The organism is Paenibacillus tyrphae (assembly GCF_024158745.1).
Classification (GTDB): Bacteria; Bacillota; Bacilli; order Paenibacillales; family NBRC-103111; genus Paenibacillus_G; species Paenibacillus_G tyrfis_A.
On sequence record NZ_JAMZAW010000034.1, the window covers coordinates 1 to 56,344 of the forward strand.

Annotated in this window: 60 protein-coding genes (1 of these 60 cut by a window edge); 16 read left to right on the top strand and 44 right to left on the bottom strand. The window is 54.9% G+C overall.

Annotated elements, in window-relative coordinates:
* Positions 1–85: 85 nt before the first annotated feature.
* The 3 genes from NI000_RS32800 to NI000_RS32810 form a co-directional block, all read right to left on the bottom strand.
* A complete protein-coding gene (locus NI000_RS32800; RefSeq protein WP_253415531.1) occupies positions 86–976 on the bottom strand; it encodes a hypothetical protein in 891 nt (296 codons plus the stop codon).
* Positions 977–1,410: 434 nt separating this feature from the next.
* On the bottom strand, positions 1,411–2,370 hold the full coding sequence (locus tag NI000_RS32805) for a carbon-nitrogen hydrolase family protein (RefSeq protein WP_253415532.1): 960 nt from the start codon (positions 2,368–2,370) through the stop codon (positions 1,411–1,413).
* A 162-nt stretch (positions 2,371–2,532) separates the two neighbouring features.
* Positions 2,533–4,047: an aminotransferase class I/II-fold pyridoxal phosphate-dependent enzyme gene (locus NI000_RS32810; RefSeq protein WP_253415533.1), complete on the bottom strand. Its 1,515-nt coding sequence runs from the start codon at positions 4,045–4,047 to the stop codon at positions 2,533–2,535.
* A 223-nt stretch (positions 4,048–4,270) separates the two neighbouring features.
* On the opposite strand from NI000_RS32810, the gene NI000_RS32815 reads away from it, so the two are divergent.
* Both NI000_RS32815 and NI000_RS32820 read left to right on the top strand, forming a co-directional pair.
* Positions 4,271–5,161 (top strand): dihydrodipicolinate synthase family protein, encoded by an 891-nt coding sequence (locus tag NI000_RS32815; protein WP_253415534.1) that lies wholly within the window; start codon positions 4,271–4,273, stop codon positions 5,159–5,161.
* Between the two features lie 51 nt (positions 5,162–5,212).
* Positions 5,213–5,830, top strand: coding sequence for a histidine phosphatase family protein (locus NI000_RS32820; protein ID WP_253415535.1), 618 nt, complete (start codon positions 5,213–5,215; stop codon positions 5,828–5,830).
* Positions 5,831–6,267: 437 nt separating this feature from the next.
* On the opposite strand, the gene NI000_RS32830 is transcribed toward NI000_RS32820, so the two are convergent.
* Positions 6,268–6,552, bottom strand: coding sequence for an HAD domain-containing protein (locus NI000_RS32830; protein ID WP_253415536.1), 285 nt, complete (start codon positions 6,550–6,552; stop codon positions 6,268–6,270).
* A gap of 173 nt (positions 6,553–6,725) precedes the next feature.
* Here NI000_RS32830 and NI000_RS32835 point away from each other — a divergent pair, with 173 nt between their 5' ends.
* Positions 6,726–7,211, top strand: a complete 486-nt coding sequence (locus tag NI000_RS32835; protein WP_253415537.1) for an SMI1/KNR4 family protein — start codon at positions 6,726–6,728, stop codon at positions 7,209–7,211.
* A 62-nt stretch (positions 7,212–7,273) separates the two neighbouring features.
* Here the strand turns inward: NI000_RS32835 and NI000_RS32840 are convergent, their stop codons facing one another.
* From NI000_RS32840 to NI000_RS32855, 4 genes are all read right to left on the bottom strand, one after another.
* Positions 7,274–7,834 carry a hypothetical protein gene (locus NI000_RS32840; RefSeq protein WP_253415538.1) on the bottom strand — a complete coding sequence of 187 codons (561 nt, stop codon included), beginning with the start codon at positions 7,832–7,834 and terminating at the stop codon, positions 7,274–7,276.
* Positions 7,835–7,881: 47 nt separating this feature from the next.
* The gene (locus NI000_RS32845) at positions 7,882–8,433 is read right to left on the bottom strand and encodes a hypothetical protein (protein ID WP_253415539.1); all 552 of its coding nucleotides are present in this window, start codon (positions 8,431–8,433) and stop codon (positions 7,882–7,884) included.
* 5 nt (positions 8,434–8,438) lie between these two features.
* Positions 8,439–8,969: a YfiT family bacillithiol transferase gene (locus NI000_RS32850; protein ID WP_253415540.1), complete on the bottom strand. Its 531-nt coding sequence runs from the start codon at positions 8,967–8,969 to the stop codon at positions 8,439–8,441.
* 79 nt (positions 8,970–9,048) lie between these two features.
* Complete coding sequence (locus NI000_RS32855) at positions 9,049–9,261, bottom strand: helix-turn-helix domain-containing protein (protein ID WP_253415541.1); 213 nt, start codon at positions 9,259–9,261, stop codon at positions 9,049–9,051.
* A gap of 96 nt (positions 9,262–9,357) precedes the next feature.
* On the opposite strand from NI000_RS32855, the gene NI000_RS32860 reads away from it, so the two are divergent.
* Positions 9,358–9,636, top strand: coding sequence for a hypothetical protein (locus tag NI000_RS32860; RefSeq protein WP_253415542.1), 279 nt, complete (start codon positions 9,358–9,360; stop codon positions 9,634–9,636).
* Between the two features lie 113 nt (positions 9,637–9,749).
* On the opposite strand, the gene NI000_RS32865 is transcribed toward NI000_RS32860, so the two are convergent.
* From NI000_RS32865 to NI000_RS32890, 6 genes are all read right to left on the bottom strand, one after another.
* Positions 9,750–10,226, bottom strand: a complete 477-nt coding sequence (locus tag NI000_RS32865) for a hypothetical protein (RefSeq protein WP_253415543.1) — start codon at positions 10,224–10,226, stop codon at positions 9,750–9,752.
* Between the two features lie 39 nt (positions 10,227–10,265).
* Entirely contained in the window at positions 10,266–10,622 is a 357-nt protein-coding gene (locus tag NI000_RS32870) for a hypothetical protein (RefSeq protein ID WP_253415544.1), read from the bottom strand.
* Between the two features lie 124 nt (positions 10,623–10,746).
* Entirely contained in the window at positions 10,747–11,304 is a 558-nt protein-coding gene (gene efp, locus NI000_RS32875) for an elongation factor P (protein ID WP_010497515.1), read from the bottom strand.
* A gap of 125 nt (positions 11,305–11,429) precedes the next feature.
* Positions 11,430–12,503, bottom strand: coding sequence for a M24 family metallopeptidase (locus NI000_RS32880; protein WP_253415545.1), 1,074 nt, complete (start codon positions 12,501–12,503; stop codon positions 11,430–11,432).
* A 3-nt stretch (positions 12,504–12,506) separates the two neighbouring features.
* Positions 12,507–12,953, bottom strand: coding sequence for a type II 3-dehydroquinate dehydratase (gene aroQ, locus NI000_RS32885; protein ID WP_253415546.1), 447 nt, complete (start codon positions 12,951–12,953; stop codon positions 12,507–12,509).
* 206 nt (positions 12,954–13,159) lie between these two features.
* Positions 13,160–13,669, bottom strand: a complete 510-nt coding sequence (locus NI000_RS32890; RefSeq protein WP_253415547.1) for a YqhR family membrane protein — start codon at positions 13,667–13,669, stop codon at positions 13,160–13,162.
* Positions 13,670–13,817: 148 nt separating this feature from the next.
* On the opposite strand from NI000_RS32890, the gene NI000_RS32895 reads away from it, so the two are divergent.
* On the top strand, positions 13,818–14,744 hold the full coding sequence (locus NI000_RS32895; RefSeq protein WP_253415548.1) for a DUF1385 domain-containing protein: 927 nt from the start codon (positions 13,818–13,820) through the stop codon (positions 14,742–14,744).
* Between the two features lie 23 nt (positions 14,745–14,767).
* The gene (locus NI000_RS32900; protein ID WP_216793796.1) at positions 14,768–15,040 is read left to right on the top strand and encodes a hypothetical protein; all 273 of its coding nucleotides are present in this window, start codon (positions 14,768–14,770) and stop codon (positions 15,038–15,040) included.
* Positions 15,041–15,100: 60 nt separating this feature from the next.
* Here the strand turns inward: NI000_RS32900 and NI000_RS32905 are convergent, their stop codons facing one another.
* On the bottom strand, positions 15,101–16,090 hold the full coding sequence (locus NI000_RS32905) for a patatin-like phospholipase family protein (protein ID WP_253415549.1): 990 nt from the start codon (positions 16,088–16,090) through the stop codon (positions 15,101–15,103).
* A 101-nt stretch (positions 16,091–16,191) separates the two neighbouring features.
* The gene (gene mntR, locus NI000_RS32910) at positions 16,192–16,614 is read right to left on the bottom strand and encodes a transcriptional regulator MntR (protein WP_253415550.1); all 423 of its coding nucleotides are present in this window, start codon (positions 16,612–16,614) and stop codon (positions 16,192–16,194) included.
* Positions 16,615–16,856: 242 nt separating this feature from the next.
* Here mntR and splB point away from each other — a divergent pair, with 242 nt between their 5' ends.
* Complete coding sequence (gene splB / locus NI000_RS32915) at positions 16,857–17,918, top strand: spore photoproduct lyase (protein WP_253415551.1); 1,062 nt, start codon at positions 16,857–16,859, stop codon at positions 17,916–17,918.
* Between the two features lie 3 nt (positions 17,919–17,921).
* On the opposite strand, the gene NI000_RS32920 is transcribed toward splB, so the two are convergent.
* The 12 genes from NI000_RS32920 to NI000_RS32975 all read right to left on the bottom strand — a co-directional run bounded on the left by NI000_RS32920 (position 17,922) and on the right by NI000_RS32975 (position 29,934).
* The gene (locus NI000_RS32920; RefSeq protein ID WP_216793792.1) at positions 17,922–18,629 is read right to left on the bottom strand and encodes a cytochrome c biogenesis CcdA family protein; all 708 of its coding nucleotides are present in this window, start codon (positions 18,627–18,629) and stop codon (positions 17,922–17,924) included.
* Positions 18,630–18,664: 35 nt separating this feature from the next.
* Complete coding sequence (locus NI000_RS32925; RefSeq protein WP_253415552.1) at positions 18,665–19,468, bottom strand: metal ABC transporter permease; 804 nt, start codon at positions 19,466–19,468, stop codon at positions 18,665–18,667.
* A gap of 54 nt (positions 19,469–19,522) precedes the next feature.
* Positions 19,523–20,299 carry a metal ABC transporter ATP-binding protein gene (locus tag NI000_RS32930; protein WP_253415553.1) on the bottom strand — a complete coding sequence of 259 codons (777 nt, stop codon included), beginning with the start codon at positions 20,297–20,299 and terminating at the stop codon, positions 19,523–19,525.
* A 31-nt stretch (positions 20,300–20,330) separates the two neighbouring features.
* Positions 20,331–21,326: a metal ABC transporter substrate-binding protein gene (locus tag NI000_RS32935; RefSeq protein WP_253415554.1), complete on the bottom strand. Its 996-nt coding sequence runs from the start codon at positions 21,324–21,326 to the stop codon at positions 20,331–20,333.
* 169 nt (positions 21,327–21,495) lie between these two features.
* Positions 21,496–22,569 (bottom strand): Gfo/Idh/MocA family protein, encoded by a 1,074-nt coding sequence (locus NI000_RS32940; protein WP_253415555.1) that lies wholly within the window; start codon positions 22,567–22,569, stop codon positions 21,496–21,498.
* A gap of 50 nt (positions 22,570–22,619) precedes the next feature.
* The gene (gene metG / locus NI000_RS32945) at positions 22,620–24,620 is read right to left on the bottom strand and encodes a methionine--tRNA ligase (RefSeq protein WP_253415556.1); all 2,001 of its coding nucleotides are present in this window, start codon (positions 24,618–24,620) and stop codon (positions 22,620–22,622) included.
* Between the two features lie 361 nt (positions 24,621–24,981).
* Positions 24,982–25,191: a membrane protein insertion efficiency factor YidD gene (yidD, locus tag NI000_RS32950; protein ID WP_025847146.1), complete on the bottom strand. Its 210-nt coding sequence runs from the start codon at positions 25,189–25,191 to the stop codon at positions 24,982–24,984.
* A gap of 176 nt (positions 25,192–25,367) precedes the next feature.
* A complete protein-coding gene (locus NI000_RS32955; protein ID WP_253415557.1) occupies positions 25,368–25,829 on the bottom strand; it encodes a hypothetical protein in 462 nt (153 codons plus the stop codon).
* Between the two features lie 93 nt (positions 25,830–25,922).
* Complete coding sequence (locus NI000_RS32960; protein WP_253415558.1) at positions 25,923–26,600, bottom strand: hypothetical protein; 678 nt, start codon at positions 26,598–26,600, stop codon at positions 25,923–25,925.
* A gap of 112 nt (positions 26,601–26,712) precedes the next feature.
* On the bottom strand, positions 26,713–27,783 hold the full coding sequence (gene mreB, locus NI000_RS32965; RefSeq protein ID WP_253415559.1) for a rod shape-determining protein: 1,071 nt from the start codon (positions 27,781–27,783) through the stop codon (positions 26,713–26,715).
* Entirely contained in the window at positions 27,767–29,236 is a 1,470-nt protein-coding gene (locus NI000_RS32970) for a sensor histidine kinase (protein WP_253415560.1), read from the bottom strand. Before NI000_RS32970 ends, mreB begins: the two co-directional genes overlap by 17 nt.
* Positions 29,236–29,934 (bottom strand): response regulator transcription factor, encoded by a 699-nt coding sequence (locus NI000_RS32975; RefSeq protein WP_253415561.1) that lies wholly within the window; start codon positions 29,932–29,934, stop codon positions 29,236–29,238. Before NI000_RS32975 ends, NI000_RS32970 begins: the two co-directional genes overlap by 1 nt.
* A 308-nt stretch (positions 29,935–30,242) precedes the next feature.
* Here NI000_RS32975 and NI000_RS32980 point away from each other — a divergent pair, with 308 nt between their 5' ends.
* Complete coding sequence (locus NI000_RS32980; RefSeq protein WP_253415562.1) at positions 30,243–30,563, top strand: hypothetical protein; 321 nt, start codon at positions 30,243–30,245, stop codon at positions 30,561–30,563.
* Complete coding sequence (locus NI000_RS32985) at positions 30,550–31,017, top strand: type II toxin-antitoxin system VapC family toxin (RefSeq protein ID WP_253415563.1); 468 nt, start codon at positions 30,550–30,552, stop codon at positions 31,015–31,017. The genes NI000_RS32980 and NI000_RS32985 overlap by 14 nt, the downstream gene beginning before the upstream one ends.
* A gap of 71 nt (positions 31,018–31,088) precedes the next feature.
* Here NI000_RS32985 and NI000_RS32990 read toward each other — a convergent pair whose 3' ends face one another.
* Genes NI000_RS32990 through NI000_RS33005 form a run of 4 tightly spaced genes read right to left on the bottom strand, consistent with a single transcriptional unit; the run spans position 31,089 to position 35,037 of the window.
* Entirely contained in the window at positions 31,089–31,577 is a 489-nt protein-coding gene (locus NI000_RS32990; protein ID WP_253415564.1) for an NUDIX domain-containing protein, read from the bottom strand.
* Between the two features lie 25 nt (positions 31,578–31,602).
* The gene (locus NI000_RS32995) at positions 31,603–32,406 is read right to left on the bottom strand and encodes an inositol monophosphatase family protein (protein ID WP_253415565.1); all 804 of its coding nucleotides are present in this window, start codon (positions 32,404–32,406) and stop codon (positions 31,603–31,605) included.
* 59 nt (positions 32,407–32,465) lie between these two features.
* On the bottom strand, positions 32,466–34,328 hold the full coding sequence (locus tag NI000_RS33000; protein WP_253415566.1) for a sensor histidine kinase: 1,863 nt from the start codon (positions 34,326–34,328) through the stop codon (positions 32,466–32,468).
* Positions 34,318–35,037 (bottom strand): response regulator transcription factor, encoded by a 720-nt coding sequence (locus tag NI000_RS33005; protein ID WP_253415567.1) that lies wholly within the window; start codon positions 35,035–35,037, stop codon positions 34,318–34,320. The genes NI000_RS33000 and NI000_RS33005 overlap by 11 nt, the downstream gene beginning before the upstream one ends.
* 173 nt (positions 35,038–35,210) lie before the next feature.
* Between NI000_RS33005 and NI000_RS33010 the strand changes: the two genes are divergently transcribed.
* Complete coding sequence (locus tag NI000_RS33010; RefSeq protein WP_253415568.1) at positions 35,211–36,116, top strand: M23 family metallopeptidase; 906 nt, start codon at positions 35,211–35,213, stop codon at positions 36,114–36,116.
* Positions 36,117–36,233: 117 nt separating this feature from the next.
* Positions 36,234–36,968, top strand: coding sequence for a WecB/TagA/CpsF family glycosyltransferase (locus NI000_RS33015; protein ID WP_253415569.1), 735 nt, complete (start codon positions 36,234–36,236; stop codon positions 36,966–36,968).
* 122 nt (positions 36,969–37,090) lie between these two features.
* Here NI000_RS33015 and NI000_RS33020 read toward each other — a convergent pair whose 3' ends face one another.
* The 3 genes from NI000_RS33020 to NI000_RS33030 all read right to left on the bottom strand — a co-directional run bounded on the left by NI000_RS33020 (position 37,091) and on the right by NI000_RS33030 (position 39,930).
* Positions 37,091–37,885: an ABC transporter ATP-binding protein gene (locus NI000_RS33020; RefSeq protein WP_216793771.1), complete on the bottom strand. Its 795-nt coding sequence runs from the start codon at positions 37,883–37,885 to the stop codon at positions 37,091–37,093.
* Positions 37,885–38,799 carry an ABC transporter permease gene (locus NI000_RS33025; RefSeq protein WP_253415570.1) on the bottom strand — a complete coding sequence of 305 codons (915 nt, stop codon included), beginning with the start codon at positions 38,797–38,799 and terminating at the stop codon, positions 37,885–37,887. Before NI000_RS33025 ends, NI000_RS33020 begins: the two co-directional genes overlap by 1 nt.
* 78 nt (positions 38,800–38,877) lie before the next feature.
* A complete protein-coding gene (locus NI000_RS33030; protein ID WP_375541028.1) occupies positions 38,878–39,930 on the bottom strand; it encodes an ABC transporter substrate-binding protein in 1,053 nt (350 codons plus the stop codon).
* Between the two features lie 250 nt (positions 39,931–40,180).
* Here NI000_RS33030 and NI000_RS33035 point away from each other — a divergent pair, with 250 nt between their 5' ends.
* A complete protein-coding gene (locus NI000_RS33035; RefSeq protein ID WP_193394547.1) occupies positions 40,181–40,369 on the top strand; it encodes a hypothetical protein in 189 nt (62 codons plus the stop codon).
* A 46-nt stretch (positions 40,370–40,415) separates the two neighbouring features.
* Here NI000_RS33035 and chrA read toward each other — a convergent pair whose 3' ends face one another.
* The 6 genes from chrA to pckA all read right to left on the bottom strand — a co-directional run bounded on the left by chrA (position 40,416) and on the right by pckA (position 49,734).
* Positions 40,416–41,624, bottom strand: a complete 1,209-nt coding sequence (gene chrA, locus NI000_RS33040) for a chromate efflux transporter (protein ID WP_253415593.1) — start codon at positions 41,622–41,624, stop codon at positions 40,416–40,418.
* Between the two features lie 274 nt (positions 41,625–41,898).
* Complete coding sequence (locus tag NI000_RS33045; protein WP_253415572.1) at positions 41,899–44,241, bottom strand: hypothetical protein; 2,343 nt, start codon at positions 44,239–44,241, stop codon at positions 41,899–41,901.
* 53 nt (positions 44,242–44,294) lie between these two features.
* The gene (locus NI000_RS33050) at positions 44,295–45,473 is read right to left on the bottom strand and encodes an ABC transporter permease (RefSeq protein ID WP_253415573.1); all 1,179 of its coding nucleotides are present in this window, start codon (positions 45,471–45,473) and stop codon (positions 44,295–44,297) included.
* Positions 45,470–46,189, bottom strand: coding sequence for an ABC transporter ATP-binding protein (locus NI000_RS33055; RefSeq protein WP_301292797.1), 720 nt, complete (start codon positions 46,187–46,189; stop codon positions 45,470–45,472). Before NI000_RS33055 ends, NI000_RS33050 begins: the two co-directional genes overlap by 4 nt.
* A 22-nt stretch (positions 46,190–46,211) precedes the next feature.
* Positions 46,212–47,945 (bottom strand): efflux RND transporter periplasmic adaptor subunit, encoded by a 1,734-nt coding sequence (locus NI000_RS33060; RefSeq protein ID WP_253415574.1) that lies wholly within the window; start codon positions 47,943–47,945, stop codon positions 46,212–46,214.
* A gap of 205 nt (positions 47,946–48,150) precedes the next feature.
* Positions 48,151–49,734 (bottom strand): phosphoenolpyruvate carboxykinase (ATP), encoded by a 1,584-nt coding sequence (gene pckA / locus NI000_RS33065; RefSeq protein ID WP_253415575.1) that lies wholly within the window; start codon positions 49,732–49,734, stop codon positions 48,151–48,153.
* A gap of 327 nt (positions 49,735–50,061) precedes the next feature.
* Between pckA and NI000_RS33070 the strand changes: the two genes are divergently transcribed.
* The gene (locus NI000_RS33070) at positions 50,062–50,535 is read left to right on the top strand and encodes an RNA polymerase sigma factor (RefSeq protein ID WP_253415576.1); all 474 of its coding nucleotides are present in this window, start codon (positions 50,062–50,064) and stop codon (positions 50,533–50,535) included.
* A gap of 627 nt (positions 50,536–51,162) precedes the next feature.
* Positions 51,163–51,951 carry a class I SAM-dependent methyltransferase gene (locus NI000_RS33075; protein WP_253415577.1) on the top strand — a complete coding sequence of 263 codons (789 nt, stop codon included), beginning with the start codon at positions 51,163–51,165 and terminating at the stop codon, positions 51,949–51,951.
* A gap of 91 nt (positions 51,952–52,042) precedes the next feature.
* On the opposite strand, the gene NI000_RS33080 is transcribed toward NI000_RS33075, so the two are convergent.
* Positions 52,043–53,659 carry a glycosyl hydrolase family 18 protein gene (locus tag NI000_RS33080; protein WP_253415578.1) on the bottom strand — a complete coding sequence of 539 codons (1,617 nt, stop codon included), beginning with the start codon at positions 53,657–53,659 and terminating at the stop codon, positions 52,043–52,045.
* 169 nt (positions 53,660–53,828) lie between these two features.
* Entirely contained in the window at positions 53,829–53,975 is a 147-nt protein-coding gene (locus NI000_RS33085; protein ID WP_253415579.1) for a DUF4023 domain-containing protein, read from the bottom strand.
* Positions 53,976–54,375: 400 nt separating this feature from the next.
* On the opposite strand from NI000_RS33085, the gene NI000_RS33090 reads away from it, so the two are divergent.
* Together NI000_RS33090 and NI000_RS33095 are read left to right on the top strand one after the other, a co-directional pair.
* Positions 54,376–54,759 (top strand): hypothetical protein, encoded by a 384-nt coding sequence (locus tag NI000_RS33090; RefSeq protein ID WP_253415580.1) that lies wholly within the window; start codon positions 54,376–54,378, stop codon positions 54,757–54,759.
* A 15-nt stretch (positions 54,760–54,774) separates the two neighbouring features.
* A complete protein-coding gene (locus NI000_RS33095) occupies positions 54,775–56,076 on the top strand; it encodes an MFS transporter (RefSeq protein ID WP_253415581.1) in 1,302 nt (433 codons plus the stop codon).
* Positions 56,077–56,226: 150 nt separating this feature from the next.
* On the opposite strand, the gene NI000_RS33100 is transcribed toward NI000_RS33095, so the two are convergent.
* Positions 56,227–56,344: the 3' portion of a hypothetical protein gene (locus NI000_RS33100; RefSeq protein ID WP_253415582.1), read on the bottom strand. It continues 479 nt past the right edge of the window; only the last 118 of its 597 coding nucleotides appear in the window; its start codon lies off the right edge, out of view; it ends in the stop codon at positions 56,227–56,229.

The window sequence follows — 56,344 nt, forward strand, 5'->3', positions numbered from 1 at the left end:
TTGCAACATGCGGGATTCACCTCCTTTGGTGATTTTATGATAATTATAGTACATATGTTCGTATACATACACAAGAGATGCTGATTCATCTCCCCCTTATCGAAGAGGGAGTCTTCTCAGCCTTAGCGATAAACAAACAGGTGAGCAACGAGACTAACGGCAGCTTCGTGACCATATCTTCAGGGAAAATAAACGGAAGAAGCGGAAAGGCATAGATCGCCGGGAGCCGGATGCCAACAGTCATCGATAGCGCAAGCATCAACAGCATATCGAGCACCGTTATCAAAATTAACGAATGCAAGGTAAGATACAGCAGCGTTCCGACCGCCGGAGATAGGGTCAGCCCTTGCTTCAAAGCCATTTTTCCGCTGTACATCGGCTTCTGAAGCGACTCGTACGCGACAACAAGAACAGGCGGGATAACGGCGAGTTGTTGGTATCCGGCACTCCAGCATAAACCAATCCAGACGAAAGCCAGCGCTAATATTACGAGCATGTATTTGTACTGTATTTTCACTTTCTTTTCAAGGCCTTTATTCAGTCCAAATGCGAGAACCCCAAGCATCAACAGGAAGGTGAGCATAAAAACGATGATCACAAAGGACCATTCGTTTGTATTTATGATCAACGGCAGCAGCCCTGTCGCAAGCGACGGCGCGAGGCTCGATTGTATCACCCGTAAAAAAAGCATCATCAGCACTAAGGCGAGCATGACTTTTCCAAGATAAGCAATAGGCATCTGATTGATCATCAAGCCGATCACAGCCGTTACCGTAGGCGCGATAACGATTTTCGATGGCTGCCTGATCCATCCTGGCTCCCGATACACCCACATGGCAATCGCCATTGCCGCAATTTCCGGCAAAATCATTTCGTTATCTTGCAACAGCACCGCAGCCGCAATCATGGCGACAATAAATGAAATGGCAATCACGTATGCAATTATCGTTGTTTTCTTTGAAACGGCAAAATCCATGTTTCTAAGCTCCTTGTTCGTTATACCTCCGTGAATACCCGGTCGCGCCGAATATGTTTATTTACATTAACAGATTAGGCCAAAATGTAACCCTCCAATTTTAAACTTTTTTTGCAATCCAAAAACGATCAAACAAAAAAGCACGACCCCAAGGTCGTGCTGGAGCTTGTTGAGAAAGTGGGCAATGAGGTAATCGAGGTGTACGAGGGGGCGGGGTATCCACTTCCGACCGCTCTTGTCATCGGGAAATTTGATTGGAAGCCGCTTAGTAGCGGACATTTCCCGATAACAAAGGCGGCCGCTATCGCTTCTCCAGTGGATACCCCACCTCCGTATGCATCTCTATCTTCGTAAAAGCCCACTTTCTCAACACTCTGACGACCCAAGGTCGTGCAGAACGGCAGCTTGCGGTCACCACCGAATCCTGCATTCGGTCAGTTATGCATGCTAACGGTTCGTACCACTTCCTGCTTTTTATCGTTAACGATCAGTTGAAAAACATCCGGGCGGCTGTAATGGCCTGTAACATCGAAATCAAAGCGGCTCTGTACGACCTGGGAAAGATCCAGTGTTGCCATGAGGATGCCTTCCTGGTTGTAGAGCGGCTCAACGACATATTCGCCTAGCGGTCCGACAATCGCGCTTCCCCCTCTGCTCAACATGTCGGCGTCGTCCTTGATATCTTCGCAGCAAGCCAAATCCGCAGGATAAGATGCTTTGGTCGCAAACTGATTGCACGAAATGACAAAACAGCGGCCTTCGCAGGCAATATGCCTGATCGTCGCTTGCCACGTATCGCGGGCGTCTGCCGTGGGAGCCAGATAAATATCGATGCCTTGCGCGTACATGGCCATGCGGGCAAGCGGCATATAATTTTCCCAACAGATCAAGCCGCCGATTCGTCCAAAAGGAGTATCGATGACGGTAAGCGTACTGCCGTCCCCTTGTCCCCATAAAAGACGCTCGGAGCCCGTCGGAACAAGCTTGCGGTGTTTCCCCAGAAGAGTACCGTCCGGCCCAATGTACACCATGGAATTGTACAACGTTCCGGTGCTAAATTCCCGGTCGCGCTCGACTACGCCGATGACCAGGTAAACCCCCAGCTCCTTCGCCAACTCGCCAAAAATTCCGGTTTCGGCCCCCGGGATGTCGATGGCGCTTGCCCAATAACGTTCCCAGTCCTTTCTCCCGTCGGCGCTACGGCTTCCCACCCGCGTACCGAAGCTTAAGCCTCGCGGATATCCCGGCAAGAAGACTTCGGGAAAAACAATCAAATTCGCCCCTTGCCCGGCCGCCTCTCTCGTCATATTTTCGATCTTGTCCATGGCCGATTGCTTATCGAACAAGATGGGCGCCGCCTGAATGACGGCTACTTTCACGTGATGATTGTTCATTCCATCCTCCCCCTCAAAGTTATTTATTCGTTTCCGGCACCAATCCCCGTCTCGCTCCTCGCCAAATTCCGACTTGATTACTATGATAAAAGAAAGGAGATGAAAATAAACCATCCAATCACGGATAAATTACACCCGCCACATGAATGGCCGAAAGTCGTCTCAATCCGGAATAATGTACCCGGAACGCCTGCCTGGCGCCTTGTCTAGTTGCCGGGGAGCAGCGACAACCTTGACCTTTTGGATGTCCGGATCTTCCGGTCCCTTTACCGGCAGACCGGCTTCCACATGCCGCTTGATATAATCTACGATTTCCCGGGTGATGACCTGTCCGGGCATCAAGATCGGAATACCCGGGGGATACACGTATACGAATTCAGAGATAATACGCCCGCAGGCTTGTTCCAGCGCCGCCTCTTCCGTAGGAGCATAAAAAGCTTCTCTGGGCGTTAACCAAAAACGTGAAGCAGCAGGAATGACGGCGGCAGGAACACGCTTGTTGCATTTTCCTTCACCATGGAATGCATCTGACAAATGCCGCAAAGCCTGAACCAGCCGGTGGACTTCCTGCTCCGTATCGCCCAGTGTGATCAGACACAAAATATTCGTTAGATCGCTCAGTTCAACTTCAAGCTTGCACGTTTCCCTTAACCACTGCTCCGCTTCATACCCGGTCAGGTTCAGCCGTTCCAGATGAATGCACAGTTTCGTCGGGTCGTAACGGAATACGCCGCTCTTTTCGCATATTTCCTCCCCATAGCAGTACAGTCCGGGAATCTCATTGATTCGACGCCGGGCCTCCTGAGCCAGTCGGATGGTTTGCCCCGTTAAGGCTTGTCCATGCAGAGCCAGCTGTCTTCTGGCGGTATCAAGCGAAGCCAGCAGCAGGTAAGAGGTCGATGTTGTCGTAAGCATGCTCATGACCGTACGAATTCGCCTGATGCTCACCCGGTTGCCTTGGACATTCAGAATCGAGCTCTGCGTCATCGAGCCTCCAAGCTTATGAACGCTGGTTGCAGCCATATCCGCACCTGCTTGCATCGCGGACATAGGCAGCTGCTCGTGAAAATGAAGTAGCGTCCCGTGCGCCTCGTCGACCAGGACCGGAATGTTGTAGCTGTGGACAAGCTCAACCATCTGCCGCAAATCAATGCTGGTCCCGTAATACGTCGGGTTGATGAGGAGCACAGCTTTCACATCCGGGTTTCTTGTTATGGCTTGCCGAATCGACTCCGTGGTTACCCCATGCTCAATGCCGAGCCGCCCATCCTTCTCCGGCTCCACCCATACGGGAATCGCTCCCGCAAAGATGACGGCGGACAAAATGGATTTGTGCGCGTTGCGTGGAAGGATGATGGTATCGCCGGGAGAGCAGACGGACATAATCATCGTCATGATAGCCCCTGTAGTCCCTTGAACGGAAAATAACGTATGGTCCGCTCCGAACGCGTCCGCCGCCAATTGCTCGGCCTCTCGAATCGCCCCCGTCGGCTGGTGAAGATCGTCGAGCGGAACAATATTGATCAGGTCTATGGACAAAGTATTATCACCCACAAAAGCCCGAAATGCCGGGTCAGCTCCTCTCCCTTTTTTGTGGCCCGGAATGTGGAATTGCAGCGGATCGTTGGCGACGTGCTGCATCAATGCCGTGAACAACGGCGTTCTGTGATGATCCATGTCCATCCTTCCTTTCAGTCGCGTTTTCCCAGTTGATCAAACCCGAATATAACGGCTATGCTTCGGCGAGTAACCATCCATTCCGCTTTTTTCTGCACCAGCCGCTTCCCCAGTCGAACCGGATTGGTATAGGAATTCTCCAATTGGGGGGTTACTTTTGGGGAGAAATGATTTACATTCATTAGCATGCATCGCATCATGGGGAGAACGGAGGTGGAACGCTGTGCTTACAGAGGAAACATTACGCGGTGTGATGGTTCCCGTTGTTACGCCTTTTGACCACAGCGGGGAGTTGGATATCCGATCGTTTGAAGAACTGATTCGGCGATTGGTGAGCAAGGGAATTCACGGATTGATCGTCAATGGAACGATTGGAGAATCCCCGGTGCTTGAATCCCGCGAGTTCGAAATCCTTATCGCCGCTGCGCGCAGTGCAATCGCAGCATCGCGAGCCATCCCGCTGATTGTTGGGACAGGTGCAAGCAGCACTTCAGCGGCCGTTAGAAGAACGGCTCTAGCCAAATCTCTTGGAGCAGATGCCGCTCTCGTTGCCGCGCCCGATTCCCATTTTCTATCGCAGCAAGCCGTCATTCGGCATTATCAAGCTCTAGCCGAAGCGGACCTGCCCATTATTTTGTGCGATCCCCCTCATCGTGCCGGAGTCTCGCTGGATCTGGAAACGGTAAAAGTCATTATGGGAATGGAGCATGTGATTGGACTGAAAGAGGGTACAGGCAAAATAAGGCGTATGTTTCGGCTGGCCCGAAGCATGCCCAAGCCAGTCTTATGCGGGGAGGATGAGCTTTTTTTCGCTTCGCTGTGCTGCGGCGCCAAAGGAGGAATTCTGGCAAGCGCCAACCTGGATAGCGAGCAGTTTGTGCAGGTGTACGAGCTTTTCCGGGCAGGAAAAATAGACGATTCCAAGCAGTTGTTTCATCAGCTGTTGCCGCTTGTTCAATTTCTGTTCTCGGAGCCGACTCCCGCTCCATTGAAATGGCTCCTCACTCAGCGCGGATATATCCGCTCGGACCGACTCCGCCTGCCTATGACATCGTTCGGCCGCGAAGCCGACAGGAAGCATTCTCGCCCGTTACAAGGAAGCATGTGGAAATAATCCGGCAAACAGGCCTAAGATAACCTACACCAGGAGGAGGCACTTTACATCATGCAAACGACGATATATTTAACCCGACACGGTCAAACGGAATGGAATTCGAAGAAGAAACTGCAAGGCCATCTGGATTCGCCTCTGACCGACTACGGGATGCGGCAAGCCGAATGGTTGAAGGAGCGCTTGGAGAATGTCCACTTTGATGCCATTTATTCCAGCTCCAGCCCCAGGGCATTCCACACAGCTCGAATTATCTCGGGAAATCGTCCCGCATCAATCTCAACGCTCGATTCGCTCAAAGAAATTAATATGGGACTGTGGGAAGGTCAACAAATCGACCATATTCAACAACAATTTCCCATCCAGTACGATCATTTCTTGAATGAGCCACATTTGTACCGTCCTACAGGTCATGGAGAAAGCTATTCGCAATTACTCGAAAGAACGATCCCCGCGCTTAACCATATTCTTGCAGAGCATAAAGGCCAGCAAGTGCTTATCGTAACTCACCGGATCACTTTAAAAGTCATCATGAGTTATTTTATGGGGAAGCCGCTGCATGAGATCGGAGGCATGCCCGATATCCACCCGACTGCTCTATGCAAAATTATTGTGAATGACGATGTGCCAAAAGTCGAATTGTATGGCGACACCTCGCATTATCGGGAATAATCCCTCAGGCCCAAGCGGCGGCGACCGTTCTCGGGAGCTGCCGACCTTGAGTTATTACGATAATTCTTCTGTATTTATCATATGTTTAATTTCATTGTCTTGCGAAATTTCCGGTATAAGCCGCTCTAATGGTCTTGGGTACATATTCATGTTATGTAGTTCTTGCAGTTCAATCCATTTGTAGACGATCCCTATGTCTTCTTCCATTTCACTAGTCCTGTTTGCAACACTTTCTGCTTGATACGACCTTCACGAACTGCCCTAATACCATGGATACTCCCATTAAACTAAAAAATGAATGACCTTGTCCGCTATTGTCTTGGTTATCCCTGTCTCAAAACTTGTTTCCACCAGGTGATCGTTTAACTCCCCCATCTCTTCTTCATCGTCAATAATCACAAACTTATCGACTTCCGAACCAATATTCAAAATATGGTTTAAATACTCTTAATTTCTTTGCCCCGTATAGCCCCTTCGATAATTGGCGTCATTCCAACTACTTTCTTTATTCCGTTGATTTCAAAAATAGATTGTAACTGTTTTAAAGTTCTACCTTCTCTCCAAGACGAGCTGACTACAATTTTCGCTTCCGTTTTTTCAAGTATCTCTTGTAAATTCCTGACGCATTCCGGATCAAACTCATGTCCAAAATATTTCCTGCTCTGCACCATATGTCTTGAAGTTACCAGTACCCCATCAATATCCAGAAAAATTAGTTTCATTGTTTACCTCGAATAATCTGTTGTTCGAACAGGCTCCAGGATTTGCCACTGCCTTTCCAAAATCTTCTTCCCCCATTCTAGCACACTTTTTAACGATGAAAGTCCTTATTTTGTCAAGACTGGCTTCTGGAGTATAATAACAACGAACATGGAAAACGGGAGGAAAAAATCCGATGACGGAATCAGTGCAAGAGTCCTTGTCGATCGAAGAAATCGAATCGAAATTGGGAATCGTATTCCCCGCTAGCTATAAACAAATGCTTCAGGACCTCGAAAACAGCGATAACGGCTGGCTGAAAGAGTACCAACTAGAGGATTTTAACGGATACACGGAGTGGTCGATTCGCTTCATCCGGCCGTGCTCCTCCTACATGGATAGTATCGAGACGGTGAACGAATTAGTCCCGGAACCCTATACAATCATTCCATTCGCTTGGAGCGTAAGCAGCGGCAATTGGCTCGTGTTCGATTACCGGAAGGCGAATGCGGAGCCCCCGATTATGTATATCGATCATGAAATCGCGGTAGTTAAAGAGGATGCGGAAGAATGCGCCAGGGAAGTCAATAAAACGGCAGAAGAAGTGTTGGAAGAAAATTTGACCGCTTTATGCGGTTCATTTGAAATCTTGCGAGGCGCCTTGCAGTTGCAGACAGATTAGTTGCCAGTTGGAAAATAAATGGCAAGGGCCCAATTTCATTAAAAAATTGGGCCCGCGTGCATTCAGGCAAGCTCTTCCTGCACAATTTCGATTTTATCTCCGTTGTTATTTACGACATCTATCACCAGCGCATCATATCCGTTGCGCTTCGCCTCGTCAAAATCGACTCGTTCGCCGCTAATCAATTCAAGCTGCCCGTCTTCGTCCACATCATCCGCAAATTCTTCGTCCCAATCGACATTATAGTAAGCCGTGATGTAAATCTCAAAGGTATCCTCACCATCTTTGCCCAGATAGGGCAATAAAGGCGTCCGGTTGTTTTGCTCCTCGGCCGTATAGGTATCGCACAGCATAGCGTTATAGCCATGTTTGCAACCGTCGAACAGAAGGTAACGTTCACCGTCAACCGGATCCTCGGCAACAATCAGTTGAGGAGCAAAATCGGTCACCGCAATCAGATCATCCATCAGCTCTCCGTAATAATAAATACGAAACTGGGTACGGCCTTCTTTTGTCTGCAACTTACCTGTCCATTCTTGCTCCATCCAATTTTCCGGTTTTTCAGCTATGGTAACTCCTTCGAGATAAGCTGGTCCGGGTCTGTGCGATTTTTGGTTAGACATATGCTGCTTTCCTTTCTAGAAATCTGATTTATGTACCGACAACTCTCTTACCTATTCCTCTCGCGCATGGCCAATTTCATCGCTTCCCAATAAAAATGATGAAAAGCCTCTTCTGTAAACTTAACCTTTTCCCCATGCGGAAATTGGCCGCTTATGGCCATCAAGACGTCATACAAACCCAAATGAGCCCAATCCCACATAATCGAATTGTAGGCCATCATAGGTATGTATAAAAATTGTCTCGTTTCTTTGACAAAGTTTCGATCTAGCCCTTCATTTTCCAAGAGTTGATACACTTTTTCTTTATCCTCGTCTGAAAACTCCGTATCCAGAAACCCCTCACAGATGAAGCTCCAAGTATCCACCCTCGAAACGATAGGGATCTTATTGCTTTTTGCAAACCATTCCAGGCTTTCTTTATGTACGGCCGAGACAAAAAGGACTTCGCCGCTCTTCAATCTGACTTCGGGAGGGAACCTGGTTATCAAAATTTCAGAAATATCTTCCGAAGCGACGCTGCCATTCGGATATATGCTGGACGCTTGGAATGGGTACTTTTGAAATTGTATCTGATTTTCAATAAATTGAACATCCTGCATGGGACTCACCAGTTCATTCGTTGTGCCAAAGATTGAATGTGAGCAGTGTGATGCTCGTTATGCCAAATAAATCTTTGGATTGCGACATCCACGGTGATCCAGCCAAGGACTTCGGTATTGAATCTTCTATCAAAATCGGTTGGTCTCAGACCATGAATTGTATTGATTAGTCGATGATGAAGCGCCTCTAAAAGCCCCAAGGAGATTTCTATCGGGGTATCCTTATAATCGCTAAGCTCAGCCCATAAATTGGGGCGATAAGAACTGGCCATAGGCTCATCTTCGGTTAAAGCTCGCTTTAATCTTAGATAGGCGTTGACATCGTTATCAGCCATGTGATGAACCACCTGCTGCACCGTCCAACCGCCAGAACGGTACGGAGTTTGAAGTTGATCATTTTTAAAGTCTTTCACAATCTTCCGCAGAGAAGGAACAATATCTGCGATATCTTTCGTATAACTCTTACGTTCCTCATCTGACGCAGTCGTCACTGGGTTAAACTGGCCGATTGGATACCGCAAAATGTCTTCATTCATCTTCTGATTGCCTCCCTTATAAAATATTCATGAGGTCCCCGATGTAAGAGCCGCAGGTACTGCTCTGAAAATATCCTTCTTACTTATTCACTTCTTCACCTATATATTCCAACAACTCTCCGGGCTGGCAATTCAACGCTGCACAAATCTTATCGATGACCTCCAATGATACATACTCGTTGGTGTTCAATTTCGCCATAGTCGCAGATGAAATCCCTGTCCTCTTCATTAATTCCTGCTTCTTTATATCTCGATCGATCAGTAATTTCTGTAACGGCTTGTAGCTTATCATCTTGTTATCCTTTCTATAATCTAAACTTTTCTTCAATTATAGCGACTTTAATAAACTAAATATTATTTCGCCATTATAAAAATGGAGGTTTGGATTATGTTTGAATTTGACCTAGCTTTTAAGCAGTTTATAACGAATCGAACCGATGTGATAGGCAAAACTTCTCAAAAGGAATTAGGTAATTACAATGAATTGAACAGCTATTGCATTAAGCTATTTAAAGATATCTACAATCAATTGCCCGATGATTCCAAAATGCTGCTGTACGAATATGAATGCAAGTCCAATATCCTGCAAGGGCTCGCAGAAACTATCATGTATGAGCAAGGCCTAAAAGACGGAGTTTCTTTAAGTAGAATCTTGTCCGGCGGGTGAACCGTCGGATTTAACCTTATCTATATGTAAAACAAATAGCCGCGAGTCCCTCTGCAGCCAGAAACAGGGTTCGCATTTCAAGAGACACTATTACATTGCGCTTCATTATCCTGCTAACAATATTCTTTATTTAGTACTCTTTTGTAGATCTTTAACACATATGGTTTTTCCTCTATATTCTCTTGATAACCTTGAAGCGGAAAACCGTTATGAAAAGGGGAATTTAAAAAATCTATTATTATTACATCCATGTTTTCAACAAATTCAAGATTACATTGAAATGGAAGACGCTCATGTAGAGCCGATATTAAATTAAACCTTAACTGGCAAGCCAACGGATCAAACCATAAATAAAATATCATTCCATGATTTTGAGATGAACGAATAACTTGCTCTTGTCTGTTCTGGATTACTTTAAGAAAAAATTCTCTATAATCATCAACCTCTATAGTTTTTGCCAATTTCAAGCCTAATGAAATTCGCCACATATTATTTGTCGTCTCTTCAGTCAAATTGTGTTCTGAATTTCCGATAACAATTATGTCCGATACAATTTCCTCTAGATTTTTAAAGTAATATTCTTTATTCATAAAGTTCATCATCCACTATACTCAAATATTAGTACATGATCATTCGTCTAGATTCCTCTCTGCCAAATCCATAGCGACAACTAATTGAATCTGCCCGATCCTACTAAGACCTCGCTTATAATCTTTTACAGGCTTCGTTTCAATAATCGGTTCTGTTTCAAGGTTATAGCGGTCCAATTCAACGTAAGCAATAAAATCATTATTCATCAGAATGGTATACATATCTTCGCCTTGATCGGGCGTAATTGCAATAATAACAGCGGTTTTCATATCAGGAAAAGCATGCTGTATAATTCCTAGCAATCGCTTCATAGAATGATCGTGAAATAAAGACCTGTTCAATTCAATCAATTGTTCCCTGTAATATTGTTCCGTCATGCTTCCGATAAGCTTCATTGTGCGATCTCCTAAGATCCCAAATTGTTCCTATTCGCTATTGTACCACTTTTACATGTATTACAGCTAAAACAAAAAAAATCCTTACCCCTCCGAAGAAAGGTAAGGATTTTCCACCGCTCAATTAAGCGCGGGAGATGTATTGGCCCTCGCGGGTATCGATCAAGAGCACGTCACCTTCGTTGATGAAGAGCGGCACTTGAACGTTCAAGCCGGTTTCGACTTTCGCGTTCTTCGTAGCGCCTTGCGCCGTGTTGCCTTTGATGCCCGGCTCGGTTTCGATAACTTTCAGCTCAACGCTGTTCGGCATGTTGATCCCGAGGATCTCGCCTTGGTAGCTCATGATGTTGATGTTCATGTTTTCTTTGAGGAAGTTCAGTTCCCACTTGATTTGCTTTTCTTCCAGGTTGATTTGGTCGAACGATTCCGTATCCATAAACGTATGCTCTTTGCCGCTGGCATACAGATATTGCATTTGACGGTTTTCGATGTGAGCGCGGCTCACGTTCTCACCGGCGCGGAAAGTACGCTCGACGGTGTTGCCGTTGCGCAGGTTTTTCAGCTTGGAGCGGACGAAGGCAGCGCCTTTACCCGGTTTAACGTGCTGGAAATCGACAACGGTGAACAAATCGCCGTCTACTTCAATGGTTAAGCCTGTTTTAAAATCGTTAACTGAAATCACTACAAAAACCTCCCTAAAATGTGAGCAGACGACAGTGCCTCAAGCCTTGTAAGAATCAGTCTCCGGATCATCCGGACCTCTCCTTGCCTTCGCCTTGTTTTATGCCGCTACCAAGTTGCATAAAGTTATGGTATCACAATCAAGTCTTTACTGGATTGTGTTAACCTCCGATTGCCTGTTTCCGTGATGACGATATCGTCCTCGATCCGGACGCCGCCGAAGCCTGGCAAATAAATGCCGGGTTCCACGGTAACGACCATGCCTGGAGCCAGTACAACATCGCCCTGCACCGACAACCGCGGCGATTCGTGAACTTCCATACCGAGTCCATGACCCGTGCCATGGCCGAAATGATCGCCGTAGCCGTAACGCTTGATCATATCGCGTGCGACGGCATCCGCTTCCTTGCCGGTCATGCCCGGCTTGATTCGCTCGAGCGCTTCCATTTGCGCTTCGAGAACGATCTTGTAGATGTCACGGTGCTTATCCGTCGGCGTACCGACGATGACCGTACGGGTAATGTCGGAACAGTAGCTTTTGTAATAGGCTCCGAAATCGAGCGTTACAAATTCGCCGGTTCCGATGATTTTGTCGCTGGCTTTGCCGTGCGGCAGCGCAGAGCGTTCGCCGGAAGCGACGATCGTTTCGAACGAAGTCGAAGCGGCGCCATGCTTGCGCACGAACATTTCGATTTCTAGAGAAATGTCCAGTTCTTTGACCCCGGACTTCAGCAGCCCGAGAATGTGGACAAACGTGCGGTCTGCCAGATCGGCCGCCTGCTGCATGACGGCGATCTCTTCGTCGTCCTTGATCATGCGAAGCGACTCGACCAGTCCTCCGGTCGGCGTGAATTCGATCCCGCCGAGCGCTTCGGCATAGCTGCTGTAGGTGCCGTAGCTGAGGTCGGTTTGCTCGAAGCCAAGCTTGGCAATTCCCCATTTGCGAAGCAGATCGTTAATCGATTCCACGACCTTGGGCCCATGCTCGATGATCTCGTAGCCGGCCGCTTGCTCCGATGCTTGTGTCACGTAACGAAAGTCGGTCAGCAGTACGGCCCGATCGGCCGTAATGAGCACGTAGCCTGCCGATCCGGTGAAGCCCGTCATATATCTCCGGTTCGTCGCATTCGTGATGAGCAGCGCCGGCAAACCTTTTTGTTCCAAAAGGCTGCGCAGCCGCCCGATTCGCTGTTGTTGCATTTGCTATCCCTCCGCGCTATCAATATACTGGACCAGCGCCCGCAAGCCCAGCTCGTAGCTGTTCGCGCCGAATCCCGCGATTTGGCCCACGGCTACCGGGGCGATTACCGATACGTGGCGGAAAGCTTCCCTTTTATGAATGTTCGAAATATGTACTTCAACCGTCGGGATGCCTACAGCGCTGATGGCATCGCGGATCGCATAGCTGTAATGCGTGAACGCGCCCGGATTGAACAAGATGCCGGCTTTCTGCCCATAGGCGGCATGAATGCGGTCGATCAGATCACCCTCGTGATTCGACTGGTAGCATTCCAATCCGACGCCGAGCTCCTCGGCCAGCTTGTTCAGCCTGTCCATTATGGTTTGAAGCGACAAGCTCCCGTAGACGCCGGGCTCCCGGATGCCAAGCATGTTCAAATTCGGCCCGTTCAACAACAAAATGTGCTTCATCCGTGAAACCTCCCAACCTGATAAATCCGCACACACTTAGCCATTTTACCATAACCTTCCCCGGTTTGAGAACTTTTTTTTGCGGGCTCAGGCGGCCGAATAAAGCGGTTTTACCAATGTTTAGGCGATATGAATTGCGCATCCATGCACGGAAGAAGCGAACTGAACGCCATGCAGCGGGGCGATCGTCTGCAAGCCGTGCGAATTCATGTTAGCTCCGGTTCGTCCCGGCCGCCGGCAAACGGTTCCCGCTCCCGATCGTCCGTAAATTCGAAGCTGATGGAATAACCGATAAACAATCCCCACAGCACGAACAGGCACGCTTGAGTCACCACCGTGTTTAGATCCAGATAGGCGATCCAATTCATCATCCCGGTGACCGGTCCGACCAATAGGAACAAGAACGCCCACCAGGCGACGCCGTATCCGATTCCGTACCACGGACCGTACGCTTTGGCGAATAACATCGTGTACAATAAAGCGGCAACGACGGACAGCGCGATAAATGCCAGCCAACCCAGCAAATATCCCCGCCATGTCATCAGGTAAGAATGCTTGTACAAGGGCTCGAGCAAAAATCCGGGCGACAGCGAAGTAAAATGAAAATAGTTGGCCAGTATTTGAACCCCACCCCAGATCAACCCGGCGAAAAAACCGATATATACCGCGAAATTCCATCGATTCGTACGAGGCGTCCTACCGCTTCGGCGATTCATGCCCAAATCCTCCCTCGATTTCGGATATCCACTAGTATGTGCAAAAGTTCCACCGATAAACAAGTGGCAATATGACTGCGGATTCGCTAAAATACAGATATGGCATCATTTATCGTTATTTATTCATAGTAGAAGAAGGTGTATTGTATTGTCGGAAAAGAATCAGCCAAATGCCATTTACGGCGGCCAAGCCGTGATTGAAGGCGTCATGTTTGCCGGCCAGAAGGTAAACGTTACGGCGGTACGCCGAAAAGATAATACCATCCATTATCTTGAGGTTCCCAGAAAAGAAATCGGCTGGGTTCAGGCATTGAAGAAGATTCCGCTGATCCGGGGGATTGTCGGGATTGTGGAAGCGAGCGCCAAAGGGGCGCAGCACTTGAATTTTTCGGCGGAGGTGTTTGCCGAGGAAGAAGGTGTGGTTAAGGAAGAGAAGAAGGAATCGCTGACCGGCAAAATTTCCATGATTCTCGGGGTGGCGGTCGTCGGGATTTTATCCTTTTTGTTCGGCAAGTTCGTGTTTACGCTTGTTCCGCCGACCATCGAGCAGATGCTGTTCGGAAGTCTGTTCGAAAACCAGATCGGGCATAACCTGATCGAAGGCTTGATCAAAATTATTTTGCTTGTCGGGTATATTTATTTTATTTCGCTTACGCCGATGATCAAACGTTTATTTCAATACCACGGAGCCGAACATAAAGTCATTAGCGCTTACGAAGCAGGCTTGGAGCTGACCGTCCAGAACGTGCAAAAGTTCAGCACGCTGCATTACCGTTGCGGCAGCAGCTTCATCGTCTTCACGGTCATCGTGGGCGTCGTCATTTACTCGTTCTTTCAATACGATTCGTTTCTGGAGCGGATCATTCAACGGATCGTGCTGCTTCCGCTTGTGATCGGCGTATCCTACGAAGTTTTGCGGTTCACCAACAGCCTGCGGGACATTCCGGTGCTTCGTTTCCTCGGCTATCCCGGCCTATGGCTGCAATTGCTCACGACCAAAGAACCGGACGATTCCCAAGTGGAAGTATCCATTGCCTCCTTCAACCGGATGCGGGAGCTCGACCGGCAAATTTAACATAAGACAAGGAGGGGTCCTGCATGAGAAACCGCAACAGTACGGTCGCTTACGTGATTTTCGGCTTGATCGCCATCGGAATACTGGCTAGTGTTCTCTCCAATCCAGGCACCTTTATTATCCCGATTCTCGTATTCGGCGTAATTTTCTTCCTGTACAAGTTCCCGCCGAACCGATGGAGACAACCCAAACGGCCGTCCTCCTCCCGGTTTCAAAAAGGAAAGCGGCGCAATGCCACGTTCCGCGTCATTCAAGGCAGCAAGGACAGCTCGGACGAACCGCCCAAATACCATTAAATTATGTATAGCATGAAAGCGGCAGCCTCTTCCCCAAGAGCGCTTGCCGCTTTTGTTTTTTCAAGCTTTCTTGGAATAGCGGTTCGGAACCCGGCAGACGTGGGTCAAATAGTTGTGCTTGTACTCGGTCATCTTCCATTGGGAGAAAAAGGCATGCGTCGCCCGCTGTCCGGATTCGAACAGCCTTAGGCTCTGCTCGGTCGATATGTCGAAATCGGTGATGCTGACGCCGAGCGTCGGAATTTTAACTGTACGGAACCGGTTCGTCTCTTGGATATAGCGGTCGTCGTGCGCCTCCAGCATAGTCGAGAACAAGGCCCGCATCATGCTGACCGGACCGTGAATAGCGTTCGGCTGCCCGGTGCCGCGGCCCACCATTTGGAAGCCGATGGTCGGGATCATCTGGTCGATCGGCGGCGCTTCCGTCGAATCGAAGATCCACAGCGGAAAGTTGCTCAGCAGTCCTCCGTCCACGATGTATACGAACTGGTCGATGAATTTTTCTCCGGGGAGACGGTGCTCGAACGATTTGCGTATGATTACCGGATCGAAGAAGTAAGGAATCGACGTGCTCATCCGAACGGCTTTTGCGATCATGAACCGGCGGGGATCGATGCCGTAATGGGCGATGTCGTCCGGCAGGACGAGCAGCTTGCGGCTTGAGATATCGGAGGCGATAATGCGAAGCTGATTCGGCTTCAGATCGCCGAACGTGCGGATGCCCTTGGCCAGCAGCAGCTTATGGATCCAATGCTCCAGCGCTTCTCCGGAATACAGGCCTTTCTTGATAAATAAACGGGCCAACGGGCCGACCAGCTTCGTATCGAAGATCCGGGAGCGCTGCAGGAACGCGCGAAAAGGCGTCGCTTCGATAACTTCCTTCATCTCGTCCGCACGGTATCCCGCTGCAACCAACGAGGCGACGATGGCCCCGGAAGACGTCCCCGCCACCTGATGAAACGAATGTCCGAGCTGCTCCACCGCCGACACGGCCCCCGCAAGCGCGATTCCCTTCACGCCGCCGCCTTCAAACACCGCGTTGATTCTCACCCCGCATCCCCTCTTCCCGCAAAGTCTCTCCAAAAGTATGTATGAGGTGACGAATTGTCCCTATGCCTGGGAAAGAAAAAAAGCCCCCGATTTTCGGAGGCTTACGATTCTTCCAGCTCTTTCTTAAGGGCGAGCAGCTGTTCGCCACGGGTGGCGTCACGTTTGAAATATTCAACCAGCGTCTCGATGCATGTGATGGAGTCCCAGCTCAAGTGATGCTCGATGCCCTCGACGTCCTTGTAAATATTTTCATCCGACACGCCGATGATCGTCAAAAACTCTTCCAGCAGATGATGGCGGTCGACTAGGCGTTTGCCGACCTTTTGCCCTTTCGACGTCAGCACAAGTCCGCGGTATTTTTCATAAATTAAGTAGTTGTCTTTGTCGAGCTTCTGAATCATTTTCGTTACCGAAGACGGATGAACCTCAAGTCCTTCGGCGATATCGGAAACGCGCGCGTACCCCTTCTCATCGATTAATTTATAAATTCGTTCCAAATAATCTTCCATACTGGGCGTAGCCATTCCGCGTTCCTCCCGTGTTCCAAAGACGAATCTCGGTAATTTAATGATACACTGATTGATTTATGCAAAGCAAGACTTTGCTGTGAAGGACAAAAACCTCGTGTGCAGCGCAGCAAATTCCCATGTGTACGCACCGAGTGAATGAAGCATCCTAAGGTCGTTATAAGCGTTCTTAACTATATCACAGCCGCATTCCGTAAGCAAGTCGGATACGATTCGTACCATCAGGAGGGATCTCGCACATGGCCACGGAGCTGCTCGCACCCCCGATCCGCCAGACGCAGGTGTTTGTCCCGGAGCTCGTCTATTTTGAACCCGACGCCTTGGACTACCCCAAAGGCAAGCGAATCCATGAATGGGCGCTTAAGGAAGGACTTCCGATCCGCATGACGACCTCCCATAACCGGATTACGAACCTTCCGGGCGAGAGCGACCTGGAGAAATACCGGATCGCCAAACGGACGCTGGTCGTCGGAATCCGCAAAACGCTGAAATTCGATACGTCCAAGCCGTCGGCCGAGTACGCCATCCCGATCGCGACAGGCTGTATGGCGCACTGCCATTACTGCTATTTACAAACGACGCTCGGGGCGAAGCCTTATATCCGGGTCTATGTCAATACCGACGATATTCTGAAGCAGGCCAAACAGTATATTGAAGAAAGAGCGCCGGAAATTACCCGCTTCGAAGCGGCCTGTACGTCGGACCCCGTCGGGCTTGAGCATATCTCGGGCTCGCTCAAGGAATACATCGAATTTATGGGGCGGGAACCGCTGGGCAGGCTTCGTTTCGTAACAAAATTTCACCACGTGGAACCGCTGCTGGATGCCAAGCATAACGGGCATACCCGGTTCCGGTTCAGCGTCAATGCCGACTATGTCATCAAACACTTCGAACCGGCGACCTCCAGCTTCTACGAGCGCATCGAGGCGGCCGGCAAAGTCGCCAAGGCCGGCTATCCGCTCGGCTTCATCATCGCCCCCATTATCTGGCACGAAGGCTGGGAGGAAGGCTACGGGGAGCTGCTGCACAAATTGAAAGAGGCCCTTCCGCCGGAAGCGACCTCTGATTTGACGTTCGAATTGATTCAACACCGGTTTACGAAAACGGCCAAAAATATTATTCACCAGCGCTATCCGAAAACGAAGCTGGAGATGGACGAAGCCAAGCGGAAATACAAATGGGGCCGGTGGGGCCAGGGCAAGTACGTCTATCCTGACGAACAGGCCACGGCGCTGCGCGAATTCATCAGCGAACGCATATTCACCCATTTTCCGAAAGCGAAGATCGATTATTTTACCTAAACGTCAGCCGATCCAGGAAGGCGTGATGCCCTGCAGCCAGATTGTGATCCGGGTCATTTGATCCGTGTACAGCAGCACGGCTACGATAAGCATCACGCCTCCGCCTACTTTCATCATGGTCGCGGAATACTTCAAGATCCATTTGGTCGATCCGATGAAGAACGCAAGGATGAAGAACGGGATCGCGAAGCCAAGCGAATAAGCGGAAATGAGCGGCAGCCAGGAATTCGGTTCGGTTGCCGCTAGCATCAGCATCGCGGACAGAATCGGGCCGATGCAGGGCGACCATCCTGCGGCAAAGCCGATGCCGATCAGCAGCGAGCCGAGATAACCGGCAGGCTTCGACTTGATCTGCAGCTTGCGCTCGCGCATAAGCCATTGCGGCTGAAATATGCCAAGCAGGAACAATCCCATCACAAAAATCATGATCGCCGAAATTTGCCGCAGCAAATCGCGGTAATCCAGGAACGCATTGGCGATAACGTTAGCCCCGAGCCCCAACGTGTAGAAAATGATGGAGAACCCGAGAATGAAGCTGAGCGTATGGGTAATCAGCTTGAACCGGACTTCTTTGGCACTCTGCTCGTCCTTGAGCTTCCCGACGGAAACGCCGGTTATGTAGGACAAATACGAAGGATACAGTGGCAAGCAGCAGGGCGATATGAAAGAAACGAAGCCTGCCCACAGCGCGATCCAAATGTTAAGTTCCACGGCTACCGTTCACCATCCTTTTACCTCTTTGTTTCTTACAAGCGAAGTCCCCGTTTTACCGTCAAAATGCCGATGAGTATCGCGATCAGCAGCAGCACGACCGTCGCGCCCGGCGCCAAGTCCCACACCCCTGCGGAGACTAGCCCGGCAATGACCGCAACCTCCGAGAACAAAATCGACCAGAAGATCGAATGCTTGAAGCTGCGGGCGACGAGCAAACTGCAGGCGACCGGAATCGTCAGCAACGAGGAAACGAGCAATGCTCCGACGATTTTGATCGAGACGCTGATGACCAGCGCCGTCAGCATCGTGATCATAATATTATAGAAGCGCAGCGGCAGGCCGCTCACGCCGGCCGCGTCTTCGTCGAAGAAGAGCAGGAACATTTCTTTGTAATTGATCAGCACGAACGCCACGACAATGGCCGCAACGCCACCGACAACCCAAAGGTCGGTATTGTCCAGCGTGTAAATGCTGCCGAAAAAGTAGCTCATGACGTTAATGTTGAAGCCTTTGCCGATCGTAAACAGCAAGGTGGCAAGCGCCACGCCGCCCGACATAATGATCGCGATCGACAATTCAGCGTAGGTCTTGTACGCTTTGCGCAGCCGCTCGATGCCGAACGAGGCCAGCAAGGCAAACAGCAGCCCGACGCCTATCGGGTATACGTTGATCAAAAATCCGAGCGCGACCCCCGCGATCGATACGTGCGCGAGCGTGTCCCCGATCATCGACAAGCGGCGCAGTACGAGAAATACGCCCATAAGCGGAGCGGTCAAGCCGATGAGCAAGCCGCCGATCATCGCCCGCTGAAAAAAATATTCGGTAAAGATGTCCAAAGCCAATTCTCTCCTATCTGCCCGCTGCATCCTGCCGTCGTTGTACGGTCAGGGTTATACTTCAATCGTCTCTCTAAGCTGCTGCATCGAGTGGGTCAGATCGGTTTCGCGGCAATTTTCCGGCTCGTGCGTATGCTTGACGTAGAACGATAGGCCGCCGCTCTTCTGCACCGAGTCCTCCCCGAGATACGATTGTATCATATCCATATCGTGCGATACCATAATAAACGTGATGTGATGATGCTGGTGCATATGCCGGATCATGCGGAAAAATCCGGCCTGCGTCTCGGCGTCGATGCCGACGGTAGGCTCGTCCAGAATAAGCAGCTCCGGGTTGTTAATTAGCGCCCGGGCGAGGAATACCCGCTGCTGCTGGCCGCCGGACAATTGGCCGATCCGCCGGTCCGCCAGGTCCTCGATGCGCATCGCGTAGAGCGCGTCGTCCGTTTTGCTGCGCTCCTGCTTGGTCAGACGGCGGAACATATTTTTTTTGCCGAACAGCCCGGAGGTGACGACTTCGCGGACCGTGGCCGGAAACAGCGGATTCAGCGCATTTTTCTGCGGCACGTACCCGACGCGCTCCCAGTCGCGGAATTGGTCGATCGGCTGGCCGAAGAGACGGATTTCGCCGCGCGCAGGCTTCAGCAGCCCGACGATCATCTTCAGCAGCGTCGTCTTGCCTGCACCGTTGGAGCCGACCAATCCGACGAAATCGCGCTCCAGAATCGAGAAGTTCAAGCCGTTGATCACGGGTTTATTTTCATAAGAAAAAAAGATGTCATCGATCGTGACGATCTGTTGATGACATCCAAAGCGAGCATTCGTTTGCATGGCAAAGCTCCTTATACGGAAGGTCTCCCTTCTATTGTAATGCTTTTAATAAATTATTCAAATTGTTTTCCATCAGGGACACATAATCGTCACCCTTTTTCGCCTGCTCTTCGGTCAATCCTTCAAGCGGGCTGAGGACAAGCGTTTCGACTCCGGCGTCCTTCGCAAGCGTCTTGGCCAGTTTGTCGGATACAAGCTCCTCAAAGAATATATATTTCACTTGATTGTCTTTAATGAATTGCAAAATAGTTTTCATATCCTTGGACGTTGGTTCGGCATCCGGAGCAAGCCCCATAATCGCCTTCTGGTTCAGTCCGTAGGCTTTGGCCAAATATCCGAACGATTGGTGCGTCACGACAATGTCCTTCTTGGACACCTTGGCAAGCTCGCTCTTGTACTTGCCGTCGAGTTGATCGAGCCGGTCGGCGAGCTTCTTGAAGTTCGCTTCGTAGTCCGCTTTGTGCGCTCCGTCGACTTGGATCAGCGCGTCTTTGATGTTGACGGCCAGCTGTTTGGCATTGGCCGGGCTCAGCCATACGTGCGGGTCCGTGTTGCCGTGTTCGTGATCGTGGCCGTGCTCGTCTTTGCCTGCGCCTTTCTTCTCATCGTGACCGTGCGCATCCCCGTGTTCCTCTTCCGTGCCGGGAATTAGCTCGATGCCGCGGCTTGCTTCGACTACAACGGTCTTGCTGTCCTTCTTCAAGCTGTCGAGCGTATCCTGCACCCAACCTTCGAAACCGGCGCCCAAATAGACGAACAGATCCGACTTGGTCAAATTTTGGATGTCGCGGCTTTTCGGCGACCAATCGTGGGGCTCGACGCCGGCCGGCACCAGATTGACGACGTTGACGTGATCTCCGCCGATTTTGGTGGCAAAATCATATAACGGATAAAAGCTGGCTACAATATTGATCTTGCCGTTCACAAGCGCAGGCTGCGAACGTCCTCCGCAAGCGGACAGCAATGTAGACAGCAGGAGAACCAGAATGACGGGAAGGATGGCCCGTTTGATGAATGTTCGCTTCATGTGATGATACCCTCCGAGACGTAAATCGTAATTTTTTTCATTAACAACGACGATTATACGCCCCGCCCATTCGCTTGTCAACGGTAAATGTAGAAATTACGATAAAGCCAAAAATACCCCTTTGCGCCTGAGATTGGCAAAGGGGTATTTCGATCTATACGGTTGTAAGCTACTCGACGCGAACCGATTGCTGCTGGGCTTTCAAGCACAGTTCAGCCGCTTTGAAAGCATGCTCCTGCGTCATCGCGTTCTCCGTCCGGTGAATGCAGTCGAGGATCAATTGCCCGAAGAACGGATAGCCGACTTCACCGTGAACGGAGAAATGCCGCTCGCCTTCCTTGTTCACCAGATAGACGTGGTCACCCTGCTTATCCCGGGCAATATCGATATATTTGCGCAGCTCGATATACCCGTCCGTACCGACAATGAGTGTCCGGCCGTCGCCCCAAGTGCCGAGGCCGTCCGGCGTCAGCCAGTCGACGCGGAAGTAAAAGGTTGCGCCGTTATCGCCGGTCAGCGTGGCGTCGCCGAAGTCTTCCAGCTCCGGGTACTGCTTGTTGTGATAATTGGCTACCCGGCTGCTGACGACCGTGGCATCCTCGGCGCCGGTGTAGAACAGGAACTGCTCGATCTGATGGCTGCCGATGTCGCACAGGATACCGCCGTATTTCTCCCGTTCGAAAAACCACTGCGGACGGGTCGGCGCGTTCAACCGGTGCGGGCCCCAGCCCATCACGTGCACGACACGGCCGATGGCGCCCTTCTGAATCAATTCTCCGGCGAACACGGCACTTTCCACATGCAGCCGTTCGCTGAAATAGACCATGTACTTCCGGCCCGTTTCCTTTACTTTCGCACGGGCGGCTTCAAGCTGCGATAACGCGGTGAATGGCGTCTTGTCGGTAAAGTAGTCTTTTCCCGCGTTCATGACACGAACCCCAAGCGCTCCGCGCTCCGAAGGGACGGCCGCTGCCGCTACGAGTTGAATGCTCGGATCGTGCAGGATTTCTTCTTCCGAAGCGGCGGCCTTGGCTTGCGGGTACCGCTTGACGAACGCTTCGACCTTCGCCGGGTCCGGATCGTAGACGGCAACCAAATCGGCTCCCGCTTCCATCAGGCCGTTGCACATCCCGAAAATATGGCCGTGATCCAGCCCTATCGCGGCAAAAGCGAACTCGCCCGGCTTCACGACCGGATTCGGTTTCCCCTGCGGCGCGTAATTCATTCCGTCGTTCTTTTGCATACAAGAAGCCTCCCACCATGATATCTATCAATTGTTCACGTGAACAACCCTTATTTTACCACAGATCCGTTCGGAATTGAATCGGAAACTGTCGCGAGAGTCAATCGGTCTCCTTGCGATGCGGCCAAAATCATGCCCTGCGACAATTCGCCGCGCAGCTTGACCGGCTTCAGGTTCGTGACGCAGATGACTTTGCGGCCGACCATTTGCTCCGGCGTGTAGTATTTGGCGATGCCGGAGACAACCTGGCGCTGCTCGTAGCCGAGATCGAGCTGCAGCTTCAGCAGCTTGTCAGCGTTCTTCACCGGCTCCGCGGCGATGACCTCAGCCACCCGCAGGTCGACCTTGAAGAAATCATCGATCGAGATTTCAGGCGAAGCCTCCGGCGCCGGCACGGCGGCCGTCTCCGTTTTCGCGTCCGCAGCCTTCGGCTCTTCAGACGCAGCCTCCGCCGCAGGAACCGTACCGCCGCTCATCGATTCCGCGATGAACGCGATCTCCTTGTCCGCCTCCAGACGCGGGAACATCGCTTCGCCCTTCGCCACGCGCGTACCGGCAGGCAGCGTCCCGAAAGCGTGCACCGTATCCCATACGGTAAGCGGACCGGCTTCGATGCCAAGCTGCTGCCACATGCGGCGCGGCGTCTCGGTCATGAACGGCTGCAGCAGCACGGACGAGATGCGCAGCGATTCGGCGAGCACGTACAGTACGGACCCGAGTGTCTCCCGCTTCGTCTCGTCCTTCGCCAGGTTCCACGGCTGTGTCTCGTCGATGTATTTGTTCGTGCGGCTAACAAGCTGCCAGATCGCGGAGAGCGCTACGGAAAACTCCATTTTTTCCATCGCTTCCTCGACTTTGGCGACCGTCGCTTCGGCCGTCTCCAGCACGGCGGCGTCGAATTCGGTCGCTCCGGCGACATACGGCTGCACCTCGCCGCCGAAGTATTTGTCGATCATCGCTACGGTCCGGCTGAGCAGATTGCCGAGGTCGTTCGCCAGGTCGAAGTTGATCCGCTCCACGAAGCTTTCCGGCGTAAATGTGCCGTCGGAGCCGAACGGCACTTCCCGCATCAAGTAATAACGGAGGGCGTCGAGGCCGTAGCGGTCGATCAAGGTGACCGGGTCCACGACGTTGCCTTTGGATTTGGACATTTTACCGTCCTTCATCAGCAGCCAGCCGTGGCCGATGACCTTCTTCGGCAGCGGAAGACCGAGAGCCATCAGCATCGCCGGCCAGATGATCGTATGGAAGCGCACGATCTCCTTGCTCATCAGATGCACGTCCGCGGGCCAGTATGTTTGGTAGCGGCTGTCATCCTCGCTGCCGTAGCCGAGCGCGGTGATATAGTTCGAGAGCGCGTCGATCCAGACGTAAATCACGTGCTTCGGATTGCCCGGCACGCGGATGCCCCAGTCGAACGTCGTCCGGGAGACGGCCAAATCTTCCAGACCGGGCTTGATGAAGTTGTTGATCATCTCATTGCGGCGGGATTCCGGATGAATGAACTCGGGGTGCTTCTCGTAATGCTCAATCAGCCGGTCGGCATATTTGCTGAGCCGGAAGAAGTAGCTCTCTTCCTTTACCCATTCCACCGGGCGTCCGCAGTCCGGACATTTGCCGTCGACCAGCTTGTTTTCGAGGAAAAACGATTCGCACGGTGTACAGTACCAGCCTTCGTAATGACCGAGGTAAATGTCGTCCTGCTCCATCAGCTTCGTGAAAATTTTCTCGACGGCCTGCTTGTGGCGCGCGTCGGTCGTACGGATGAAATCGTCGTACGAGATATCGAGCTTTTTCCACAGGTCCTTGATTCCGGCGACAATATCGTCGACGAACTGCTGCGGCGTCTTGCCCGCCTCCTGCGCTTTGCGTTCGATCTTCTGCCCGTGCTCGTCGGTGCCCGTCAAGTACATGACATTGTACCCGCGCAGCCGCTTGTACCGGGCCATGACGTCGCCCGCCACCGTCGAATACGCGTGGCCGATGTGCAGCTTGTCGCTCGGGTAATAAATGGGCGTTGTGATGTAAAAGCTTTTCTTCGTTTCAGACATGTTCAAATGACCTCCTATGGAATTGAAAATGCAAAAAAGCTCTCATCCCTATGGGACGAGAGCTTCGAACTCACGCGGTACCACCCAACTTCCCCCGTTCGGACGCATGGCGAACCAAAGCGCCGTTCGAGGCTTAACGGTCAATCTGACCATCCGTTAACGCCGGAGCTACGATGAAAGCTTACCGCCTGCGGCCGGCTTCGACCGCGAGCATAGCTCACCTTCATATCCTCCCGGACCATCTTCCTTCGCATCGGCCGACCGGTTCTCAGCGTCTCCGGCTCTCTGTGCGGCTTCCGGCAAAGTACTTATCCGTTCATAGGATGTTTAAGCCAAATATATCGAAAATCCACCATCCGTGTCAAGGGACGTGATCTACTCCTCCGGGGTGGAACGGATGGCATTTGCAAATCCGCTTCACCGTAAGCCACGAGCCGCGGGCTGCGCCGTGCTTCTCTAGCGCTTCCAGCGCGTAGGCGGAGCAGGTCGGGTAAAACCGGCAGGTCGGCGGTTTCAGCGGCGAGATCCATTTGCGGTAAAAGCGGACGCCTCCTTGCAGTACCCGTTTCACGATGATCGCGGCTCCTCTCCTCAGCCTGTTTCTATCATCATGCCTGAACGAGGAGGCCGGTGTCAAACAGAGAGCAGCCCGCGCCAACCATCTAATAGAAAAAAGATCTGCGCCGCGTCCATCTTGCGATGGCGCACGGGCAGACCTTTGCGGGCTTGGATGAGAGTAACTTGCGATTAGCTGCTCTTCTTCGTTTGTTTGCTCGCTTTGTGCTCTTGCTTCTTTGCCTGCTTGCTTGCCTTCTGCTCCTGCTTCTTCGCTTGAATCTCCTTGGCGAGCTCTTGGGCGGTTTTGCCTTGGGTGGAAATACCCAGCTTCTCCGCTTCGGCTTTCCGCTTGGCCAGCGCATCGGCGCGTTTCTGCTCGGCGAGCGCCTTGCGCTTCTCCTGGATGGCCGCCTTCAGCTCCTTCGCCGTTTTGCCCTCGGTCGCGATCCCGAGACTTGCCGCTTTTGCCTGCAGCTGCGCGAGCTGTTCGGCCTGCAGCGACGCCTTGGCTTGCTTATGCTGAGCCTTGGCCTCTTTCACGGCAGTCTGGTTTGGCTTCTGCGCGGCAGCCGGCGCAGCGCTTGCGGATACTGCCCCACCGAGCAGCATGGCGCAGGCAAGGCCGACGGATACGAGCTTGTTCATCTTCATGGTCATTTCCTCCCACAACTTGTTGTCGTATGTAGTGTTGCGAGAAAAATGTACCATGGATTTATTACATAACTATGACAAGACCGGATCGCGTTACCGCAGCCCTTCCAGCCTGCTGCGAAGCGTCTGCATCGGCGACAGCACCCGGGCGCCGGACGCCGCTTCGGCCCGTGCGGCCGCGTCCGTCATCGACAATTGAGCCGCTGCGACCGGGGCAGATGATCTCTGTATCAAGCCCAGCAGGAACGCTTCAACCTGCTCCGCATACGCCGCTTCCCGTCCTTGCAGCAGCAGCTCGAAGCAGCCCGGTTCGGACACCGCCGTCTGCGCCTTGAACGCTCTGCCCCGCAGCCTGGCATGGGCATGCAGCCGCTCCATCGTTCCTTCTACGGTCGCCGGGTTCGTGAAAGCGACGACCGCCTCGTCCCCGAGCATCAGCAGCTCGTCAAACCATGGCTCGTCGATCGCGATGACCGGAATGCCGCCCGTCGCTTCAAGCGCTTGCTCCAAGGGTGACAGCGCGGCGATATAATTCGTGCATGTGATGACGATGGCGTCCACCCCGCAGCCTGCGATCCATTCCAACTGGCCGCGCAGCTTCGCTTGCACCTGCCGCGCCTCCGCTTCGGATGCCGCCGCCCGGGTCAGCCAATGGATCGCGCCGGGATCGACAAAATGCAGGCAGGAAAAGGCCTCGTGATCCAGGCCTTCCTCCAAATACCGGATATTCGAATGATGCGCATGCAAGCAGCCCAGCCGCTTTACCGCCATGGCAACCGCCTCCCTATGAGTCCAAGCTTTTTTCATAGCTTAGCGGCAATTCCATGAACGGTCAACGGCTTATTTCCGGGCCCTGCAGCAGCTTCTGAGCCTGAGCCGCCTTCTAAGCGTCCTGCCGCAGTGGTTCCTCCTCCGCCTGTATGCCAGCGGTCCGGCTGGAGATAGCATTCCCACGGCTCCAGCCCTCCCGCTTAAAATCGATCATCATGCCCGCCCCCAGCGCCGTGCAATCCTGCGGCTCCGCAGCCAGATGGACGGGGACGCTGGTTTCCGTCTGAATCCGCTCGACCAGCCCGTGAAGCAGCGAGCCGCCTCCGCACAGAAGAATGCCCCGCTCCACCACATCCCCGGCAAGCTCCGGCGGACAGTGCTCCAGCGTCACCCGGATCGCATCCAAAATGGTCGCCAGAAAATCGTCCATCAGTCCGAAAATTTCGCCGGAGGTCAAGCGGAGCGACCGAGGCAGACCGTCGATCAAATCCCGGCCTTTAATATCGATGGCCTTGTCCTTCTGTCGCTCGACGACCGATCCAATCTGCTTCTTGATCTCTTCCGCGGTCCGTTCGCCGATCGCCAGATTGTACGTCTTTTTGACGTATTCGATGATATCCCGATCGAGCGACATCCCTGCGCGCCGTACCGTATGGCTGACCACGATGCCTCCGAGCGACAGCACGGCCACTTGACTCGCTCCCCCGCCGATATCGAGCACCAGACTGCCGATCGGCTGATCGACCGGAAGCCCGGCCCCAAGCGCCGCCGCCAGCGGCTCTTCCACGGCTACCGCCTTTTTCGCGCCTTTATGCACCATCGTCTCTTCGACGGCGCGCTTCTGCACGTTCGTGATGCCGCACGGTACGGAGATGTACACTTGCGAGCTGCGGAACCAGGGGGCTCGGCCTTGAATTTTTTTAATAAAATGCTGGAGCATCGCGCTCGTAATGTCAAAGTTGGCGATCACCCCGTCCATCAGCGGGTAAATGATGTCGATATTGCCCGGGGTCCGCCCGATCATCGCCTGCGCTTCCGTACCGGCCGCCACCATCTCGCCCGAATCCTGCCGGATCGCCACCACGGACGGCTCCCGCAGCACGATCCCTTTCCCGTGCTGGTAAATCACCGTATTCGAAGTTCCCAAATCAATGCCGTACAGCGTATCAAACCGCTTTAACATGTTGTCTTCCTCCTTCGTGTATTGCGTTCTGAGCCGCCGGCAGCCGGAACTCGAATACGGTTCCTTGGCCGACTTCGCTGCGGACGGAAATCGTCCCGCCGTGCAGTTCTACCAGTTCCCGGACAATAGCCAGTCCGAGCCCGGTGCCGCTGCTTTTCTTACTCCGGCCGCGGTCCACCTTGAAAAAGCGTTCCCAGATCATCTCCTGATCGTCGGGGGAAATCCCAATGCCAGTATCCGCCACGTGAATCACAAGCAGCTCGCTTTCCGCATGGGCGCCCAGCAAGATTTTGCCGTTTTCCGTAAATTTTACAGCGTTCTTTACTAAATTTTTCATAATTTGCTCGAAGCGGTCCCGGTCCGCATACGCGTCCGGCAGTCCCTCTTCCGTCCGCATTTCGATCGTCGTGTTGCGCTCGGCGGCCTCCGGCCCGAACATGGCGGCCACGTGCGCAAATAACTGCCGCACGTCCACCGGGCTGCGGGACAAGGCGATCTCGTCGTTTTCCAGCTTGATCAGATCGGCGATGTCATCCACCAAACGGTTCATATGGAGCGTTTCTTTGTAAATGATGTCGTAATATTTCGGCTTGGCCGCATCGTCGATCAGATCGTCCTGCAGCGCCTCCAGGAACCCTTGCATGGCCGTCAGCGGCGTCCGCAGCTCGTGGGAGACGTTCGCCAGGAAGTCCTGACGGATTTGCTCCTGCTTGCGCTTGTCTTCGTCCGTCTGCTGCAGCTTGTCCGCCATCTGATTGATGGTGGCAGCCAGTTCCCCGATCTCGTCGTTCGAATAAATTTCGATCCGCTCGCCGTAATCTCCATGCCCGATGCGCAGCGCCAACTTGTCGATCCGCCGCAGCGGCCGGGAGATGGACCACGACAAATATGACGCCGTCGCCGCCGAGAGCAGTACGCCCACGAGCGTGACCCACAGGATCGTTTCCCGCATTAACGTGATCGTTTCGTTCATTCCGGCGACCGAGGCGTGCAGCACGATTCCTCCGTATACCTCATTGTCCTTGCCCCACGGGACGACGACGGATAGCATCGACTCCTTGAGCCCCTCGAACCGCGGCTCGTTCAGCAGCGCCTCTTCGCCGTTCAAGACTTTGCGCACGACGGCAGGATCGACGGATTTGCCGACGTTCACCTCGTCCTTGCTGGAGGTGGCGGCGATTTTGCCGCTCCGGTCGAACAGCCAGATGCGCGCGTCGAACGTCTGATCGAAGAACAGCAGCAGCTCCTTGAGGCGATCGTCCGGCACGACGATGGTTTGAACCGCCAGATTGACCCGTTTCGCCTTGCGCAGCAGCTCTTCCTTTTGCGAATCGACAATATAATCCTTGGTCAGCAGCGAAAGCAGAAACCCGACGACGCACAGGCCCAGCAGCATGGTGAACATATGGCCGAACAGCAACCGGCGGAAAATGCTTTTGCCGATGCCAGGCATTATTCCTGGACCTCGAATTTATACCCTACGCCCCACACCGTATGAATACAGTCGCTCCGGTACGGGAGCAGCTTCTCCCTTAATTTTTTCACGTGTACGTCGACCGTCCGGATATCCCCGATAAACTCGTAGCCCCACACCTGCTCCAGCAGTTGCTCCCGCGTATACACCGTCCCCGGCGAACGGGCCAGATGCGTCAGCAGATCGAACTCCTTCGGGCGAAGAACGATTCGCTCCTCCCCGGCCAGCACCTCGCGGCGCTCCGTGCTGATCGAGAGCCCCTCAAACGTAATGGAGATCGGTTCATCCTGTTCTCCCGGCGATTTGCGGCGCTGCATCCTGCGGAAGATCGCCTTGATCCGCGCCACGAGCTCCCGCGGACTGAACGGCTTCGTGACGTAATCGTCGGCGCCGAGCTCCAGCCCCAGCACCCGGTCGAATTCTTCCCGCTTCGCCGTCAGCATGATGACGGGAATATCGAACCTTTTCAAAATTTGGCGGCATGCTTCGAAGCCGTCCATCTTCGGCATCATGACGTCGAGAATGACGATGTCCGGCGATTCCTTCTCGACAAGCTCAAGCGCCTCCTCGCCGTCCTGCGCCTCAATCATGCTGATGTGCTGCTTTTCAAAATAAAGCCGAATGATCTCCCTGACGTTCGGGTCATCGTCGGCGACCAGTACTTTCCAAGAATTCATGCAGACAGTGCTCCTTTTGCCGGTGAAGATACTATAGCATTCTCCCGCCCCCCCTATTTTGCGGGGGGATTAGCCGAAAAAGGGGCCGTACTCCTTAACGTTACACGAAAAATTTGAGCAAATTGTGTTCAAAATCGGACCAAACGGTTAAATAACTATGTTCAAAGCATGAATGCGTTCAAATAAAGGCGAAAATCCCCTAAAAACGGCGGTTTTTATCGAACAGTATTAGGAAGTCGGCTTGCGCATTCAAGCCCGCATAAATTGTGTTGTGGAAGGTGACGCCCGTGAGCAGTTCCAAGGAATTCATGCAAAGCCAGCTGAGGAAATGGAAATCCGCCGCATCCCAGCTCATATCGACGGAGGGGGAAGCCGTCGAGACCGCCGCCATCGAGCTGGAGCCCGAGGTTTACGATAAGTGCAGACGAATGGCCGAAGCCGAACAGACGACCGTCAGCGCCGTGGTTCATTATATGATCGACCAATATTTTGCCGTACGGTCCCACGAAATGGCGTTTCAAGCGACCATGGAGCAGAAGGAAAGAAATCCGCTGCTGCAGCTCGACAGCTTGACGAGGCGGAAGGAACGGTATACGGGCGAGGAGGTGCCAAGCTATGATCGTGCATGATTCCGCAGCCTTGCAGCAGGCGGTCTTTCTGGAGCAGTCCGCCCTGATGGCGTTTATGAATCCGGAGGACCCGTATTATTTGAAGGCCCGGTCGCTGTTCTTCGACCTGGACGATATGGACCGGCATTTGGCTACGACGAACTATGTGATCTTCGAAACCCACCAGTGGCTGCGCAATCATTTTGATTATTCAGATGCGCAGTTCTTCTTGAACACGATGGAAAAAGCGGTCCAACAGGGCGTGCTGACAATCGTGCCGGGAACTCCGGAGCTGGAGCGGGAATCGAAACGGCTTATTATCGATTTTCCGAACTACCGCTTCTCGCTGAACGAAGCGATGACGGCCGTCGTGATGCTGTCCTGCCAGATGAAACGGATTTTTACCTTTAATCCGAATTATTCGTTCCTGCCTAAGCTGGATCGTGAAATCAAGGTGCTGCCAAGCATTTTGTAACGAAGCGGAGAAAAAGAAAAACCTGACGGCCGGCCCGGCTTGGGGCTGCGCATCGTCAGGTTTTCGCTGTTTCAGGAAGAAGGAATCGGGTACTTGCCGAGCTGATGCTCCTCGATGAATACCGGCGTATCGGTCCGCCTCGCGGCATAATTGGCAATCTGCTTTCTTAGGTTGGGGTACAGCACGATCTTGTCCAGCTCGGAAAGCGGAATCCACCGTACGCCCGTTTGATTCGGATCGGGGCTCGCGGGCATTGCGGGCACAGCCCCCTCCTTCAGCTTGCACTCGAATATAAGGTGGATGCTGTGCGTGGTGCCGTACACGTGATCGCTCCGATGCGGAGCGTATTCGTATACGAAGGCCAACGGTCCGACCTCGACGTCTGCGGCGGCTTCCTCGCGCGCTTCCCGGATCACCGCTTCGATGACCGATTCCCCGGCTTCGACGCCTCCGGCAGGCAGATTGTAATGAATCCCGTTTGCATCTGTGAATTCGATCAGCAGCACGCTGTCGTCCCGGAGGATTAGCGCGCAGGCGCGAACCCGGATCGGATAAGTCACTTCGTTTGTCCTCCTTCCATTACGCCTACCCGCCGAGTCCCGCCCGGACCATGGAAAGCAGACTCTCCAGACGGTCCGGAGGGCAGGCGACGATATACGGCTCGGAATTCAAGCCTTCGAACGGCCGGCCGTCGAAGTCGACGACCGCCGCTCCCGCTTCCTTCGCCAGCAGCAGGCCCGAGTACAGGTCCTCGCCTTCCGAATTGTACAGCACGATGCCGTCCAAGTCGCCGCGCGCGAGCATGCTCCACAGCAGCGTCGGCGCCCATAGCGACAGGACCCGTTTGCTGCCCGCGTCGAGATGGTGCTTCAGCGTCGTAGCCTGTCCGCCCTTGCCGACGTCATGCCCTTGAATCCAGCCCAAAGTCATTCGTCCGGCGGCTGCGGATGTCTTCACGCGAATCGGTAACCCGTTGCACAAAGCTCCTTTTCCCTGCTCGGCGACGTACAAATTTTCCAGATGCGAATCGTAAATGACGCCCAGCCGCGGCTCTCCCAGGTAAATCAGCGTCAGCGATACACCGTATGCCGGCAGCCCGATCGCGTAATTGTTCGTGCCGTCCAGCGGATCGACCAGCCATAGCCAATCGCTCTCCGCTCCGGACCAGCCGCTCTCCTCGCTGCGAATCCGATGCTTCGGGAAGCGCTCCTGCAGCCGGTTCAAAATTTCCTTCTCGGCCAAATGATCGATCGCGGTCACCAAGTCCCCTTGGTTCCCTTTGGCCATCACTTCTTTATCCCGGTCAAAATGCTCCTTCGCCAGCTTTCCTGCGGCCGCGGCTGCTTCGCAGGCGACCTCCCGGGCTATCCTCAATGTCTCGTCCGTCAACTTTGTCTTCCTCCCCTGCTCTCGATAAGGGAAATTATACCTGATTCTGCTGCACGGCCTCAACCACATGGCGAAGCCTGCCGGAGCCATATCGTCACAACCGTCCCTCGACCAAGCTCGCTCTCCACCTGGATATTCCCGCGGTGGGCCAGGACGATCTGCCGGGCAATCGCCATCCCGAGCCCCGTTCCGTCCGACCCTCCCTCGGTATTCGTGCCGCGGTAATACCGTTCGAACAGCCGGCCGACCGTTTCCTCATCCATCCCGCCGCCGTTATCGCGGATCTCCAAGCAGGCGAAGCTTTCGGCTTCTCCATCCCCCGCGACGCTTACTTCCACGTCCGTTCCTTCGGGGTTGTGCAGAACGGCGTTCGCCAGCAGATTCACGATCGCACGGCTGAGCCATCGTTCGTCTACCCGGGAAACAAGCGGGCCAGGGGCAGGTCGAAAAACGATACGCGCGCCCGCAAATCTCGGATTCGTCCGAAAACGGCGAATGATAATATCCATCAGATCGTTCAGCTCCGTCTCCCGCAGCTCCAGCGGCAGCGCTTCGTTCTGCAAGCGGTAAGTCAGGCTGAGATCGTCGATCAGCAGCTCCATATATTCCGCCTTCTCGCGGATCACGCCGGCAAATTCCCGGATTTCGTCGGTCGACCAGCCGTAATCCGGCGCTTCCAGCATATGCGAATAGCCTTTAATCGACGTAAGCGGCGTCTTCAAATCGTGGGATACTCCGGTGATCCACTCCTCTCTCGTCTGCTCCAGCTTAGCCCGCATCTCCTCGTTGCGGCTCAAAATGCCGGTCAGCCGCCTTAGCGAGAGGAACACGTCAGCGAACAAACGGTACTGGCGCTGCGGCCGGCCCTTGCGGTCCAGGCTGCGGGGACCCCGAAGTCCGTGCGGCTCGCGGAACTGGCCGCGCCCGAGCTGCTGAAGCCAGTCGATCATATGGAGCACCGGCCCGCCGAAGCGGTTGGCATACCAGAGCGACAGCAGCAGGAACAGGAGCAGCGTCGTCAGCAGCAAGCCGGCAAACGCAACGAGCATGACACTGATCTCGTTTTTCAGAACTCCCGCAAGAACCCCTTTCTCATGAAATGGTGTGGTCACAACCCAAGTATACTGCGTGCGGGAATCGTAATGAGAGGCCAGCTTGAGATCGTATCTGTTGCCGTAAACCGACCGGAGTGCAAGCTCCTGAAGGGAGTATTCCGTCAGCACGTTCCCCGCGCTGCCGAACGAAGCAACCTGGCGCCCGGACGGGTCCAGCAGCTGCACCGTGGCCTCCGCCTCCTTCAGCCGGTCCTCTAAGCCGGGAGGCAGCGTCAAGCTTGGCCCCGGCGCGCCGGCCGTATCCATGACCATCTGCAGCAGACGCTTCTCCTCCGGGATGACGCCATAGAGCAGCGTATAGGTTACGCCGCCTCTCTGCCGAATCCATACGGCCAAATCATACGGAAACGGCTCCTGCTTTTTCCAGTAAGCAACAAATTCCCCCGGCTTATAGGCGGTCGGAACGTCCTCAGGCGTATACACCGAATAGGTTGCTCTCCCTTGACCGTCGAGCATTTGAACCCAGCCGCCTTCGCTTCGCACAAGATCCAGCAGCTCCTCGTCAAAATGAGGCGTCCCCGACTCATCCACTTCCATCGTATCGATCAGCTTCAGCATGCCGGCCTGCGCAAAGCTGCGGCCCGCATCAAGATCCAGCAGCTTTAGCTGCATCCAGTACAGGATCAAGACCGCCAATACGACGAGCAGGATGCCGGCCACGATCAACCGCAGGCTGAAATGGGCGATAAGCCGCCGGATGACCCGCTTGCCTCCGTCCGGCACAGGCGATGAAACCAAAGCGGGAGCCGGGCCTCCCTCTTCATTCCGTTCCTCGTCCGTCGCTCCCCCTGCCCGCCTAAACGTCATCGTTCCCGCCTCTGACCAGCTTATAGCCCAACCCCCGGACGGTGACCAGCAGTTCCGGCTCCGCAGGATTGCGTTCGATGCGTTCCCGGATGCGATAAATATGGACCATCACGGTGTTGTCGTCGCTGAAGCCGGAGTCGCCCCATACCCGCTCGTACAGCTCCTGCTTGTTGAAGATCCGGTTCGGATGCTTGCAGAAAAACAAAAGCAGCTGAAACACTTGGGCAGGGCATGGAGTCCGCCTGTCTTCGACCGTCAGTTCTCCCGCAAGCTCATTGAGCCGAAACCGCCCGAAATCGTAGACTCCCTGCGTGGCGGGACTTTCCGCGGACTTGGCAACCCTTCGGAGCTTCGCTTTGATCCGGGCGGCCACTTCGAGCGGATTGAACGGCTTGGTCACATAATCGTCCCCGCCCAAGGCGAAGCCGCTAAGCTTGTCCAGATCGGAAGAGCGCGCCGTCAAGAACAGGATCGGCGCATCGGTGCGCTGCCGGAGTTTCGGGCATACCTCGAACCCGCTTTGACCCGGCAGCATCACGTCGAGCACAATATAATCGTAAGACCTGCTGTCGCACATCGAGAGCGCTTCTTCGCCCGTCGCCGCCGTATCGATATGGATAAATCCTTCTTTTTCCAGCACCTTCTTCAACATGCGGACAATAGTCGGCTCGTCGTCGACCAGTAAAATCGTTGCTTCGTTCGCCTGCATTCCATATCCTTCCTCCCCCGCATATCGCTTCATATATATTACCATACCGTGTTTACCTGCAGAGGAACGGAGTCTTAACGGAACCTTAACGAAAAAATTAAGGCTGCGGTAAGCTGCTGTTTCACCCGAAGTAAATCCGGCTAGTTATACTTGAGCGAAAGGAGAGGATATCCATGTGGTTCAGCCTTGTGATGTTATTTTTATCAAGCTTGTTTTTCCCCGTCTATTTCATGATCGAGCTGGGGCGGAAACGAACAAGCAAGCTGGCGTGCTTCGGGTGGTTCCTTATTGCCACCTCCTATGCCGTCTACATTTTGACCGTCGGAAGGTGGGATTGGGTCGGCTATTATTTCCGCTACGCTCTCATCGCGTTCTGGCTATATTCCGTCGTGCGCGCCGTGAGAAACAACAGGGACGTACCGCTGTGGCCGCGTCGTTCTTTCGTTTCGTGGGCAGGTCCCTCACTGTCCGTAGTCTTCACCGCGCTGTTTGTGTTTCTGGGAGCTTATGCGCTGACCGGACACCAAGCGTCCGAAGAGGCGGTCGATCTGCGCTTTCCACTGCGCGGAGGTACTTATAACGTCGCTCACGGCGGCAGCCAGACGATCGTTAATTACCACCACGAATACTTGCCGCAGCAGTACGCGCTGGATATCGTGAAGCTGAATGCCGGAGGCTGGAGAACGAAGGGCATCTACCCAAGCGAGCTGCAAGCCTATGCCATCTACGGCGATACGCTGTACAGCCCCTGCAACGGCAAAGTGCTGGAAGCGGCCGACGGGTTCGAGGATAGAGCGCCCACCCTGTCGGAAAAGCTTCCGGAAGGTGCGCCGCCCGCCGGCAATCATGTCGCAATCGGCTGCCTGGATACCAAAGTATACGTCGCGCATATGCAGAAAGACAGCGTGAAGGTGAAACCGGGAGACACCGTGGATGTGAACACGCCGATCGGCCTTGTCGGCAATTCGGGAAATACGTCGGAGCCGCATCTACATATTCATGCGGAGCGCAATGGGACGGGCATACCCATAACGTTTAACGGCGAGTTTTTGGCGCGGAATGGGTTAATCCGGCAGTAACAGGAGGTTCTAGCGGCCACCGGTTTGTCGGAACATCCGTATCGGTCCTTTGCGGGATGTTCTCCTCCCCGGCGATTCTGTGGTAAGATGGAGGAAATGAACGTAGAGGAGATACCGATGCAAACCGTTTCCATTTTAGGCGTACCCTTTTCCAAATTATCTTTAGACGAAACCGTAAGCGAGCTGCATCGCCGGTTGGACCGGAACGATCCGCGGTTGTTTCACTTGATTACGGCCAACCCCGAAATTGTGATGAATGCAAGAAAAGATAGCGAGCTGCGGCACATTGTCGAGCAGGCGGACATGATTACGCCCGACGGCATCGGCATTGTCCTGGCTTCGCGTTTCAAGGGCGAACCGGTGCCCGAGCGCGTAACCGGCTACGAGATGCTTCTCCGGCTCTTGGCGCTCGGCCACGAGCACGGATGGTCGTTCTACTTCTTGGGGGCCGACGAAGAAACGAGCAAGAAAGCCGTCGATATAATAGCGAATCAATACCCGGGCCTCAAGGTCGCCGGCCGGCAGAACGGCTTCTTTACCGAAGACGACGAACCGCAGCTCGTAGAGCAGATCGCAAGCGCCAAGCCCGACCTTCTCATCGTCGCCATGGGCGCGCCTCGGGCGGAAAAGTGGATCTTCAAATACAAAAACCGGTTATCCGCCAAACTCGCGATGGGCGTCGGCGGCAGTCTGGATGTCATCGCGGGCAAAGTCAAACGCGCCCCGGTCGTCTGGCAAAAGCTGAATCTGGAATGGCTGTACCGCCTGCTGCGGCAGCCGTCCCGCTGGAGACGGCAATTGGTGCTTCCCCAATTCGCCATCCTGTTTCTGCTGAAGGGCCGCAAGAGTTAACATTTGCAAAAAAGCCACCGAACCTTCACGGTTCGATGGCCTGTCCATCCTATCGGTTATACGGAACGCCTCGCCTGTTGCGCGGGGCGTTTTTCTTTTGCTTGCCTGGCTGTCCGCCTGCCTTAGCCGAGCACGACACGGTCATCCGCAAGCTTGGTTCCACGGATCCGCTCGAACTGCTGCAGCAGCCCTTCGATGGTCAGCCCCCGCTTCTCCTGCTCCGGCACATCCAAAATAATGCGCCCTTTATCCATCATGATCAGCCGGTTGCCGAGCCGGATCGCTTGATCCATATTGTGCGTCACCATGAGCGTCGTCAGCTTAAGCTCGGCGACGATCTGCTCGGTCAGCGACGTAATCAGCTCCGCCCGCGAAGGATCGAGCGCCGCGGTATGCTCGTCGAGCAGCAGGATGCGCGGCTCGGTGAAGGTCGCCATCAGCAGGCTGAGCGCCTGCCGCTCCCCGCCGGAGAGCAGGCCGACCTTGGCGTTCAGCCGGTTCTCCAGCCCGATGCCGAGCCGGCTGAGCTGCTCGCGGAACATCGTCCGCTTGCGCCCCGTAACGCCGATGGCGAGCCCTCTGCGCTCGCTGCGCTTGTACGCCATGGCCAAGTTCTCCTCGATCGTCATCGTCGGCGCGGTGCCGGCCATCGGGTCTTGGAACACTCGGCCGATCCATGCGCTGCGACGATACTCGGGCATCGATTCGACCTCGTTTCCGCCAATGACGACCTTCCCGAGATCCGGCGTCATGACGCCCGAGATGATATTCATGAGCGTGGACTTGCCGGCGCCGTTGCTGCCGATCACCGTGACAAAATCTCCCTCCTTCAATTGGAGGTTAATATGCGACAAGGCGAGCTTTTCGTCCGGCGTCCCCGGATTAAACAGCTTGGAAACATGTTCGACGCGTAACATTATCGACCACCTCCTGCCGAAACGTTCCGCGCGCGGGTATTTTCGAGATCGGCCGCCCGTTGGCGGATGACCGACTTTTGACGCAGCTTGCCCCGGATCATCGGGAGCGTCAAGGCGCCGATAACGATGAGCGCGGTCATCAGCTTCATGTCCGTCGGCTCCAAGCCGACGCGAAGCGCCATCGCCACGATCAACCGGTAGACGATCGCGCCCAGCACGACGGCCAGGGTCGCACGAAATACCGTCTTCGCGCCGAACAGCGCTTCCCCGATAATGACCGAGGCAAGCCCGATGACGATCATCCCGACCCCCATCGTAATTTCGGCGAAGGCCGAATACTGCGCGATCAAAGCGCCGGAAAGCGCCACAAGCCCGTTGGACAAGCTGACGCCGACGATGATCGTGTTGTCCGTGTTCACGCCGAAGCTGCGGATCATCCGGGGGTTATCTCCGGTTGCTCTAAGCGCAAGGCCCAGGTCCGTATGCAGGAACCAGTCCAGAGCGAATTTAACAACCAGCACGACGATCGGCATAACCAACAGCAGCGGAACGTCCGTCAGCAGCGTATCTTCTCCAAGCAGCGGAATGTTTGCTTTCCCCATAATCCGCAGATTGATCGAATACAGCGCGATCATCATCAAAATCCCGGACAGCAGCGCATTCACCTTGCCTTTGGTGTGCAGCAGTCCGGTACAAGCACCGGCTACGAGACCGCCTCCGAAGGCCGCCAGCGTGGCGAGCGCCGGAGATACGCCGGAAGAGATCAAGACCGCGGCAATCGCGCCGCCGGTCGTGAAGCTGCCGTCCACCGTCAAGTCAGGAAAATCCAAAATTCGAAATGTAAGATACACGCCGAGCGCCATAATGGCATACAGCATGCCGAGTTCCAAGGAACCTGTCAATGCGTCTTGCATATGTCCATCCTCCTGCAAAGAAATGCAAAAGTGACCTTGAGTCCATTCGGAAGGTCACTCTGCCTGGGTCTTACGAAGTTATTTTGCCGAACCGCTGAGCAGGTTTTTCTTATCTTGAACTTTATTTTTCATGGAGTCGGTGACTTCGACGCTTTCCTGCTTGGCGGCATCAAGGTTAATGATCAGGTCAAGCTTGTCCGGATAGCTGACTTTCATGTCGGCCGGTTTGGCACCGTTCTTGAGAATCTCGACGGCCATCTTGCCCGCCTGGTAACCGTGATCGTAATATTTGAAGCCGTAGGTGGCGAGAGCTCCTTTTTCTACCGAATCGCGGTCGCTGGCGAAGAATGGAATTTTCTTGTCGTTTGCCAGCTTGATAATCGATTCGACGGCGCTTACGACCGTGTTGTCGAGCGTGATGTAGATCGCGTCAACGCGTCCCACGAGCGATTCGGCGGCCTGCTTCACTTCAGAGCTGTTCGCAACCGACGCTTTGACGACTTGAATATTATGCTTCGCAAACGCCGCTTCCGCCGTCTTCACCATGAACGCGACATTCGCTTCGCCTTCGTTCGCCACGATTCCGATCTTCTTGACCTTCGGGAAGTCGGAAGCGATGAAGTCGATTAGCTTCGGTATGGCGTCCGGATGCGTATCCGCGGCGCCGGTTACGTTGCCGCCCGGCTTGTCCAAGCTTTTAACGAGCTTCGCGGATACAGGATCGCTCACGCCTCCGAACAGCACCGGCGCATCTTTCACGTTCTGCACGACGGCTTGAGCCGACGGCGTGGCGATGGCGAATACCAGATCTTTTTTGTCGGCGGCGAACTTCTGAGCAACGGTCAGGTTAGTTGTAGCGTCGCCTTGTGCGTTCTTGTAGTCGACCTGCATCGTTTCTTTGTCGATAAAGCCGTTGTCCTTAAGCGCGGCCAGGAAGCCTTCGCGCGTCGCGTTGAGCGACGGATGTTCGACAATTTGCGAGATGCCGATTTTGACAACTTTCTTGTCCTGAGGCTTGGAAGCGTCTCCACCTCCGGACGGATTGGCGGGTGCCGGTGCTTTGGTCCCGCAGCCTGAGATCATGATCGGTACGGCGATCAGCAGGGATAACAGTTTAGCGGATGTTTTCAATGATTTCGGACCTCCTGGATTTAACGTGTACATGCTTTAAAGCGATAATGTTATCATAGTATGAGGGTGGTCATCCGTCAATCCATAATTGAACATCTGCTAAATTTAACAAATTCCAAAATGAAGCGGATGTACCCGGATCGGAACGGCCAATGGAATCATTTCCCACCCGCTCCGTTCGGCAGGTTTTGACGTTTTCGGCAGCGAAATTTATTTCATTGTCGAAAATCTATGCAAGCCCCGGAGGCGAATGCCCGTGAAAATTGTAATCCTGGTTGCGCTGCTGCTATTATACCCGCTTTTTTTGCGTTGGGTGCATATTACCGACCTGCGCGCCATTCCGCTTGTCGTCCCGTATGCGCTCGGCGCGCTGTCGGTCATGATTCTGCTTACGGAGCTCGGCAAAGGAGCCGCCCGCCTGTTCCGCAGAAAAAAATAGCCCGGACCCCGGGCGGGTCGCGAGCCATGGTGTCTGACGTGTGGGTTTAGACCAGCCCCAAGGTTAGCGCCCATCCTAAGAAAGCGCCTGTGAGGACGACCGCCCAAGGCGGCAGCTTCCAGAAGACGAGCAAGCCGAATAGAACGGCGGCCGCCGCGAAGTCGGCGGGACTACGCACGGCGGACGTCCAGATCGGGTCGTACAGCGCCGCAAGCAGCAGGCCGACGACGGCGGCATTGATGCCCGTCAGCGCCCCTTGCATGCGCGCATGCGACCGCAGGGCGTTCCAAAACGGCAGTGCGCCGACGACGAGCAGGAAGCCCGGGAGAAAGACGGCGGCTGTCGCCAGCACGGCTCCGGTCCCCCCTGCGGCCGCAGCGCCGAGATAAGCCGCGAACGTGAAGAGCGGTCCCGGAACCGCCTGCGCCGCGCCATACCCGGCCAGAAACGTCTCCGGGCTCACCCAGCCCGCAGGGACGACCTCCCGCTCCAGCATGGGCAGCACGACGTGCCCGCCGCCAAAGACGAGCGCGCCCGCGCGGTAAAAGCTATCGGCCAGCGCGAGCCCCATGCCGGGCGCCGTCTGCCGAAGCAGCGGCAGCGCGACAAGCAGCGCGGCGAACAGCGCCAGGCTGATCGCGCCCGCGGTCCGGCCGACCGGCACGCGAACGGGCTCGGGCGGCGCCTCGGCCGCCCGGCGGAACCGCCATGCCCCGAACAGGCCGGCGGCGGCGATCAAGGCCACCTGCGTGACGGCGCTGGGAGCCAGCAGGGCGAACGCGGCCGCCACAACGGCCAGCGTGGCGCGGGGCCGGTCGGACGCCAGACTGCGGCCCATGCCAAGCACCGCCTGTGCGACGATGGCGACGGCGACAAGCTTCAGCCCGTGGAGCCATCCGGCCTGGGCGACGGACGTCCCGTGCAGCGCAAGCGCAAACAGAGCCAAGGCGAGAGCGGACGGGAGCGTGAAGCCGAGCCAAGCGACCACCCCTCCGAGCAAGCCGGAGCGGATGATGCCTAGTCCGATACCGACCTGACTGCTGGCAGGTCCGGGCAAAAACTGGCACAAGGCGACCAGATCGGCGTAGCCCCGCTCGTCCAGCCACTTGCGCTTGACGACATACTCGTCCCGGAAATAACCGAGATGCGCCACCGGTCCCCCGAAGGAGGTCAGCCCCAGCTTTGCGGAAGCGGCGCCGATTTCCAGCAGCCGCCAAAATCCGCTTTGGGGCCGGGACGATCCGGCAGAGTTCATGTTTTCTTTATTCAATAGCGGAGTGGATGTATCGTTCGGACTTGCAGGCACGTGTCGTAAACACTCCTTTTTTGTAAGCGAAGGGTATATTTGGTAGTTACTTTTCCATCAAAACAGATTTGCCGTTCCGATTCAAGTTATTTTTTTGTGATTTTTTTTATAATCCGGTCCTATGCGGGCTCAACCGCTGAAAAAGAAGGCATCTTCCGGCTGTGGCAAGCACGGCTGGGGATGCCTTCTTTGGCTGACCCTCTGTTGGACAGAGGGGTTCCATTTACGGTTGGAACTCCCGGACAAGCCGTTTGGCCGGTCCGTTCGGCGTATCGATCGTTTCGTATACGCGGATCGTCACGCCCGATTCGATCTGCTCCGTCTTGACGTTCGTGAACGAAATGCGCTGCGTGCCGGTGATCAGCTTCTGCGTGCCGGTAAAACCGGCGGATTGAGAGCCGAGCACCCGGCCGAGCCCGTCGACAAGCTCGAACTCCATCTTCGAAAAGTTCTGGTCGATAATTACCGGCTCCCGCTGCTCGATCGTTAGCGACAAATTCAGATGATACGAATAGCCGGTCGATGTGCTGTAGGTCGTCGCCAGATTGTTCGCATCGATGTTGACGTCGAACGGATAGAAGCTGATCTTGCCGTACTCCTCTTCCCGCTGCGCGGCGATGCGGAACGTGCCGAGATCCAGCTTGCCCGGTGCGATCGCTTTCGGGTCCGTCACCCGGAAGGCGATATTGTCCCCTTTTTCGTCCGCCGGCACCATAAACGAATAAGCGACGACATAGCTCGTTCCGGGCATGATGGTGGAAGCCGCGGACGTCTGCCGGACGCCCGGGAATGCCAGTCCCTGCGAGTTCAGCAGCTCCGTGCCGACGTCCGGAAGCGTCAGGACCGAGCTTCCGCGGTTCGTGTACTTCACTTTGGCTATGGCCGTTTTGTACCCGTAATCGGTATTTTCGTGCAAATGCAGCTCTACAAGCGACATGTCCAGCTTCGAATCGATCAGGCTGCTTGCCGCAAGGGGCAGCGGCGTACCGTACTCGTAGCTTTTCGCCGCCATCGTCGGGTTGTACTGCTGCGCAATGCCTTGGAGGCCGACGACCATAACCGGCCGCCCGTCCGTCTTCGAGCCGGATGCCGTGCCGGACGAGGAGCTCGTCGTGCCGCTTCCGCTCGTCCCTGCCTTCGTCTGTCCGCCCGTGCCGCTTGCAGCGCTGGTGCCGCTCGTGCTTCCCCCGGCAGAGGACGAGCCCGAAGCGGAACCGCCGGCGGACGAGCCGGATGCGCTTGTTCCCGCGCTGCCGGCAGTTCCGGCGGCCCCGCTATTGGCCGTATTCGCGCCGGAGGATGTGCTTCCGCCGCTGGCAGACGCTGTCGTGCCCGAGCCGACGCTTGTCCCCGCTGCAACCGTGTCCTCCTTCATGCGGACCACAAGCTGCGCCGCGTCGGGCTCGACGCCGGACGGAAGCAGCGCCGTGTAGCTGAACGATACCGCGGCTTTCGGCGCCAAATAGGCGTCGCGCGAGGAACGGGCTTCCGAAGCCGCCGTGAAGCCGTCTTTGCCGAACTGGTAAGCTCCGGATAACGAGGGTACTGCGATCATCCGGTCGCTGTCATTGCGCACCGTCACGGTGGACTGCACGAGCATGCCGTCTTCCTGACGGATGGCCTTCGCTTTCTCTGCGACGACCGTCAGCCCGCTGCCCGTTCCGTATCGGACCAGCGGCTTCTCGCTACCGAGCTTGATTGCATCAGGGAGCCCGCCAAGCGGCAGGCTGCCGAGCACCTTATCCTCGCCCGCATCCGGCGTCACCAACTGCAAGGTCAACGGGCCGACGGACTGTTCGGAGAGTTCGGCCTTCACGGTCCGCTGAACGGTTTCATTCGGCAGCAGCGCAGAACCGTCCGAGCCGGACAGAGCGGCGGCAAGCGTTCGTCCGTCGGACGTCAGCAGCCGGTATTGAAGGCCCGACGGAAGCGTTACGTCCGTTTTGCCGCTGCCGGTCACATACAGATTCATATACAGATACGGCTTGCCGTTCTCGACGACGCGGAAGCCGTCCCCCTGCACGAACGTAAGGAATACATCCTCTTTGGCTGCAGCGTCTGCCTCTTTGAGCCGCACGACGGTCTGCGAAGCCGTCGGTACCCCTCCAGGGAGCGAGTCCGCCACGGGCAGCGCGCCGATGTCGCGCGTCTGATCGGCCCCGCTGCCGTCCCAGGCGTACAGGTCCACCTTCAGCCCCTCGGCCTTGACGCCCGGAGCAAGCTGGGAGTAAAAATCGAACGTCTGCTCCTTGCCCGGCTGGACGCGGGCGCTTTGCTTGCTGCCGAGGCGCGCCGGATAGCGGTTCCCCGCCTTATCCACCACCCGTACGCCATAGCCGTTGAAATCGACCGCGCCGCGACCGCCGTTATGAAGCTTCAGCGAAAATTGCATCAGCGGTGAATCGCCGCCCGCGGCAAGAGATGCGTTCTCCAGCGTAAAGTAAGTGTCGTTCGCTACAAAAACGCCCGGCTTCCCCGCGTAAACGGCCGGCACGGAAGCCGACAGGCATACGGCGCTTATCGCCAGCGCTCCGAGCCAAGCCGTACGGGACGGTTTCGTTAACATGTTTAAGCTTTTCAAAAGCTGCTTCCTCCTTTAGTAAAAACTGGATGAAAAGATTAATCGAAGCGTAGCGCGTCGATCGGACGAAGCTTGGACGCTTTGTTCGCCGGGTACAAGCCGAACACGACGCCGACGAGCACGGAGAACAGAAACGCATACAAGCCGATATCCATCGACAGCTTGGTCGTCTGGTTCGGATTGATCATCGGCCAGGCAAGCGCCAAACCGCTGCCGAGCAGCAGCCCGATGAGGCCGCCGATGCCGCTGATGAGCGTCGCCTCGACGAGGAACTGCATCAGGATGTTGCGCCGCTTCGCCCCGATCGACTTGCGGATGCCGATCTCCCGCGTCCGCTCGCTGACCGTGACCAGCATAATGTTCATAATGCCGATACCGCCGACCAGCAGCGAGATGCAGGCCACGCTGATCAGCTGATTCGTCAGCGTACTCGATGCGGCGACCCGCGCGTTCATCAGCTCATCCTGATTGATGAGATTGAAGCCTTGGTCGCTTTTGAATTTATAGGTCAAATACTGCTTCATCGTATCCTGCGCTTTGTAGATGTCTTCCTTCGTCGGCGTATCGACGTAGGTCGTCCTGATATTGCCAAGCTTGAAGGCGCGCTGCGCCGTCGTGAGCGGGACGAATACCGCATTGTCCATCGATGTGCCGCCCGCCCCGGTGCCCTTGCTTTTCAGCTTGCCGACTACCGTGAAGACGACGCCGTCGATGTTGATCTGCTCGCCCGTCGGGTCGAGCGTGCCGAAATACGTTTTCGACACCTCGCTGCCGAGCACGGCAACCGGGTTGCGGAATTCGAGATCGGCGTCGACGATGAAGCGTCCGGTCTCAAGCTGGCCTTTCATAATGCCGAGATACCGGTCGTTCGTGCCGGTCACCGTAAACTTCTCCTGCGTCCGGTCGTACTTGATATTGGAGTTCGCTTTATTGATCGTCGGGGCGATCGACGAAAACTCCGGCAGCTGCTCCAGCTGCATCAGATCGTTGTAATCGAGCTGCTGCGCCCGCCCCGTCCCCAGCACGTTGACGACAAGCATGTTCGTGCCCAGATTCTCGTACTGCTTCTCGATCTGGTCCGACGTGCCGCGTCCGATCGCAACGAGCGTGACGACGGAGCTGACGCCGATAATTACGCCGAGCATGGTGAGCATCGTACGCATCGGATTGGACAGCACCGTCCGCAGCGCCATGGTGATCAGTTCCATCGTTCTCATGCCGTCACACCCGCCGCTCCGGCCGGAATCTCCGCCAGTCTCTCGTCACGGACGATCAGGCCGTCCCGGATCGATACCACGCGTTTGGCGTTCTCGGCGATATGCAGATCGTGCGTGATCAGAACGATGGTATTGCCCTGCTCGTTAAGCCGGATAATCAGCTCCAGCACTTCTTTGCCGGTCTTAGAATCCAGCGCTCCCGTCGGCTCGTCAGCAAGCATCAGAGACGGCGACACCGCCAGCGCGCGCGCAATCGCCACCCGCTGCTGCTGTCCCCCGGACAGCTCGCTCGGTTTATGATGGCCGCGCTGGCCCATCCCCAGCAGCTCCAGCATCTGGAGCGCCGTTTCGCGGCGCTTCTTGGCTTGCACGCCCGAGTAAATCAAGGGCAATTCCACATTTTCCAGTGCCGTAAGTTTGGGAAGCAGATTGAACTGTTGAAAAATAAACCCGATTTTTTTATTCCGCAGCTCTGCGAGCTGGTTGTCCGTCATTTTCTCGGTAGCCACGCCGTCCAGCTTGTAGGAGCCGGAGGTCGGCACGTCCAGCAAGCCGATCGTGTTCATCAGGGTCGACTTCCCGGAGCCGCTCGGCCCGACGATGGCGACGAAGTCCCCCCGCTCCACCGTGAGCGACAGGTCGTTCAATATGCGCAGCTTTTCCGCGCCCCGTTCGTATTCCTTCGTAATGTGTTTCAGCTCAATCATCGGTTCCATGCCGGGATTCCTCCTTTCGCCGTTATCTGCCGGATTGGCCGCCGCCTCCGTTGGAGCGGTTCCCGCCGCCGGCATTCCCGCCTCCTGAGCCGCCCGTGCCTCCCGCACCGCCTCCACCCGGAGCAAACTGGAAATTGCCGCCGCCCGGAAATCCGCCGCCTTGGCCGCCCTGGAACTGCTGGCGCAGTCTGTCGATCTCGGCCTGGCTCAAATTTTGCCGCTGCTGCCGCACGGGCACGACGACTTTGTCGCCTTCCTTGAGCCCTTCGGTAACCTCAACATCGGTTTTGCTGCGGATACCGATCTTGATCTCCTTCTCCTCCCGCTTGCCGCCGGGCCGTTCCACGGTAACGAACCGTTTGCCTTTTTGCTGCTGGAGCGCCTCCATCGGCAGGACGAGAATGTCCTTTTTGTCCTGGATCAAAATGTTCGCCGTTCCCGTCATGCCGTAGCGCAGGTCGCCCGTATTTTTGACCGCCACCACCGCGTCGTAGAACGTCACCCCGTTGGTCGTCGTTCCGACCGTGGACACCTGGGTCACTTCTCCTTCGAATTTGCGCCCCGGCAGCGAATCGACGGTCACTTCCGCCTTCATGCCGCTCTTCACGTTCGGAAGATCGAGCTCGTCGACCTGAATGGGAAGCTGCATGAAATCGAGGCTGGCCACCGCTCCGAACAAGGTCGTCCCTTCGACTTTGGCCCCAACTGGATAGCTCGCCAGCACATTCGTTTTCTTGTTGGCAAAATCGGTGGAAAACACCCCATCAAAAGGCGCCTTGAGCGTCAATTGGTTTAACTTGTCTTCCAGGCTGGCAATTGTCGCCTTCTGGCGTTCGATTGCGCCCTGCTTGTTTAAAATATCGCCGGGCAGCGTGTCGCTGCCGATCACGGCGAGCAGATCGCCTTTGACCACATGGCTTCCGGACTTTACCTTCAGTTCGCGGATGCTGCCGTTCGCCCCGGCGAACACCGTTTCGGTTTTTATGTATTCGAGCGTTCCCTTCTCCTGCGAGTCAATGCTGCGTCCGCCGATCGCCGCCGTTCCTTTCACTTTCATCCCGGCATCCAGCGTCCCGTCGTTCGCTACGGTCACTTCGACATCAACCAGCTTGCCGCCGGAGCTGTCTGACCTCGTTAAAGTGCCTACCGCAGCGACCGTCCCCGTCTTCGTCAGCAGGAAGCCGTCGGGAGCCAGATCGAGCGCATCCCCCTTCTTCAGCTGTGAAGCATCCTCCAGCAAAAACGGCAGCTTCACCGTGAGTGAGGACAGATCCGCAATCGTGCCCACGCGGCTCGATTTGGTCGTGTTCGAGCCTGTATCCAGATTGCCAGACAACGTCAGCTTGCCGCTGATCGGAGCGGTAATCCGCAGATTCCCCTGCTGGGTCCGCAGATCATTCAAATCATTTTCCATCTGTTGAAGGCTCATTCGCGCCTCCTGCAGGTTCGTTTCGAGCGTCGGATCGGCGATTTCCACTAGGATGTCCCCTTTTTTCACCGGATGGTTCCGGGTCAGGTTCATCGTTTTGATCGTTCCGTCCGCAGGAGCGATGATGTTCTGCATGTCTCTTGCTTCAAACTGCGAAGTGCCGGATACCGTTGACCGGATTTCCCCTTTTTTGACCTCGACCGTCTTGTCCTGTACGCTGGCGGCCGACTTTTTCGGTTTTTGTTGCAAATACACGTACGTTCCGGCTCCGACCACCAAGAGGCCGAGGACGCCGATGATCCATTTTTTGTAACGCAGCCACGCCATCCGCGTATCTCCTTTCTGAATCGATGTAGCATTGATCACCTCTTTCAATGTAGCACCCGTTTGTAAAAAAAACGTGAAAAGTCGCTTAATCCCAACTTAAAGTGAGAGCGGCAGAACGATACTGATTCTACGGGAACGCCAAAAAGCCCGCAGCAACGATAAAATCGTTGTTGCAGGCTAATGCCGGTGTATTCAAAATACAGCTTTAACTCAGACGCGGACCAGCGGCGCGAACCGCCTCAGGCGCATCCGCAAACTTCCCGAAGTTGCTGACGAACCGTTCGGCAAGCTCCCGGGCTTTGGCGTCGTAAGCTTGTTTGTCCTCCCACGTGCTGCGCGGCTGCAGCACTTCATCCGGCACACCGGGAACGTGGCTTGGCACCAGCACGCCGAATACCGGATCCGGGGTAAACTCCCCTTGCTCCAGCTTGCCTTCCAAGGCTGCCGTGACCATCGCGCGGGTGTACGCCAAATTCATCCGTTTGCCCACCCCGTAAGGTCCGCCGGACCAGCCGGTGTTCACCAAGTAGACGCGGGATTCGTGCTTGTCGATCTTGCGTCCCAGCATCTCGGCGTAGACGCTCGGACTCAGCGGCAGAAACGGCGATCCGAAGCAAGTGGAGAATGTCGCTTCCGGCTCTGTCACGCCACGTTCCGTTCCGGCCAGCTTGGACGTATAGCCGGACAGAAAATGATACATCGCCTGCTCCTTCGTCAGCTTCGCAATCGGAGGCAGTACCCCGAACGCGTCGGCCGTCAGGAAGACGATCGTCTCCGGATGTCCCGCCGTACCGGGGATCACCGCGTTCGCTATCGATTCAAGCGGGTAAGCGGCCCGCGTATTTTCCGTGCGGGAGCCGTCATGGTAATCCGCTTCCAGCGTATCCGGGCGCAGCACCACATTTTCCAGCACGGCTCCGAACCGGATCGCATTCCAAATTTGCGGCTCCTTCTCTTCGGTCAGCCCGATGCACTTGGCGTAGCAGCCGCCCTCGAAGTTGAACACGCCGCGGTCCGACCAGCCATGCTCGTCGTCGCCGATCAAGCGGCGGTTCGGGTCGGCGGACAGCGTCGTCTTGCCTGTGCCGGACAGCCCGAAGAAGAGCGCCACATCGCCCTTTTCTCCGACGTTGGCCGAGCAGTGCATCGGGAACACGCCGCGGAAAGGCAGCAAATAGTTCAGCACGCTGAAAATCGACTTCTTCATCTCGCCCGCATATTCCGTGCCGCCGATCAGGACGATGCGTTTCTCCATCGAAACGGCGATGAACGTGCCGGATTTCGTCCCGTCAGTGGCAGGGTCAGCCTGCAAGCCGGGCAGTGCAATCACCGTAAATTCCGCGCGGTGCTCCTTCAATTCCCCCGCCGTCGGGCGAATAAACAGCTGACGCACGAACAAATTGTGCCACGCATATTCGTTCACGACGCGAATCGGCAGCCGGTATTCTTCATCCGCGCCAGCGAAGCCGTCAAACACGTACAGCTCGCGTTCCTTCATATATAGTGCCGCTTTGGCTAATAAACGATCGAAGTGCTGCTCCGCCATCGGCTGGTTGACGGCTCCCCAAGCGATGTGGCCGTCGACGGAAGCCTCCTGCACGATATATTTGTCCTTGGGCGAACGGCCCGTAAATTTTCCGGTGAAGGCCCGCAGCGCCCCGCTGGATGCAAGCTCCCCCTCCTGCCGCTTCAAAGCAGCTTGAACCAAAACAGGAACCGGCAAATTATAATGAACGTTCCCCCCGGCAAGAAGCGCTGCCGTATCGAAGCTGTACTCCGTCGTTTTCATGTAATGCCCCAACCCTTTCTGTCTTCATGTCGTTCTTCATTTATTGTACACTATTCATTTATATATTGTATACTATTTGATCATAATGTTCACGGTTTATACTTATAATTCCGCAAACATAACCAATAATTAGGATTTTATAAGAAAAAAACTCATGAAAAGGTATTTGTTTCCTTTTGGAGAAATATTAGGTTGATCAATCCGAATTTGCGGGTTTGTCCGGGAGGTATTATGCGCCACATTCAATCCGTCTTGAACAAGTACTGTTTGAAAATCACCGGTTCGCATTGGGAAGCCGAAGACCTGGCGTAGGAAGCTCTTATTCGCGTGCTGCAAGTGCTGCGCGAGCAGCCTGACCGTCCAATCAGCAAAGCCTATTTATTCCGCATCGCCAAAAACCTGTGGATCGACAAGCAGCGCAAAACGATGCGCCAGCCCGCCGTGCCGCTTACAGACGCGCACTTGGCGCAGCTCGCCTTTCAAGACAACCGGCTCCGGACCCGCGAGCTGCTGGAAACGCTGGCTCACCGGCTTCCCGTCAGCCAAATCGTCATTCTGCTGCTGATGGACGTATTCGATTTTACGGCACGGGAGACCGCAGCTATGATCGATTCCACGGAAGGCGCGGTGCAAGCCGCCCGGTCCCGGGCAAGGAACAAGCTGAGAGCGCTGGCGGCGGAGCCCGCGGAAGCGGACGGCCTGCAGTCAGGGGAACGGCAAGCCGCTCCGCCCGCAACGTTGTTCGAAGCCCTTGTCGACGGACTTCGGGGGCGAAACCCCGTGGCGCGTATTTGCGGCTGAATCGACAAGGCTATCGGATCGACGGCATTCACAGACTGGCTCCCGACAAATTGTACTTTACCATCGAGGACTTGGATGGTAACAAGCTGATGGTGAGCACATAAACCTTATTTTGCGAAACCATGTACGGTTTTGCCCTCGGATTCCGTTTCTTGTTACGGGAACCCTATCTTCCAAATCCAACGCATCCAAAGGAGGTTTTTTCAGATGAGCAAGCACATTAAACGGACCAGCTTCCCGAGTCGCGGCATATTGCCTTTAACTTTTATACTACGGATGTCGATGCGTCGTACGCTTATTTTACGGAGCGGCAGGTCCGCACATCCGAGATTCACGGAGCAGGAGGCATGCGCTTCTTCGACGCATGGGACCCAGACGGCAACGCCATCGGCGTCGTGACTTTCCCGGAATAGCCGCACAGGGGAATGTTTCGCACGAAAAAAGGGGGTATCCGGAACAACGGATAATCCCCCTTTTGCGGTATAAAAGGAGTGGATATTTCTTCCGCCGCTCCGAACCCCGTTTATGTAAAGCTCATAACATAAAAATAACTTTTCGCCATGAACGAATATTAAAAATTTACTTACTCGCCAATTGAAATATACTGTATTCAGGAGGCGGTTTATAATGAAAGAACAAGTGAATTTCGGAAACGTCTCGCAGGACTACGCCCGTTACCGCGACGAACTGCCTGCGAGGCTGGCCGACTGGCTGGAAGCGCACGGCGCCTTGAAGAACGGTACCCGGGCCGTCGATCTCGGCGCCGGGACGGGAAGCTTCTCCCGGCTCTTGGCCGGCCGCGGGGCAGCGGTGACCGGCGTCGAACCGTTGGCCGAAATGATCGGTGAAGCGCGCCGCGTCGCAGACGATAGCGACTCTTCCGTCGTCTATGTGCAGGCTCCTGCGGAAGCAACCGCATTGCCCGCAGGCCTGTTCGATTTGGTCACGGCGGCCCGCGCATGGCATTGGTTCGACCGGCAGCAGGCTATCTCTGAAGCGAGGAGGCTGCTTAAGCCGGGCGGCTTCCTGGCCGTCGTCGATTCGGTCATCCTGGCGGCCGAAAGCGAGCCGGCCCGCGCAACGTTCGAGCTGATCCGCAAGCAGATGCCGGACGGCAAGCTGAAGGCTCCCGGGTCTATGGCGGAAAGCCCGGAGCGGCGCAACGGGTTTCCCTTGCGATGGTTCGACGAATGGGCGGACGGCGGTTTTCAGGAAAAAGATAGCGGGCAGTTCGACTACGAGCTGCGTTTTGCACCCGACGCCTGGAGAGGCAAGGTTCGCTCCATCTCCTGGTTTTCCCAACTGGACACGGACAGCAGGCAGCAGGTCGACCAGGAAATAGCCGGGCTGTTCCGTGACGTGACGGAGCTGACAATCCCCCACCGCTGTTCGTTCGTCCTGCTTCAAAAAGCGTAGCCGCTCCCGATTCTGCTTTAACTACGCGCAAGCCAAAAAGGCCGCCGCCCGACGATTTGTCAGGCGTGCAGCCTTTGGCCTTGTTGCGTCCTTAGCGCTTGGCTATCGTGTCCCAATCGGCTGCGGTCACATTCCCCATATGCCACAGCGAGACGCCTTTGAGTCCGTAATACTTGGCCAGCCATAGCTTCTTGGCGATGCTGTCCGCATCCTCGTAGTAGATCGTATGGCTGCCGCGCTCGTCTTGAAAAGCGATTTGCTTCAGAAAATAAGGATAAGTGCGGTTCAATGCAATGCCAGGGGAAGCCATCCGCTTCTCCACCTCCGCGATATCCGGCTGCGCCAGCGTAACCTTCCCTCCCGTCGAGACCCACTGATTCGCCTGCTTCGAGATACCCAGCACCAGCTTCTCTTTAGGAACGGAGAGGAGCGCTTGCTTCACCGTATCGCTAACCAGCGGCAGTGGTGCCGAAGGCAGCCCGGAATCTTGATGGGTGAAATCGTAAGCCATCAAAACGACGCTATCCGCGACCTCGCCGATTCCGCGCAGGTCGTACCCTTTATAGTAATACGTTGGCGGCACGGCCACCGTTAACGTTTTGCTCCCGAGGCCCGCCTTCACTTCACGCAAAAACGCCACATAGTCTGCGGCAGCGTCCGCTTCCTTCAGCCCCTCCAGGTCGAGGCAAACTCCCGTGAACGCCTCTCCCGATTCGGACAGCACGGATTTCAGCGATTCAACGAAACTTTTCCGCGCCGCGGCATCCCGGAGAAACTCCTTCACGCGGTCGCGCGGCTCGGTCGCGAAGATCATCAACTCCTTGCCGAGCTTCGCCCGAGTGGCGGCATCAACGGGTTCCTGCCAGCCGTCCGGAAACCGGTACTCCGTCGACTTCGTATCCAGCTTCGCGCTTCCGCCGCCCTCGTAGGATAAACGGGACCAGCCGAACGCGACGCGATCGAGCAGCGGCATCCGCTGGATGGCGGAGTACGAACGGATCGCATAGAAGCCGGTCACTTCAACCTTTCGCTGCGCGATTCCGGCATTCAGCAGCCGGTAAATCGTCGCGGCGGCTTCCTTGCGCGTTAAAGAGCTTGCGGGACGAAACCCGTTCGCGTCCCCTTCCATGATCCCTTGGCGGACGGCAAAATAAACGTAGGGCGCCAAGCTCTGACTTATGGACCCGTGATCGGAAAACCGCCGCAGCTCCCGCTCCTTCGTCCATTCGCCTTCCGTCCAGTGCTTCGCGACATCGGACGTTTCAAGGCTCAGCAAATATTTTCCGATGGCGGCGGCCACTTCCTCCCGCTTCACCGCAAGTTCCGGGCGGAGCGCACTTGACGCATCCGGCATAAAATCGATCCACTGCTTATTCAGCGCCGCGGTAATGTAAGGATATGACCATCGCTCCGCCGGCACATCCGTCAGCTTCAAGCCCGCTTCGCCCTGAACGTTCCCGGCATCCGGGCGCGCCGCGTTCACGAGCAGCTTGACGAACGCTTCCCGGGACAACGAATCGTTCGGGCGGTACGTCAGGTCTTCGTAACCCTCGATCACTCCGAGCGCCGACAAGGAGTATACGGCGTCCTCGGACCAGTCCTTGGGAGCCAAATCCGCAAACGGCTTCAACTGCGCCTCGTAAGCGGAGGCCGTTCCCGTAGCCGCAAGTAGCATTCCTGCCGCAAGCAGCGCCATTTTCTTCATCATTCCTTCTTCCCCTCTCTATGGTAGCGTAATGTTATACGCCACGAAGAGAACGGAGGTTGCGCTTGTACCGGCTGACAGCTGACTGACGCCAAGCTGACGTCCCTGTCCTACGCCGCGACAGCGCAAAGCCCGACGGAGCGTCGCTTCCGGCGGGCTTTCAGGTACGGAATCAGTCTTGGTTGCTTTTCCGCTTTGGCGGCAGCTGCTTCCCGGGATGGCCTTTCCCCTGATGCTCCCGGTTTTTCTCATCCTTCTCCTGCGTTTCGTGCAGCTTGTCCAGCCACGCTTCCGTATCGCCTGCCAAATCATCTCTCATTTGCACTATCCCTCCTTTCGTCGTCGGTATTATGCCCTTGCCGCCGAAAAATATGGGGCGAACGCCAGGCATTAACACTAAAGCACATTATTGACAGCGTGTACTATAAGGATTACGATAATTCTCAACAATAGAAAAAATAACATAATATAGGTTTCGATTTAGTAAAAAGTAAATAATGCAAAAGTCAGGTTGGTCCTATGCGAATTGTTCTCATTAATATGCCTTTCGCATCCGTGTACAGACCTTCAATCGAAATTGGCCTTCTTCAATCCGCGCTTGAGAAGTGGGGGATCGCATGTCAAAGCCTTTATTTGAATCTTGAATTCGCTTCTATCATCGGCCCGGTTTTGAAAGCGCCATCACTTCGGTTCTCAAGCTGATGAGGAAGGGAGTGAGCATGCTTCAGAATGTACGGCTGCTCAAATGGTGCGCAGAATTATTGATCACCCCATTGTGGAACTTCCTATACGGTTTTCCCGTCGAGAATGCGCAAGAGTATGAAGAGACTTCCTGCCTAATGCCCAGCCTGACCCATCTCATGCCACCAGGCAGCGTCAGCCCGATCCGGCTCGACCGCTTCAGTCCTTACTACACCTCGGCAAGCCACTACGGGATTCGTAATATTCGTCCCTTGCGTTCTTACGAACTCGTTTACCCTTCTTTTTCCTCACAAGACCGCATGAATATTGCCTATCATTTCGAAATCAGGTTTCCGACGACCCGGATTGCAGATGGTATACCATGGCAGTTTCTTTATTTCATGGTCCGACGCCGAGCCTAACCTGGATGAAAGGAATTGATCCGTTTGGTTTCCAATGAACATGCGAAAGAGGATTCGAGCAATGAGCCCTCTTACCGGAGCTTACTGGCGATTCCCAACTACCGGCTCCTGCTGTTGTCCCAGATTGTGTCAGCCATCGGCGACGGCGTCTATGCTATCGCTCTCATTTGGCTAATGAAAATTCTTACCGGCAGCGCCCTTCTGATGTCGATTCTGCTTGCCGCAGAAACGGTGCCGCTGCTGTTGTTTGGCTTGTTTGCGGGCGTTATCGTCGACCGGGGAAGCAAGAAAAAAATCATGATGCTATGCGATATGGCCAGGGGAGGCATTGTCGCTCTTCTGGTTCTGCTATGGGTGAACGGCTGGCTTCTGCCTTACATGCTCATCATCGCGGCGGTATTGTTATCATCATTCAGCGCTTTCTTCGGCCCTTCGCGTGTCGTAGCCATCCGTACGCTGGTGCCCGAGGATCACATGGTGCAGGCGCAAAGCTTGGCGCAGCTTGTTCAGACGGTCGTCGGCCTGAGCGCTCCGGCGATAGGGGCGTGGCTTCTGTATTACGGCACATCATATGCTTTTATATTCAACGCGGCGACGTTCTTCGCTTCATTTCTGTTTATTCGGCTCATTCGGAATGAGCGGTTGACCGAAACCCGCATCACGACGTTGAATCGCCGCAGCTTCGCCGTGGACTTCAAGGAAGGCATCGTAGCCGTTACTTCCCACGCTCTGCTGCGAAGCCTGATTCAATATATTGTGCTCATCAACTTTATGCTGGCGCCTACCACATTGCTATTTCCGCTCATTGTGGACGATTCGTCCGAGCTGGCGCTATTTCAAATCGCGTTTTTCGTGGGCATTACCGCTGGCGTATTTCTTATCGCCTTGGTGAAAAAATGGCGGCGCATCACCGCGCTGGCCACGGGCATCGGCTTGATGCTTGTCGGCTTAGGGCTGTTGACTTGGGTACACGGGCTGTACGCGGGGTTATTGTGCGTTTTTGTCGCCGGTCTGGGTAGCCCGCTGGCGAACGTGACGCTGCAAACGCTGTTTGTGCTCAAAGTGCCCAAAGAGGTGCTCGGAAGAGCTTCCAGTCTCATGAAGGTGCTTCTGGAATCGTCCCGGCCCCTCGCTATGCTGTTGACCGGGGTATTGCTCACATGGATTCCCGTCCGGTTATTTTTCGGGATCATGGCGCTGTTTGGCGTGCTGCTGGTCGTTACAATGGTGCTGAATCGCAGCATACGCAAGGACCAGGATGAGCCGAAGCCCGAGCGGATCATCGGCGACAATTCGGCCGTGAAGGAGGTACAGTAATCATGTTTAAGTATTTGGCGCCTTCGGAGATGAAAAATGATTTGGCGCGAGGCGGGCGGTCGGCTAAGATAATCCGGCGAGCAAAAGAACGGCCTGTGACCAGCAGCTTTGATAAGAAGCTGTCAGCATCACAGGCCTGATTACATTTTATTATTTTATTTCGTCCAGCTTACCGTCCAGCTCGCCCCCGGCGTAGTAGTTATAAATTTTGTTCTTTTTCTCATCCAAGTAGGCAAAGGAGGCGCCGTCCGTTTTCTTGGCCTCTTTA

Bases quoted from the DNA above. Each gene is read 5' to 3' on its own strand.
- NI000_RS32800 (WP_253415531.1), bottom strand. From the start codon at position 976: ATGGATTTTGCCGTTTCAAAGAAAACAACGATAATTGCATACGTGATT.
- NI000_RS32805 (WP_253415532.1), bottom strand. From the start codon at position 2,370: ATGAACAATCATCACGTGAAAGTAGCCGTCATTCAGGCGGCGCCCATC.
- NI000_RS32810 (WP_253415533.1), bottom strand. From the start codon at position 4,047: ATGGATCATCACAGAACGCCGTTGTTCACGGCATTGATGCAGCACGTC.
- NI000_RS32820 (WP_253415535.1), top strand. From the start codon at position 5,213: ATGCAAACGACGATATATTTAACCCGACACGGTCAAACGGAATGGAAT.
- NI000_RS32830 (WP_253415536.1), bottom strand. From the start codon at position 6,552: ATGAAACTAATTTTTCTGGATATTGATGGGGTACTGGTAACTTCAAGA.
- NI000_RS32835 (WP_253415537.1), top strand. From the start codon at position 6,726: ATGACGGAATCAGTGCAAGAGTCCTTGTCGATCGAAGAAATCGAATCG.
- NI000_RS32840 (WP_253415538.1), bottom strand. From the start codon at position 7,834: ATGTCTAACCAAAAATCGCACAGACCCGGACCAGCTTATCTCGAAGGA.
- NI000_RS32845 (WP_253415539.1), bottom strand. From the start codon at position 8,433: ATGCAGGATGTTCAATTTATTGAAAATCAGATACAATTTCAAAAGTAC.
- NI000_RS32850 (WP_253415540.1), bottom strand. From the start codon at position 8,969: ATGAATGAAGACATTTTGCGGTATCCAATCGGCCAGTTTAACCCAGTG.
- NI000_RS32855 (WP_253415541.1), bottom strand. From the start codon at position 9,261: ATGATAAGCTACAAGCCGTTACAGAAATTACTGATCGATCGAGATATA.
- NI000_RS32860 (WP_253415542.1), top strand. From the start codon at position 9,358: ATGTTTGAATTTGACCTAGCTTTTAAGCAGTTTATAACGAATCGAACC.
- NI000_RS32865 (WP_253415543.1), bottom strand. From the start codon at position 10,226: ATGAATAAAGAATATTACTTTAAAAATCTAGAGGAAATTGTATCGGAC.
- NI000_RS32870 (WP_253415544.1), bottom strand. From the start codon at position 10,622: ATGAAGCTTATCGGAAGCATGACGGAACAATATTACAGGGAACAATTG.
- NI000_RS32880 (WP_253415545.1), bottom strand. From the start codon at position 12,503: ATGCAACAACAGCGAATCGGGCGGCTGCGCAGCCTTTTGGAACAAAAA.
- aroQ (WP_253415546.1), bottom strand. From the start codon at position 12,953: ATGAAGCACATTTTGTTGTTGAACGGGCCGAATTTGAACATGCTTGGC.
- NI000_RS32890 (WP_253415547.1), bottom strand. From the start codon at position 13,669: ATGAATCGCCGAAGCGGTAGGACGCCTCGTACGAATCGATGGAATTTC.
- NI000_RS32900 (WP_216793796.1), top strand. From the start codon at position 14,768: ATGAGAAACCGCAACAGTACGGTCGCTTACGTGATTTTCGGCTTGATC.
- mntR (WP_253415550.1), bottom strand. From the start codon at position 16,614: ATGGCTACGCCCAGTATGGAAGATTATTTGGAACGAATTTATAAATTA.
- splB (WP_253415551.1), top strand. From the start codon at position 16,857: ATGGCCACGGAGCTGCTCGCACCCCCGATCCGCCAGACGCAGGTGTTT.
- NI000_RS32930 (WP_253415553.1), bottom strand. From the start codon at position 20,299: ATGCAAACGAATGCTCGCTTTGGATGTCATCAACAGATCGTCACGATC.
- NI000_RS32935 (WP_253415554.1), bottom strand. From the start codon at position 21,326: ATGAAGCGAACATTCATCAAACGGGCCATCCTTCCCGTCATTCTGGTT.
- NI000_RS32940 (WP_253415555.1), bottom strand. From the start codon at position 22,569: ATGCAAAAGAACGACGGAATGAATTACGCGCCGCAGGGGAAACCGAAT.
- metG (WP_253415556.1), bottom strand. From the start codon at position 24,620: ATGTCTGAAACGAAGAAAAGCTTTTACATCACAACGCCCATTTATTAC.
- NI000_RS32955 (WP_253415557.1), bottom strand. From the start codon at position 25,829: ATGAAGATGAACAAGCTCGTATCCGTCGGCCTTGCCTGCGCCATGCTG.
- NI000_RS32960 (WP_253415558.1), bottom strand. From the start codon at position 26,600: ATGGCGGTAAAGCGGCTGGGCTGCTTGCATGCGCATCATTCGAATATC.
- mreB (WP_253415559.1), bottom strand. From the start codon at position 27,783: ATGTTAAAGCGGTTTGATACGCTGTACGGCATTGATTTGGGAACTTCG.
- NI000_RS32970 (WP_253415560.1), bottom strand. From the start codon at position 29,236: ATGCCTGGCATCGGCAAAAGCATTTTCCGCCGGTTGCTGTTCGGCCAT.
- NI000_RS32975 (WP_253415561.1), bottom strand. From the start codon at position 29,934: ATGAATTCTTGGAAAGTACTGGTCGCCGACGATGACCCGAACGTCAGG.
- NI000_RS32980 (WP_253415562.1), top strand. From the start codon at position 30,243: ATGCAAAGCCAGCTGAGGAAATGGAAATCCGCCGCATCCCAGCTCATA.
- NI000_RS32985 (WP_253415563.1), top strand. From the start codon at position 30,550: ATGATCGTGCATGATTCCGCAGCCTTGCAGCAGGCGGTCTTTCTGGAG.
- NI000_RS33000 (WP_253415566.1), bottom strand. From the start codon at position 34,328: ATGACGTTTAGGCGGGCAGGGGGAGCGACGGACGAGGAACGGAATGAA.
- NI000_RS33005 (WP_253415567.1), bottom strand. From the start codon at position 35,037: ATGCAGGCGAACGAAGCAACGATTTTACTGGTCGACGACGAGCCGACT.
- NI000_RS33010 (WP_253415568.1), top strand. From the start codon at position 35,211: ATGTGGTTCAGCCTTGTGATGTTATTTTTATCAAGCTTGTTTTTCCCC.
- NI000_RS33015 (WP_253415569.1), top strand. From the start codon at position 36,234: ATGCAAACCGTTTCCATTTTAGGCGTACCCTTTTCCAAATTATCTTTA.
- NI000_RS33020 (WP_216793771.1), bottom strand. From the start codon at position 37,885: ATGTTACGCGTCGAACATGTTTCCAAGCTGTTTAATCCGGGGACGCCG.
- NI000_RS33025 (WP_253415570.1), bottom strand. From the start codon at position 38,799: ATGCAAGACGCATTGACAGGTTCCTTGGAACTCGGCATGCTGTATGCC.
- NI000_RS33035 (WP_193394547.1), top strand. From the start codon at position 40,181: ATGCCCGTGAAAATTGTAATCCTGGTTGCGCTGCTGCTATTATACCCG.
- chrA (WP_253415593.1), bottom strand. From the start codon at position 41,624: ATGAACTCTGCCGGATCGTCCCGGCCCCAAAGCGGATTTTGGCGGCTG.
- NI000_RS33045 (WP_253415572.1), bottom strand. From the start codon at position 44,241: ATGTTAACGAAACCGTCCCGTACGGCTTGGCTCGGAGCGCTGGCGATA.
- NI000_RS33050 (WP_253415573.1), bottom strand. From the start codon at position 45,473: ATGAGAACGATGGAACTGATCACCATGGCGCTGCGGACGGTGCTGTCC.
- NI000_RS33055 (WP_301292797.1), bottom strand. From the start codon at position 46,189: ATGGAACCGATGATTGAGCTGAAACACATTACGAAGGAATACGAACGG.
- NI000_RS33060 (WP_253415574.1), bottom strand. From the start codon at position 47,945: ATGGCGTGGCTGCGTTACAAAAAATGGATCATCGGCGTCCTCGGCCTC.
- pckA (WP_253415575.1), bottom strand. From the start codon at position 49,734: ATGAAAACGACGGAGTACAGCTTCGATACGGCAGCGCTTCTTGCCGGG.
- NI000_RS33075 (WP_253415577.1), top strand. From the start codon at position 51,163: ATGAAAGAACAAGTGAATTTCGGAAACGTCTCGCAGGACTACGCCCGT.
- NI000_RS33080 (WP_253415578.1), bottom strand. From the start codon at position 53,659: ATGATGAAGAAAATGGCGCTGCTTGCGGCAGGAATGCTACTTGCGGCT.
- NI000_RS33085 (WP_253415579.1), bottom strand. From the start codon at position 53,975: ATGAGAGATGATTTGGCAGGCGATACGGAAGCGTGGCTGGACAAGCTG.
- NI000_RS33090 (WP_253415580.1), top strand. From the start codon at position 54,376: ATGCTTCAGAATGTACGGCTGCTCAAATGGTGCGCAGAATTATTGATC.